Source organism: Putridiphycobacter roseus (assembly GCF_003234935.1).
GTDB classification, from domain to species: domain Bacteria; phylum Bacteroidota; class Bacteroidia; order Flavobacteriales_D; family Crocinitomicaceae; genus Putridiphycobacter; species Putridiphycobacter roseus.
On record NZ_QKSB01000004.1, the window covers coordinates 1 to 57,671 of the forward strand.

General features: G+C 35.1%; 58 protein-coding genes (1 of these 58 running past the window's edge). 53 read left to right on the top strand and 5 right to left on the bottom strand.

Translation table 11 applies throughout. The features are described 5' to 3' along the window. Positions 1-338 precede the first annotated feature (338 nt). The 9 genes from DNU06_RS07855 to DNU06_RS07895 all read left to right on the top strand — a co-directional run bounded on the left by DNU06_RS07855 (position 339) and on the right by DNU06_RS07895 (position 8,059). A complete protein-coding gene (locus DNU06_RS07855; RefSeq protein WP_146239186.1) occupies positions 339-746 on the top strand; it encodes a hypothetical protein in 408 nt (135 codons plus the stop codon). Between the two features lie 60 nt (positions 747-806). Beyond that, positions 807-1,283, top strand: a complete 477-nt coding sequence (locus tag DNU06_RS07860) for an MlaD family protein (RefSeq protein WP_158526847.1) — start codon at positions 807-809, stop codon at positions 1,281-1,283. Positions 1,284-1,396: 113 nt separating this feature from the next. Then, positions 1,397-2,362: an alpha/beta hydrolase gene (locus tag DNU06_RS07865; protein WP_199399003.1), complete on the top strand. Its 966-nt coding sequence runs from the start codon at positions 1,397-1,399 to the stop codon at positions 2,360-2,362. Positions 2,363-3,430: 1,068 nt separating this feature from the next. Further along, complete coding sequence (locus tag DNU06_RS07870; RefSeq protein ID WP_146239187.1) at positions 3,431-4,291, top strand: T9SS type A sorting domain-containing protein; 861 nt, start codon at positions 3,431-3,433, stop codon at positions 4,289-4,291. Between the two features lie 225 nt (positions 4,292-4,516). Continuing rightward, positions 4,517-4,894 carry a hypothetical protein gene (locus DNU06_RS07875; RefSeq protein ID WP_146239188.1) on the top strand — a complete coding sequence of 126 codons (378 nt, stop codon included), beginning with the start codon at positions 4,517-4,519 and terminating at the stop codon, positions 4,892-4,894. A 43-nt stretch (positions 4,895-4,937) separates the two neighbouring features. Next, positions 4,938-5,597 carry a hypothetical protein gene (locus tag DNU06_RS07880; RefSeq protein WP_146239189.1) on the top strand — a complete coding sequence of 220 codons (660 nt, stop codon included), beginning with the start codon at positions 4,938-4,940 and terminating at the stop codon, positions 5,595-5,597. Between the two features lie 50 nt (positions 5,598-5,647). Then, on the top strand, positions 5,648-6,151 hold the full coding sequence (locus tag DNU06_RS07885) for a hypothetical protein (protein WP_111062709.1): 504 nt from the start codon (positions 5,648-5,650) through the stop codon (positions 6,149-6,151). Positions 6,152-6,294: 143 nt separating this feature from the next. Then, the gene (locus DNU06_RS07890; protein WP_111062710.1) at positions 6,295-6,873 is read left to right on the top strand and encodes a hypothetical protein; all 579 of its coding nucleotides are present in this window, start codon (positions 6,295-6,297) and stop codon (positions 6,871-6,873) included. Position 6,874: 1 nt separating this feature from the next. Further along, complete coding sequence (locus tag DNU06_RS07895; RefSeq protein ID WP_111062711.1) at positions 6,875-8,059, top strand: serine hydrolase domain-containing protein; 1,185 nt, start codon at positions 6,875-6,877, stop codon at positions 8,057-8,059. 104 nt (positions 8,060-8,163) lie between these two features. On the opposite strand, the gene DNU06_RS07900 is transcribed toward DNU06_RS07895, so the two are convergent. After that, positions 8,164-10,737: a PKD domain-containing protein gene (locus DNU06_RS07900; protein ID WP_111062712.1), complete on the bottom strand. Its 2,574-nt coding sequence runs from the start codon at positions 10,735-10,737 to the stop codon at positions 8,164-8,166. Positions 10,738-11,250: 513 nt separating this feature from the next. On the opposite strand from DNU06_RS07900, the gene DNU06_RS07905 reads away from it, so the two are divergent. The 28 genes from DNU06_RS07905 (at position 11,251) to DNU06_RS08035 (ending at position 33,133) form a co-directional block, all read left to right on the top strand. Beyond that, positions 11,251-11,508, top strand: coding sequence for a type II toxin-antitoxin system ParD family antitoxin (locus DNU06_RS07905; protein ID WP_111062713.1), 258 nt, complete (start codon positions 11,251-11,253; stop codon positions 11,506-11,508). After that, positions 11,495-11,794, top strand: coding sequence for a type II toxin-antitoxin system RelE/ParE family toxin (locus DNU06_RS07910; RefSeq protein ID WP_111062714.1), 300 nt, complete (start codon positions 11,495-11,497; stop codon positions 11,792-11,794). The genes DNU06_RS07905 and DNU06_RS07910 overlap by 14 nt, the downstream gene beginning before the upstream one ends. 90 nt (positions 11,795-11,884) lie before the next feature. After that, the gene (locus tag DNU06_RS07915; RefSeq protein ID WP_111062715.1) at positions 11,885-12,130 is read left to right on the top strand and encodes a hypothetical protein; all 246 of its coding nucleotides are present in this window, start codon (positions 11,885-11,887) and stop codon (positions 12,128-12,130) included. A 38-nt stretch (positions 12,131-12,168) separates the two neighbouring features. After that, on the top strand, positions 12,169-12,546 hold the full coding sequence (locus DNU06_RS07920; protein WP_111062716.1) for a hypothetical protein: 378 nt from the start codon (positions 12,169-12,171) through the stop codon (positions 12,544-12,546). Further along, positions 12,539-12,844, top strand: coding sequence for a hypothetical protein (locus DNU06_RS07925; RefSeq protein WP_111062717.1), 306 nt, complete (start codon positions 12,539-12,541; stop codon positions 12,842-12,844). The genes DNU06_RS07920 and DNU06_RS07925 overlap by 8 nt, the downstream gene beginning before the upstream one ends. Positions 12,845-12,943: 99 nt before the next feature. Further along, the gene (locus DNU06_RS07930) at positions 12,944-14,458 is read left to right on the top strand and encodes an RNA-directed DNA polymerase (protein ID WP_111062718.1); all 1,515 of its coding nucleotides are present in this window, start codon (positions 12,944-12,946) and stop codon (positions 14,456-14,458) included. 215 nt (positions 14,459-14,673) lie between these two features. Beyond that, positions 14,674-15,210 carry a hypothetical protein gene (locus DNU06_RS07935; protein WP_111062719.1) on the top strand — a complete coding sequence of 179 codons (537 nt, stop codon included), beginning with the start codon at positions 14,674-14,676 and terminating at the stop codon, positions 15,208-15,210. 23 nt (positions 15,211-15,233) lie between these two features. Further along, positions 15,234-15,380 carry a hypothetical protein gene (locus tag DNU06_RS17810; protein ID WP_158526848.1) on the top strand — a complete coding sequence of 49 codons (147 nt, stop codon included), beginning with the start codon at positions 15,234-15,236 and terminating at the stop codon, positions 15,378-15,380. Between the two features lie 161 nt (positions 15,381-15,541). Continuing rightward, complete coding sequence (locus DNU06_RS07940; protein WP_233502987.1) at positions 15,542-16,522, top strand: alpha/beta fold hydrolase; 981 nt, start codon at positions 15,542-15,544, stop codon at positions 16,520-16,522. A 62-nt stretch (positions 16,523-16,584) separates the two neighbouring features. Then, positions 16,585-16,989: a hypothetical protein gene (locus DNU06_RS07945; RefSeq protein ID WP_111062721.1), complete on the top strand. Its 405-nt coding sequence runs from the start codon at positions 16,585-16,587 to the stop codon at positions 16,987-16,989. A gap of 288 nt (positions 16,990-17,277) precedes the next feature. Then, the gene (locus DNU06_RS07950; RefSeq protein WP_111062722.1) at positions 17,278-18,507 is read left to right on the top strand and encodes a T9SS type A sorting domain-containing protein; all 1,230 of its coding nucleotides are present in this window, start codon (positions 17,278-17,280) and stop codon (positions 18,505-18,507) included. 145 nt (positions 18,508-18,652) lie between these two features. Then, positions 18,653-19,876 (top strand): T9SS type A sorting domain-containing protein, encoded by a 1,224-nt coding sequence (locus tag DNU06_RS07955; protein ID WP_111062723.1) that lies wholly within the window; start codon positions 18,653-18,655, stop codon positions 19,874-19,876. A 140-nt stretch (positions 19,877-20,016) separates the two neighbouring features. Next, the gene (locus DNU06_RS07960; RefSeq protein WP_146239190.1) at positions 20,017-21,237 is read left to right on the top strand and encodes a T9SS type A sorting domain-containing protein; all 1,221 of its coding nucleotides are present in this window, start codon (positions 20,017-20,019) and stop codon (positions 21,235-21,237) included. Positions 21,238-21,396: 159 nt separating this feature from the next. Continuing rightward, a complete protein-coding gene (locus DNU06_RS07965; RefSeq protein WP_146239191.1) occupies positions 21,397-21,777 on the top strand; it encodes a hypothetical protein in 381 nt (126 codons plus the stop codon). 70 nt (positions 21,778-21,847) lie between these two features. Then, positions 21,848-22,864, top strand: coding sequence for a TQO small subunit DoxD (locus DNU06_RS07970; RefSeq protein WP_111062726.1), 1,017 nt, complete (start codon positions 21,848-21,850; stop codon positions 22,862-22,864). Between the two features lie 215 nt (positions 22,865-23,079). Continuing rightward, on the top strand, positions 23,080-23,931 hold the full coding sequence (locus tag DNU06_RS07975; RefSeq protein ID WP_111062727.1) for a polysaccharide lyase: 852 nt from the start codon (positions 23,080-23,082) through the stop codon (positions 23,929-23,931). 103 nt (positions 23,932-24,034) lie between these two features. Further along, the gene (locus DNU06_RS07980; protein ID WP_111062960.1) at positions 24,035-24,769 is read left to right on the top strand and encodes a flavodoxin family protein; all 735 of its coding nucleotides are present in this window, start codon (positions 24,035-24,037) and stop codon (positions 24,767-24,769) included. Between the two features lie 63 nt (positions 24,770-24,832). After that, positions 24,833-25,015: a hypothetical protein gene (locus DNU06_RS07985; RefSeq protein WP_111062728.1), complete on the top strand. Its 183-nt coding sequence runs from the start codon at positions 24,833-24,835 to the stop codon at positions 25,013-25,015. Positions 25,016-25,444: 429 nt separating this feature from the next. Next, positions 25,445-26,323 (top strand): anti-sigma factor, encoded by an 879-nt coding sequence (locus DNU06_RS07990; RefSeq protein ID WP_111062729.1) that lies wholly within the window; start codon positions 25,445-25,447, stop codon positions 26,321-26,323. A gap of 182 nt (positions 26,324-26,505) precedes the next feature. Next, on the top strand, positions 26,506-26,931 hold the full coding sequence (locus DNU06_RS07995) for a DoxX family protein (RefSeq protein WP_111062730.1): 426 nt from the start codon (positions 26,506-26,508) through the stop codon (positions 26,929-26,931). A gap of 25 nt (positions 26,932-26,956) precedes the next feature. After that, positions 26,957-27,415, top strand: a complete 459-nt coding sequence (locus DNU06_RS08000) for a MarR family winged helix-turn-helix transcriptional regulator (RefSeq protein WP_111062731.1) — start codon at positions 26,957-26,959, stop codon at positions 27,413-27,415. 96 nt (positions 27,416-27,511) lie between these two features. Further along, a complete protein-coding gene (locus DNU06_RS08005) occupies positions 27,512-28,063 on the top strand; it encodes a DUF1572 family protein (protein ID WP_111062732.1) in 552 nt (183 codons plus the stop codon). A 45-nt stretch (positions 28,064-28,108) separates the two neighbouring features. Continuing rightward, the gene (locus DNU06_RS08010) at positions 28,109-28,684 is read left to right on the top strand and encodes a Crp/Fnr family transcriptional regulator (protein WP_111062733.1); all 576 of its coding nucleotides are present in this window, start codon (positions 28,109-28,111) and stop codon (positions 28,682-28,684) included. A gap of 117 nt (positions 28,685-28,801) precedes the next feature. Next, positions 28,802-29,236, top strand: a complete 435-nt coding sequence (locus tag DNU06_RS08015; RefSeq protein ID WP_111062734.1) for an SRPBCC domain-containing protein — start codon at positions 28,802-28,804, stop codon at positions 29,234-29,236. 56 nt (positions 29,237-29,292) lie between these two features. Next, entirely contained in the window at positions 29,293-30,468 is a 1,176-nt protein-coding gene (locus tag DNU06_RS08020) for an alpha/beta hydrolase-fold protein (RefSeq protein WP_111062735.1), read from the top strand. 312 nt (positions 30,469-30,780) lie between these two features. Continuing rightward, positions 30,781-31,218 carry an SRPBCC domain-containing protein gene (locus DNU06_RS08025; protein ID WP_111062736.1) on the top strand — a complete coding sequence of 146 codons (438 nt, stop codon included), beginning with the start codon at positions 30,781-30,783 and terminating at the stop codon, positions 31,216-31,218. Between the two features lie 282 nt (positions 31,219-31,500). After that, on the top strand, positions 31,501-32,070 hold the full coding sequence (locus tag DNU06_RS08030; RefSeq protein ID WP_111062737.1) for a Crp/Fnr family transcriptional regulator: 570 nt from the start codon (positions 31,501-31,503) through the stop codon (positions 32,068-32,070). Between the two features lie 61 nt (positions 32,071-32,131). Next, positions 32,132-33,133, top strand: a complete 1,002-nt coding sequence (locus tag DNU06_RS08035) for an NAD-dependent epimerase/dehydratase family protein (RefSeq protein ID WP_111062738.1) — start codon at positions 32,132-32,134, stop codon at positions 33,131-33,133. A gap of 174 nt (positions 33,134-33,307) precedes the next feature. Here the strand turns inward: DNU06_RS08035 and DNU06_RS08040 are convergent, their stop codons facing one another. Then, positions 33,308-33,925 (bottom strand): TetR/AcrR family transcriptional regulator, encoded by a 618-nt coding sequence (locus DNU06_RS08040; protein WP_111062739.1) that lies wholly within the window; start codon positions 33,923-33,925, stop codon positions 33,308-33,310. Between the two features lie 78 nt (positions 33,926-34,003). Here DNU06_RS08040 and DNU06_RS08045 point away from each other — a divergent pair, with 78 nt between their 5' ends. The 15 genes from DNU06_RS08045 to DNU06_RS08115 all read left to right on the top strand — a co-directional run bounded on the left by DNU06_RS08045 (position 34,004) and on the right by DNU06_RS08115 (position 51,617). Further along, on the top strand, positions 34,004-34,426 hold the full coding sequence (locus DNU06_RS08045) for an LIC_13387 family protein (protein WP_111062740.1): 423 nt from the start codon (positions 34,004-34,006) through the stop codon (positions 34,424-34,426). Then, positions 34,416-35,567 carry an FAD-dependent monooxygenase gene (locus DNU06_RS08050; protein WP_111062741.1) on the top strand — a complete coding sequence of 384 codons (1,152 nt, stop codon included), beginning with the start codon at positions 34,416-34,418 and terminating at the stop codon, positions 35,565-35,567. Before DNU06_RS08045 ends, DNU06_RS08050 begins: the two co-directional genes overlap by 11 nt. Before the next feature lie 75 nt (positions 35,568-35,642). Continuing rightward, positions 35,643-36,212 carry a Crp/Fnr family transcriptional regulator gene (locus DNU06_RS08055; RefSeq protein ID WP_111062742.1) on the top strand — a complete coding sequence of 190 codons (570 nt, stop codon included), beginning with the start codon at positions 35,643-35,645 and terminating at the stop codon, positions 36,210-36,212. A 66-nt stretch (positions 36,213-36,278) separates the two neighbouring features. Further along, a complete protein-coding gene (locus DNU06_RS08060; protein WP_111062743.1) occupies positions 36,279-37,409 on the top strand; it encodes a fatty acid desaturase family protein in 1,131 nt (376 codons plus the stop codon). Between the two features lie 114 nt (positions 37,410-37,523). Beyond that, positions 37,524-38,093, top strand: coding sequence for a Crp/Fnr family transcriptional regulator (locus tag DNU06_RS08065; protein ID WP_111062744.1), 570 nt, complete (start codon positions 37,524-37,526; stop codon positions 38,091-38,093). Positions 38,094-38,146: 53 nt separating this feature from the next. Next, positions 38,147-38,602 carry a DoxX family protein gene (locus DNU06_RS08070; protein ID WP_111062745.1) on the top strand — a complete coding sequence of 152 codons (456 nt, stop codon included), beginning with the start codon at positions 38,147-38,149 and terminating at the stop codon, positions 38,600-38,602. Positions 38,603-38,775: 173 nt separating this feature from the next. Next, the gene (locus DNU06_RS08075; protein ID WP_158526849.1) at positions 38,776-40,350 is read left to right on the top strand and encodes a T9SS type A sorting domain-containing protein; all 1,575 of its coding nucleotides are present in this window, start codon (positions 38,776-38,778) and stop codon (positions 40,348-40,350) included. A 45-nt stretch (positions 40,351-40,395) separates the two neighbouring features. Further along, entirely contained in the window at positions 40,396-40,881 is a 486-nt protein-coding gene (locus DNU06_RS08080) for a hypothetical protein (protein WP_111062747.1), read from the top strand. Then, a complete protein-coding gene (locus DNU06_RS08085) occupies positions 40,881-41,267 on the top strand; it encodes a hypothetical protein (protein ID WP_111062748.1) in 387 nt (128 codons plus the stop codon). The genes DNU06_RS08080 and DNU06_RS08085 overlap by 1 nt, the downstream gene beginning before the upstream one ends. Before the next feature lie 20 nt (positions 41,268-41,287). Beyond that, on the top strand, positions 41,288-41,908 hold the full coding sequence (locus tag DNU06_RS08090) for a hypothetical protein (RefSeq protein WP_111062749.1): 621 nt from the start codon (positions 41,288-41,290) through the stop codon (positions 41,906-41,908). Between the two features lie 254 nt (positions 41,909-42,162). After that, on the top strand, positions 42,163-44,751 hold the full coding sequence (locus DNU06_RS08095; protein WP_111062750.1) for a T9SS type A sorting domain-containing protein: 2,589 nt from the start codon (positions 42,163-42,165) through the stop codon (positions 44,749-44,751). Continuing rightward, positions 44,751-46,685, top strand: a complete 1,935-nt coding sequence (locus DNU06_RS08100; RefSeq protein WP_111062751.1) for an alkaline phosphatase D family protein — start codon at positions 44,751-44,753, stop codon at positions 46,683-46,685. Before DNU06_RS08095 ends, DNU06_RS08100 begins: the two co-directional genes overlap by 1 nt. Positions 46,686-46,921: 236 nt before the next feature. Beyond that, entirely contained in the window at positions 46,922-50,269 is a 3,348-nt protein-coding gene (locus DNU06_RS08105; protein WP_111062752.1) for a PAS domain S-box protein, read from the top strand. 1 nt (position 50,270) lies between these two features. Then, entirely contained in the window at positions 50,271-50,672 is a 402-nt protein-coding gene (locus tag DNU06_RS08110; protein ID WP_111062753.1) for a response regulator, read from the top strand. Positions 50,673-51,026: 354 nt separating this feature from the next. After that, on the top strand, positions 51,027-51,617 hold the full coding sequence (locus DNU06_RS08115) for a DUF6515 family protein (protein ID WP_111062754.1): 591 nt from the start codon (positions 51,027-51,029) through the stop codon (positions 51,615-51,617). 177 nt (positions 51,618-51,794) lie between these two features. Here the strand turns inward: DNU06_RS08115 and DNU06_RS08120 are convergent, their stop codons facing one another. Further along, complete coding sequence (locus DNU06_RS08120) at positions 51,795-52,556, bottom strand: glycosyltransferase family 2 protein (protein ID WP_111062755.1); 762 nt, start codon at positions 52,554-52,556, stop codon at positions 51,795-51,797. A gap of 2 nt (positions 52,557-52,558) precedes the next feature. Continuing rightward, positions 52,559-54,298, bottom strand: coding sequence for a hypothetical protein (locus tag DNU06_RS08125; RefSeq protein WP_111062756.1), 1,740 nt, complete (start codon positions 54,296-54,298; stop codon positions 52,559-52,561). Positions 54,299-54,653: 355 nt separating this feature from the next. On the opposite strand from DNU06_RS08125, the gene DNU06_RS08130 reads away from it, so the two are divergent. Further along, positions 54,654-55,130, top strand: a complete 477-nt coding sequence (locus DNU06_RS08130; protein ID WP_111062757.1) for a Dps family protein — start codon at positions 54,654-54,656, stop codon at positions 55,128-55,130. 77 nt (positions 55,131-55,207) lie between these two features. Here the strand turns inward: DNU06_RS08130 and DNU06_RS08135 are convergent, their stop codons facing one another. Continuing rightward, positions 55,208-57,671: the 3' portion of an FAD-binding and (Fe-S)-binding domain-containing protein gene (locus DNU06_RS08135; RefSeq protein ID WP_111062758.1), read on the bottom strand. 476 nt of this gene lie beyond the right edge of the window; the window shows 2,464 of its 2,940 coding nt (coding positions 477-2,940); its start codon lies beyond the right edge, outside the window; the stop codon is at positions 55,208-55,210.

Consider the following 57,671-nt stretch of genomic DNA (forward strand, 5'->3'; position numbering starts at 1 on the left):
ATGTAGAATGTTAAAAAATAGTACATTGTAAAATAAAACAGCATGTAACAATATGTATATTGCATAGCTGCCCTTCGTGCTAGCAACGACAACATACACAAACGTTGTAAGTAATTCCTCCCTTTGTGGAAAAAACAAATAATTACTTTAAGCTAACGTTTAATTAGCTGAAAAAAAGAAAAAAACACGATTGAAAAACAGAAATGCTAATGGCTGTTTTTCAGAACGATACAAAAACGTTAGTCAGAATAGTCCAGAAATATAAAATGCATTTAAGACTAAATATTTTATTGATAATATGTGTTACATGCTATTCATGTAATCAGAAACCTAATGCAGTGGAACAGAATATAAGTGAAATACTCCCTGTGGTACTTTCAAAAGAAGTTGTGAAGATTGCAGAGTCTAAAGCTTATATGGGTTCAGCTGTTGGTTATTCGCAAACGGAACCAGAACTCTGGAAAGTTTATAAAGAGCTTAAAAAAAAGGCAAAGATTGAAGAGTTGGTACTGCTTTGTGAACATGTCAGTCCAGTTGTAAGGTGTTATGCTTTTCAAGCTCTTGTTGAAGGTTGTTATAAGGAAACTGGAGAATTAATAGAACTTCATGCAGATGATTCAGCAAAACTAGATATGAGTTTAGGGTGTTTAATTGAAGGAACAACTGTAAATGATTTCTTCCAAAGTATAGTTTCTGAAGATTCCTATATACTTTCTGGAAATAAAATTACTATAGTAGAGATGTAGAAGGATGGATGATAGACGAACTATATTATTGTATCAAAAATGGACAGAAACAAGTATCTTATGAAAATTTATATAACTCTAATCGGGTTGCTTTTGTTAGTTTCCTGTGGAGAAAACCAAACCAATATAACTCTAAACGCTGAGAATGCTGGAGGATTAACAACTGATGCGAGCATTACCTTGAAAGGAATTGAAATTGGTAAGGTTAATAAAATTAAAATTACTTCCAAAGGTGTAATTGCTGTTGAGTGTAATCTCAATTCGAACACTAAAATACCATCCGACTCGAAATTTACAATAGAGAACACTGATTTACTAGGTACTAAAGGTATTTTTGTTGAATATGGAAAGAGTTCTGAAATTATAAAAAATGGAGATATACTTAAGCTATTTCCGATTGAAACAAGTTTTTTTGGAGATTCTCTAGGTGCTAAAATCGAGAGTATTATTGAAGATTTTACAGGTTTGAAAAAACAAGAAGAAATCTTAATTGAATTACGCAGATTAAATGAAAACCTTGAAAAGACAATAGAATAAAACTACTTACAACAACAAGCATATTTCATAGCTGTTTCGTACCTTACAGCAACGAAACCACACTCAAACGTCAACTATCGAATGAAGAAGTTTATATCTAAAAAAATATTATTATGAAACAACTAGCAGACAAAGAATTACAATCTTCTTTTACTTTATTAAAACTTATGCCAAATTTGGTGAGTAGAACTTGGGGTATACATTTTCTGAACTTCATGACTAAATTAGCTTTCAAAGGAAAAAAAGTGAAAGGCATTCAAAACGAAGAACGATTTATCCCAAGTAAAAATGGCGGTCCTGATATTAGAGTAAGAATATTCAAACCACTTAATGTAAATGGGAAATTACCTTGTTTAGAATATATTTACGGAGGGGGATATATTATAGGAAGCCCGGAAATGATGCCTAATCTTGATATTATTAAGCAATTTATTGAAACCAGACCTTGTGTAGTAATTGCTCCTGCTTATCGAAGAGCTTTGGAAGCTCCATACCCAGCTGCATTTAATGATTGTTATGATACGCTGTTATGGGCTAAAGAAAATGCTGATGAACTTGGAATTTATGAGGATAAATTCATGGTAGCCGGACATAGTGCTGGTGGTGGACTTACTGCTGCTGTTACTCTAAAAGCACGTGACACCCAAGATGTAAATATTGCTTTTCAAATGCCCATTTACCCAATGATTGACGACCGTCAAAACACTGCTTCTGCTAAAGAAATGGTTGATGTTCCTGCCTGGAATGCCAAATCTAATAAAAAAGGTTGGGATTCCTACTTGAAGGATATTCGCGAAAAAAATGAAGAGGTACCGACTTATGCCGCTCCTGCAAGAAATAAGGATTACAAAAACTTTCCACCAACCATAACTTTTGTTGGAGATTTAGAACCCTTCAAAGATGAGACCATCAATTATGTTGAGGAATTAAAACATGAGGGTATTGATGTGAAATTCAAAATGTATAAAGGTTGTTTTCATAGCTTTGATGCTTTAGTCCCAAAAGCACAGATTTCAAAAGATGCTACTAAATTCACTTATGACGCTTATGGTGAATTTTATGATAAATATGTAAAATAAAAAGAGTAATTAACCGTATAAAACGGTTAAAATCAGGTTTAACAAAATAAATAACGACAGCCTTGGTGATTTGCAGTTAGTGTGCTTTACTCGGTTGTTAGGTGCAAGCGGAAGTTGGTAAAGGAGGTTGAAAAACACAGTAACCCATAGTTTTCGGTAGACAATTCCCAAGGCAAATCACAGTATTTTTAAATGCAAAATTATAGCGGTACTAAATGCGGCGGACTGTACCCATGGCAACCCAAAATTCAGGCGGACTATACCCACGGCAACTCAATTCTCGGGCGGACTGATCCCACGGTGAATCACTGTGTTTTTTAAATGCGAAATTATAGCGGTACTGTGTGGCGCGGACTTTTGCCCAAGGCGGGAAAAACGCTAAACGCGTAAAATTTGACGTGAATTTTGTGTGAGAAAAAGTGAAGTGGAATAGGGGGTTGACCACTGTAACCACCGTATTAAAAAATTAAAGCAGCACCTAACATAACCTATATTCAATTTGCATTTACCAATTAAAAGTAGTGGTAATTAATAAAATAGCGCCAAAACATGGTTTAGATAGTCTAAAATAATTAATTTAGCCTAAACAATGCCTTGGCGGTTACCTAGTTGCTTTTGTGCAAGGTAATGCAAACAGAAATATAGCCGAGCGTTAGCTACAAGCGCAAGTAGGAAAAAAAGGGTTTAAAAAACCACAATAACCCGCAGTTTTCGGCAGTCAATTCCCAAGGCAAACCACAGTATTTTCAAATGCAAAATTATAGCGGTATTTGTGGCGGTGGACTGCACCCAAAACTCAGAAAAGAAAACAATTTTTTGCGGGGCGAATGACGTTTTGACTTGTATTTTGAGAGGAGTGTTGCGGGATAAGAAGTTATTGATATTAAAAATAAATATTTTTTCTATGGTATAATATCATCAATTTTGTAAATGCCATACTTCTAATCCAACTTAACCAAAAGATAAATTATTATATTTGCGGTGTCCACAACTTGTGATAACTTGCTGATAGTTATTTTTTTGTTGTGATTTAAGTATAATATAATAAACATGAAAATATTTATCACCTTGACACTTTTAGTAATAAGTAACTTTGGGTTTTCTCAAGTATTAACTATTGATAGTTTAACTCACGTTAAACCAATTTGTAGAACGTTAAGTTTTCAAACTGGCTTTGGTAGTCTTTCAGTGCATATGTCTGGTGGATCAGCACCTTATATGTATCTGTGGGAGAAATTGGGAACCACTCAAAGTAATACAAGTCAAACTTGGAGTAGTCTAGAACCCGGTGAGTTCAAAATAACTGTTACCGACAATGTTGGTTCAATGGTTGTTGATACTATTCAATTAGATTCTGTAAATCCTGTTGCAGCTTTTAATGTAGTTTCAACTGGGTTAACTCTTTCCGGCAACAATTTTACTGGAGTACCGCCAGTATATGTTGAGTTTTATAATCAATCGTACAATTTTACGAGTGAAAATCAAGCTGGACTTGACACAATCTTCTTTTGGAAACTCAGTCAGACATCACAAGGATTTTATAATTTCAGTGTATTTGAAGTTGTAGACACGATTTACGATAATATTGGTAGCTGGGAGGTGAGTATGTGGACAAAAAATGTCAATGATTGTCGTGATACTACATCATCTCTAATCATTTTAGGAACCGCAGGAATTGATGTTATTAATTCAGAAGACTTTCAATTAAGACCTATAGGTAACTCTCAGATCAAAATTATTGCTTCCAACAATTCTCAAAATGAAATTATCAGGATATTTAACTTGTCAGGCGTCTTAGTTTACAACGGTCTTTTAAAAAATAGTGAATCTATAATAAACCTAAACCTTAGTAAACAATTATATGTTTTTGAAATACTTAATGCAAAAGGGACAGGGTCACTTTCCAAAGGTAAGTTTGTTTTGAGGTAGTAGCAGTATGTGTCGCATACAAAGTAACAGTTCATTGGTTCACATAATTCTTTGTACTGTCAACAAAAAATATTTTATTAATTAAAACGAATGAAGTAATTGGATTGCCTATTTGGAACGCATTTTATATTATCACTTTTATAAAGCAGTAGCTAACAAAAAATAAAATTTACAGCGAAGCTGTTCGGCATAAATACCTAATTTTATTCAAACGTCAACTATCGAATGAAGAAGTTTATATTAATACTAATGCTGTTGACAATAGGAACCACTGGGTTTCTAGTCTTAAATAAACAATACGCTTTAACCGATTATAAAATCCCACTTTTTAGTGTCCCAAATGGACAAGTAAGGGTTGATTTCGTGAATAAATCTAAAGAAAATATTAAGTCCATTTCATTATTTCCTAATTCAGAAAAAATTGAAAATATTAAAGTAGGTGAAAGAAGAACCCTCACATTTGAACATCCAAGAGAAGGAACTTATCAATTTAAAGTTAATTTTGATTCAGGTAATCAGATAATAGCAGGTAACAGGTATATTGAAGGCGGATATTTCGTGACTGAAAACATTTACAATAAGGTAGTCGAAACGGTTTATTAAATAATAATGAATACAAAACCAACAGCTAAACTGTTCGGCATAAATGCCTAAATTTGTTAAACACCAACACCTCAATAAAAAAGACATGAAAATTAAATGGATCGCCTTACTATTGCTCACTGTATTAATCTCTTGTTCAACTGACCCAAATAAGCAAATTGACGAGGGCAAAATAACCGACAATACTTACCACAGTAAAGAAATTGGCTGGACCATGGAAATTCCAAATGGTTGGGAGGTAACACACAAAAGTACACTGGACGAAAGGACAAGTAATGGCCTAGACTTAATAAGTGAGTCAGCAGGCATTGAAATTGACGCCAGTGAATTAAAGCAACTGTTGAACTTTCAAAAAAATAAATTCAATATTTTCCAATCCACTTCCCAACCCTTTATAGAGGAATATGAAGGAGAATGGGCAAGCAATAATGTTTTACTAAAGGAACTCATTTACAATACTTATTTACAAAATGGTATGAAAACAGATTCTTCAGCAACCCAAACGGTAAGTGTTAATGGACTCGATTTTGTGTTTTATGAATTTGTCATTTATGGCCCTAAAGGGGATGTTATTTTAAACCAAATGATGTACAGCAGACTAATAAACGGATTTGACTTTGGCATAAACATCAACTACAACAATGAAGGGGATAAAAAAGAGATGCTGGAGGCGTGGATGAATTCAAAATTTGAAAAATATTAACAACAGCAGCCGGTAAATCATACAATCGGATTTTATATTTTTTTAAAACCATGGACAAAACAATTAACGTTGCTGACGGTGTCAGTTTTCAATATTTTTATATCGGCTTAGTCGCATTCATCATTTCCGTACTTTGTATCCTGTCAGCCGACTATAGGATTCTAGGAATTGTAATGCTCTTGCCTGCCATTTTTATCTTTTTATCCATCAAGGGGACTTTGATAGATATTGAAAATAAAAGGATGAAAAATTATTTGAACATTTTAAACTTTAAAATAGGAAAATGGCAAGGACTTGAAAAGTTTACAAGAATTGAATTGTTGCTCAATAGCCAATCTCAAACCATGAATCACCGCAGTATTTCAAATAATATCAAAGTCCGTTCATTTTTTATTGCTTTGACAAACGATCAGAAAGAAAAGGTTGAGTTAAAAGAATTTACCGATTATGAAAAAGCTAAAAAAAGCTTATCTGCGCTAGGTGAAGCCTTGAATTTAGAAATAGTAGACAGAAAGGAAATAATCAATAACATGAATAAAAGTCGTCAACGATAAGTGCTTCCTTCTCTAGTAAACCAAGGGTATTACCCTTCTTTTCAGCATTAAAAAACGCTATAAATACAGCATAAAATTTAATAAAGTCAGCGCACTCCATAGGGGTTAACTTGTTTTCAATTGTTAGTGAGTAAACAAACAATATGCAAAACAAAATCAACGCAATCCTCTTATTGGTTTTTGCCATTTTAACCCAAGGTACATTGCAGGCACAAAAGTTGAACAACCTCAGCATTGCCCTCACCAACGAGACCTATTCATTTCCCTTCACCCGTTTTTTACCCCTTCATCCGGGCTTAGAAATAGGGACTACACTTTTTCAAAGCAAAAGCGGAAATTCAACCCATCACATAAACGCCTACCTTGGTGGATATCATCACCAGAAAGTGGAGAATGCACTTTACCTCCGCACAGCATACAGTTACCAATACAACATAAAAAATACAATTGGAATTGATGCTCCAGTTGGCATAGGTTACCAACACACTTTTTATCCCGGTGAAACCTATGTTCAAAATACAGACACAGGTGCATGGGAAAATAAAAAACAATGGGGCAAGTCTCATGCCTTGCTCACCTTTGGTTTGGGACTCACCTACCTCAAGGCAAATCGCCTGCAACCTTTTATCCGCTACGAAAGCAATATTGACCTGCCTTTGTACAATAGTTATTTAACCACAAGAACATTTTTTAAACTGGGAATGCACATTAAACTGAATTAAAATGAAAGCAAATAAACAAATCACCCTCATCTTATTTTCTATTTTAAGCCTGCTGGCTTGTCAAAAAAATAAGGTATTGCCAATAGACAATTATGCCTGCAATTTTATTTTTAACGACAGCAGTGCTGTCCACCCAAAGGCAAGTATTTATCAGCAAATTTTAGACGACAACATCCGAGAAGGATTAGTGGGTGCAGTGTTATTGGTAAAAGATAAAAATGGCATGTGGATTGGCTCGGGCGGAAAAGCGGACATTGCTTCTAATGTGGACATGAAACCTTGCAATACTTTTTTAATCGCCAGTATCAGTAAAGTATTTACCGCTGCGGCCATCTTTCGTTATGTCGACAAGGGCGTTTTATCGCTTGACGATCCCATTAGTAAATGGCTACCGAGCGAAATAGTAGAACGGGTAGACAATGCAGCTGAAGCAAAAATCGGGCACCTCCTCTCCCACCGCAGTGGCATTGTTGATTATTATACCGACAGGTTTGAACTGGATCGGGTAAACAAGGTCAACAACCATTTTACAAAGGAGCAAGCTGTCACCTACATTTACGATAAAAAAGCACACTTTCCTGTGGGAGAAACTTACCGCTACTGTAACAGCAATTTTGTTTTGCTCTCCATTATTTTAGAAAAAGCAAGTGGTCAACCTTTCGAAAGTGTGTATACAAATGAAGTATTTTCTCCACTCGGGTTGTATTCTGCCTATTACAGCGAAAGCAAACCCATTCCTGACGGTTGTGTAAAAGGTTATTACGACTTGTATAATTCAGGAGAATTGACCGAGTCTCAAAACCTTTACCAAGACGAATTGGGCATTGGTGGTGATGGTTGTATTGCCATTAACGCCTACGACTTGGCCTTGTTTTTTGAACAATTGATGAAGGGCGCCCTCATTTCTCCCGCTTCATTAAATGAAATGACCGATTGGTTTGACTTGCCCGAAGATTGGCACTGGGAGACTTACGGACAAACAGAGAATGGCTATGGCATAGAAAAATTCAATACCCAAAATGGTGTTGCGGTCGGTCATACTGGTGGAATAGACGGCTTCAATTCCTATGCTTTTTACTACCCCGAAACCGACATGAGCTATGTGTTACTCGTAAATAACACAAGGGCATTCAATACCTCAAAAGACCAAATATTTAAAAGCGTGTCGGCTGTGATGTTTGAGTAAATGCTGCACCTCATTTAAATGTGGTGCAGTCGTTTTATAGTGTGTGTAAAAAAAGGAGCAACCGCAATGGAAGCTCCTTTTTAAGATTTAAATGATGCTCAGTTTTATTGTTGAATCACAATTCGTTTTACATAATGTTGATCATCTAATATAATTTCTACCAAAAACAAGCCATTAGCTATAGCTGGTAAATCAATTTTTACATTTTGAGTCCCCATTTCAATCAACTCAGTATAACTGCTGAGCACTTGTCCGTTCAATCCTTTTAAATAAACTTGAACTTCCGATTGTTTTTCTGCTTTTATAGAGAATTGGAATGATGCATTCGCTGGATTTGGAAACAAAGTCAAATCATTTACCGCTGCACTTGATTTTTGGACATTTCTGCCACAATCATCAGCCGTTATTTTCTTACAAATTTTCTCTTCACATTGACTATCTGCGGTCGAACCTTTAACCACCAAGCAAATTTCATAAGTTTCACCATTAATAAATTGTTGTTGCATTACTTGACTTGATATTGGTCCTGTTCCATTCACATACCATTCATAAGCGTTTACATCAACACAGTTTGAACCAGAAAAACCAGTGAAGATATAATTACAGTCTGAGCCAATTGTTAAATCGAAATAAGGGTCAAGTTTGCACTCACATTCTCCTTTGCACTTCACCTCTACTTTTTTACAATATTCGTTTTTACAAATCACTTCGCCTTCATCATTTTTCACCTCAACAGTTAAGCAAACATAATACGTTCCGCTATTGCCAAATACATGTCCAACACTTTCACCAATTGAAGTGGTATTGTCTCCAAAATTCCACGAGTAAGATACATTGTTAAAACAAGGATCCAGGTCGGTATATGCATCAAAGCTATACGTACAATTCTCTTTGTTTAAATCATATTTAAATACGGGTTCAAACCCTTTACAATCGCATGGTGGATTACATCTAATGTGTATGGTTTTGCATATTGATTTAGTACAAACTTCTACGCCATTGCTCCCGGTAACTGTTAAACAAATGGTATAATCACCAGAGGACGGAAAAATATGTAAAGGTGGGTTTTGACCGTTAAAAGTGGTACCATCACCAAAATCCCATGCGTAAGTCACATCTTCTAAACAAGGGTCAGCACCTGATGTGCCCGTAAATTCAACTTCACAACTTCTAGAGATTGAATAATTAAGTGTGGGTATCAAATTGCAAACGCAAGCAGCAATATCGCAACATTCAGTTACCGTAATGGTTTGTGAAGAAGTACAACCATCTTCATTGTTTACATTCACGGTTAAAGTCCCTGGCAATGATGCCCAGTCAACTGTAATATTTGCTTGGTTACTCCCTCCAATAAAGTTACCACCCGTAAGGGTCCAACTCACAGTTTCACCGCTATTTAATGAAACAGCATAGTTTTCATTTCCGCTATTACTGATACAAGTTTTTAAAACACCTGAAATGTTTGTACTCGGAAAAACATGTGCTTTATTGGCATCAAAAACATTTGGTAGTCCCGTTGAAGCGTAATGTTGTAATAAAGGTCCATTATCGTCGAGATTACAGGCATTCATATTTGATGCCGTCACAGGGTTATTTGGATTGTGAATAACGGCAAGGTTAACTTTTCTTCTATTGATATAAATCTTATCATCAGGCCCTCTTTCCATGTCTTCTGAATATCCATTCAAGTCGGTAAACGGCCCTACTTGCATTTCGCTCGCAGCGATATTTACAGCTTGTGCATTGTATTGGTATAAAATATCTGATGAGTTTATTGAACCATATAATAATTTAGAATCAGGACTAAAGCAAACGCTATAAAATTCGTGATTGATGATTGCCTCGTTGCTCAAAATACCCGTCATGTTATTAAAATCAAAAACACGACAAACATTACCATCTCTAAATGGGTTAATGGCAACCTTTTCTCCATTTGGAGCCGCTTCAATAGGAATGGCATAATCGCCTTGTACAGTAGCCGACAAAATACCTGGTATTGCTTTTTCTGAGTGGAAATTAAGTCCTGAATTATCCAGCTTAAAAACAACCATAAAATGATCCGACACCGCTTTTCTACCCGTAGTGATGATATAATATGAATTGTCACATCCCGCTACAGCAGTAACACCTTCAGCACAGTGAAGTCCGTTGTTGATGTCAATAAAATAGCCGGCAGGTGCAGGAACAGTCACATAAGTTGTTGCTGGTGTAACAGCAGCTTGAGTACCCGTAACCGTTACTATGGTGTAACTAAACACACTTGCCACTGGTGCTACAGTATTTTGAACACCGGTATTAAACACGTAGTATTGGTTTGACTGAGCCGGATTAGGTACAATAATTGAACCGGCGGCACTACTGGCGTGCCCCCCAAAAAATCCTGTTATTGCCCAGTGGTTTTGATCATATAATTTGTATCCATCCGTGTAAAACAACATGTTGCCATTTTGATCATTCTGAATGGCAATAGATTCTTGTGTACCGCTCGCCATGACATTATGAATATTAGGTGCATTGTCATAAACAGGTGTACCACTCGAAAAGTCGAGCCCATTTTTGTATCCAAAATACCAATGACCATCTGCTATAGCTGGAGATTGACAGGCCGGAATTTGATTTTGTGCAAAAGTCACAAATGTGATAAAGGTAAAATAAAGAATTGCGGAGATTTTTTTCATGTGTTTGATTTAGTTAATAATAGTTATTTAAATATATAAATAAATATTTAACCGGCTTGTTCTCCATTTAAAATACAAGCCTTTTGAAAGTTTAATAAAAGCTTCAGCCAAGCAACAAAACCACGCCCATCCCCTCCCCTTGCTCACGTTTAACCTAACACACGACCATTCAAATAAATAAATTTTAAATTCACCACAAAGCACTAGCTTTTAAGCTTTTATTTACATAAGACGTTTGGAAAAAGTAGCATATAAGTCATCATGGCTTTGGACAAGAATATTTCTTCAAAAGTTTTATAGACTAGGTATAATACGAATAAGGTATGAAGGTAAGCATTATGTTTTCTTTTTTAAGGTCATAAACAACGGAATTGAGGCTAAATTAGAAAAAGAATTTATTAAGTAATAATAGCAAAAAATACCCAGTTACCACATTTTGGTTGGTTTTTCCAAAATAGTATATAATTTGGAAAAGTTACCAATTATTGGTATGTTTGAATAAAATGGATCAAAATGAATAAAAATACATCAGTATCACTCGGGAACTATTTTGACCAATTTGTTCAAGGACGAGTAAATGAAGGACGATTTAAAAATGTAAGCGAAGTTATTCGTGCTGGATTAAGACTTTTAGAAGAGGAGGAGAGTAAAGTTGTTGCGTTAAAAAATGCTATTCAAGAAGGAGTGGATAGCGGAATTGCGCACGATTTTGACCCGAAAAAACATTTAGAATCTCTAAAAGCGAAAAAGCATTCGAATGGCGCAAGTTAAATTGACAAAAAAAGCTGTTGAGGACTTATCGAAAATATGGGATTATACATTTGAAGTTTGGTCAGAAAGACAGGCAGACAAGTATTATGAATCGCTCGTTTCAAACTGCCAAGAAATTGCTGATAATCCAGACTTAGGGAAGAATTACGACGAAATTGCTGAAAAATTGCTTGGAATGAAAACAAACCGTCACATCATTTTTTACCGAACTGTAAACAAGGACTATGTTGAAATCACAAGGGTGCTGCATGAAAGAATGGACTTAAAGAAAAGAATAGCAGAATAAAAACTAAATACAACAAAATGTATATTGCATAGCTGCCCTTCGGGCTAGCAACGACAACATACACAAACGTTAGGCAACAATAGAAAAAATATGAAAGAACTAATTTTTAAAGAAGGTCAAGAGTTAATGATTTTAAACCCTGAACGTTCAGATAAGTTTCATTCTGTAGTGAATTACGGAATAGTACCAGGCACTGGAATAATACAAATAGCAATGGGAAGTGGTGCTGAATTTCAATTCTCATTCTTTGATGGGGAAATTCCTTTTGACCCAACAAAAATGGATTCTATTAGAATTGAATTTGAAGGAATTGTAACTATAAGAATTAATATATGATACCTATATCAACACGATTTGGATACTTTCTATCTGAAATGGAGGAAAATACGTCATTTAAAAAATTAGATACAGAATTTAGAAAAGTGGCTAAAAGTGTTCAAAATAATAAATTGGAAGGTTTAGATGTCTATAACTATGTCATGAAGAAAAGTTTTCTAAGTGGACCATCTGAAATTATTACAGTTAGCCATAAGAATGATAAAATTCAAATGATTGGTATAAAATCAAAAGACCCTAAGGAATACTTACAAATAGCTGGAATTTTAAGAAATGCTTCTCCAATGATTAAATTAGTTGAAAATCGTGGCAGCTCAGAAATTTACACAACTTTTGAAGAAGATTTCACTTTTCAAATAGGACAAGATTTATATCAGAAAGGAGATAACGTATTAACAATAATAAGAAATGATTAATCAATTAGTAAAACCAAATTCATTTGGAAAAAAATCTTATTTTATTGACTTAGAAAAAGTCTATAAAATCTCCATAGATGAAGATGATAAAGGAAATTTAATTGTTAAAAATTATAGAAGTGGAATATTCAAAGATAAATTGCTTTATTCCTTTACACATAATTCGGACTGGTCAATATTAATTCCTTTAGCATTGGAAAAGCTAAGAAATCACACTAACAGTAACGAAAAACAGTACTTCACTGACGGTTATTGGAAAAATATGATTGAAAAATGTTTACAATATCAACCGAAATAAACTTTGCCTAACAAAATGAAAATTTCATAGCTGTTTCGTACCTTACAGCAATGCAAATTTGCACAAACGTTAGGCATTATTAAAACAAGTTGGAAAATTATGAATCAATACTCATTTTACTCAAATGAAATTACTTCTTCTGAACTATTTGATGGGCTAGTATCTGGTGGCCTATTTGCTGAAAAAATGCCCAGCATATTTTGTAGTAAAAAATTTTTAGAACATTCAAAAACACTAATATTACCATTAACAATAAAACCAACTGATTATATTAGATATTCCAGTATGAGGAATATAAATATCCCAAGACCGCTAGCAATTCCTGAACCATTTGCATACATAAACCAATGTCATATTCTTTCTGAAAATTGGCCTAAGTTACAAACTCATTTTAGAGATAAAACCAAGAACGAAAACTTTAAGGTAAGTAGAATTCATCTTAGAAAACTGAAGAATAAAGACTATCTATTTGAAATGAATTATAAAAATTCTTTCAAAGATGGTTATCCAGAACAAGATATTGTAATTAGAAGTAAATATATAGCGATTGCAGATATTTCAAATTGCTTTCCTAGCATATATAGTCATTCAATCACTTGGTCTTTGGTCGGAAAAAATTATTCTAAAAAGAATAGAGATGAAAGTCATTGGTTTAATCAATTGGATTTTTACACTCGAAATTTAAAATACGGTGAAACAAACGGGGTTCTTATTGGACCGCACTCTTCCAATTTAATTTCAGAAATCATTCTTACATCTGTTGATCTTGAAATGCAAAAACTAGGTTATCAATATGTTAGAAATATTGATGATTACACTTGTTACGTTAAATCTTATGAAGAAGCGGAGAAATTCTTTTTGAATTTATCTGAGCAATTAAAAAAATACGAATTAGTCTTAAATTATAAAAAATCTGAAATAATTCCTTTACCAAAAGCTAGTGTTCAAAACTGGGTAACAAAATTAAACCACTTCAATTTTACAGATATATACCAGGTAAAAGGTAAAGACACTATTAATACAAAAGTTCTTAAAGGTTTTCTAGACTATTCAATAGAGCTTATGCTTTCAGAAGGTTCAAATGTTGCCATTTTAAATTATGCAATAAAAATTATTGCTAAGTGGAATTTAGAAAAGAATTCAAAAACATACTTAATCAAACAAATTCATCACCTTGTTTTATTATATCCATATTTAATTCAAATAATTGAAGATTTTGTTTTCGAACCACATAGTGTAAATAAAAAAACAATTCAAGAAATCGCAGAAGATATATACGATTATGGTGTCTCAAATAATATTTTTGAAGCCTGTTCTTATGGCATTTACTGGGCTTTAAAATACGACTTTAAACTTGAAAATATTAGTATTAAGGAGGATTCAATAAAGTCTTTAGATTGTGTCTTTCTAATAATTTCATATTTATATGACAGAAAACATCAAAGGAAAATATATCTGAAAGAGTATGTGGACTTAGCAAAAGAACTTAAAAAAGATGATTTTGATAGATTTTGGATTTATGTTTATGAAGTTCTTCCTTGGGACGTTCTTCCAATAAATTATAAGCTTATGAAAAAAAGTGAATTATCGTTTATAAAAAGTGACTATCAATAATAGGCGAATGGCTAACAATATATATATCAAATAGGGAATTCATTGACTCATCAAAACACTGATTTATATGAATGTACGCCAAAAATAAAATTTGGCACTAGTAAATAAAAATTTAAAAACAAAATGTTTAAATTTGGCTTAGTTTAAGCTTGAGAGTTTTTCGCTTTCAACTACCCTACTAGCCATATATTAAACCTTAGCTGTAAGCAAAGAGAATGAGACAAAAGAAAAAAATATTTGACCAACACCTTTATCACGACATTGAAGATGAAGAGAAAGCTGAAGAATATTTAGACACTTCTCTTCCTCTAATTGGATTAATAGTGATGTATTTCAATGGTCTTGAAAAATATTTGGACAACATTATCTGTGAAATATTCACAGATAGAAGTGATTCAACAGGACTGATAGTACTTCATAAAATGACATACTCAACTAAAGTTGATTTATTCAAAAGGTTTAGTGATGATTTTCATTTAGGTTGTGATATTGAAATTTCAGGGTATGATAAACTAATCTCTGACTTAAAGGAAAGTGGGAGACTGAGAAATTTAGTTGTTCACGCAGATTGGGAAAATACAGATGATGATGGATATACTTACGTTAATTTAAGAATCTCTAAAAAGGGAATGGAGCAGGAATATGCTCAATTCTCTGAGGACTCGCTTCAAAAAATTATTGAATTAATTATTAATACGAGAGTTCAATTATCTGAATATTGGGAAAAAAGAAACTATGAGCTTTATAAGTAGATTATTTAATAAGCAATTTCAATATGAAGTACCAACCATATTTAGTTGCTATGAATTCAGATCAAAGTATAATAGAGACTGCAACTTATACTCAAGTAAAGACTACCGAACTCTTAAATGATTATTTGGTCAGAATACTAAAGGTACACAAATCTAGTATGGTAGATTAGCAGCATGTTAATGTGACCTAATTGTTGCAATAAAACAAAGAAACTAAAACCAACAAAGCACTAACCTCAAAACTAGCATAGAAAATACAAACTTCATTACTCTTTCGTACCTTGCGGCAAGGCAGATAAAAAAAGGCCTTTGGCAAAACAAAAACATAAAAATGAAGCAATTTCTATTCCTCACCCTCATCAGCATTAGCCTTTTTAGTTGTAACAACAAGGCAAAAAAACAGGCGGAATCTAATAAAAGGGAATACTTCCTCCCCCCGCCCACTGGGCATCATTACTTAGCCATAGGGGATGTAAAACTATTTTATCGGGCTGCTGGAAATCCCAAAAACCCAACCATTGTTTTACTGCATGGTTATCCCTCCTCCTCCCATACTTACCGTCATTTAATTCCCATGTTGGCAACACATTATTATGTCATTGCTCCCGACAATTTAGGGTCGGGTTACAGCACCCATTTAAACCCCGACAGCACCCATTACACATTTGACTTACTAGCGGAATACACCCAAAAATTGGTCGACCGTTTGGGCATTAAAAAATACGTAATGTACATGCAGGACTTTGGTGCGCCCGTTGGTTACCGCATGATGATGAAAGATCCCGAGCGGATTGAAGCCTTAATTGTTCAAAACGCCAATGCCTATTTAGCCGGACTGACGGAAAAGCGCCAAGCCTTTTTCCGCACTGCCCAATCGGATACCTCGGCAGCAAAACACGCTTTTTTATACGGTTTAACAGGTGCAGATGCCATAATTAACCAACAATACCTATTCGACCTTGATTCCACTAATGTCCACCTGCAAAGTCCGGATGCTTGGACCCATGATTTGGCATTTTTAAGTTCCGAAAAAGACCGTGAAATTCAGGTACAACTCTTTCAGGATTACAACAACAACTTATTGGCTTATCCCACTTGGCAAAAAATGTTGCGGGAACAACAACCCAAGACCCTTATTGTTTGGGGGGCAAAGGATCAAAAATTCAATGCCAATGGCGCTAAAGCTTATTTAAAAGATTTGCCAAATGCCACCTTACACCTCTTGGACGCAGGTCATTTTGCTGCAGAGGAAAAAACAAGGGAGATTGCCAGCTTCATCTTATCCTTTTTAGACGAGCAGGAAATCAAATAAAGGGGGATAAATATTATATTTACCTTTTTTAAGCACAAAAAGACTTAAATACAAACGTTTATATGGAGGATTTGATTGCATTGGGAAGAAAAAGAACCATTTTACTGTCCATCAGTATCCTTTTGGTTTCAGTACATACCATTTATTTATACCATGCCACCCACCCTGTGGTAGAAACCAAAAAAATAGTACAACAAGCCATTCGTTTTTTGCTCACCATTTTACTTTTAGTCATGATTTACAAGGGGAAAAAGGGAGCGAAAATCATAGGTATTGTTTTGTTTTCGCTGGGCTTACTCGGTGCGCTGATTGGACTTTTTATGATTGACAAACCCTTCCTTGCCAAAACACCTTTATTGGTCATGTCAATGGTTTATGCATTGGCCATCTATTTTTTTAGTGCCAACAGCAGTTTTAAAGCTTTTTTTGAAAGTCAACAACACAAGAAAGACAATTTAGATATCTAGGCATTTATTGAGGTCAATCTTTCCAATACAGCGGCCATGTTACGGTGTTAAGGTAAGCGCAAATGCGTATCAAATTGTCATTCAGGATTCAATACCAAATTGAGTTAATCGAAGTCCGTGAGCATAAAAAACCAGAAACAACAACATAAAAACCTAACAGCACTTTTTCTTGCCCTACAACCCAATTAAATCACTTTACACGAATATTTTAAGTGATTTTTAGGTGAAAAAAAACATCAATTGCTGATAATAGCAGTATTATTGCAAACAAAGGTTAAAAAAAGGATTATGAAAAACTTACTACTACTTACTGCTGTGCTAGTTACATCAGCATCATTTGGTCAAAAAACACTATTTAGCGTTGTACACAAGCAAATAGATGCTTTGGGAACTGTTGTTCTTGCAGATTCAACAGCGTATGGCTACACAAGTACCCCATACCTTTTTAATGAATTTAAACCAAAATTTGGTTTTAGTGACGACTACATGAATATTTTCGTAGAAGACCAACTAGTACATGCCAATACAAAAGATGTTTATTATTACGACTGGTCAAATGTACTTTATACTGCGGAGGCCCATGTAAATATTTTGAGCAATGGTTTAATCACCACAAGCGAGAATACTATCGCGAGTAATAGAACACTTTACACCTATACACCACAAGGTAAAAAAGCCATGGTGATCACACAATCATATGATGGCACAAGCTGGAATAACGAGGACAGTACCATTTTCAATTATGATGCGCTTGGCAACAAAATATACCGCGCTGAATATCATTTCAATGCAGGAAGTGCATTCATAGATGAGTTAGATTCCCTGACTTACCAAGCAGGAACCAGTAATCTCACCCAATCATCTACTTACAAACCTTTTATGGGAAACTTAGAAGCCAATTACCGCAGTACAATCACTTGGGTAAACGGAAAAGTTGATAAAATTGATTTGTTTAGTGGTGCAGGACCAAATGCTTTCCTTTGGAAATTTAGAATGTTTTACCAATACAGTGGCAATCTTGTCAGTACTTATGATTTACACCCTGTATATAGTAATATTGTTTCTACAAATATATTCGAATCAGCAGTATTTACCTTCAATCAACAAAACGATCCATTAACATTCACATCCAACACCAATGGAGTAATGAATTATAGTTTCGAATATATTTATGACAATGAAGGCTTTCTGAATCAAATGAAAAGATACTACTATAACCACAACGACTCGGTAGTAGAACTGGGTGACGTAACCGATTATAATTTTGCTAATGTGGCATCCGTGGAACAAGTATCTACTTTAAATATTGTACTCTATCCAAACCCAACTACTGACTTTTTACACATTCAGTCTGAAACAGCCATTGAACGCCTTCAAATTGTAAACATAAACGGGCAAACCATGCTTACACAAAACAATTCAAATGATGTAGATGTTTCGCATTTGAGTAAAGGTACTTACATTATTTATGGTAATGCTGCCGACAAATCTTTTAAACAGACTTTTATAAAAGAGTAATTTATTGGTGGTTTAAAACGCGCAATGTGGTCTTAAAACCGACTAAAGCAAATAAAAATATCTTCCTAAACAGCTTAATTAAAATAAATTACCTATTTTTAATTTAATTAAGCCGGGGAATAAATTACTTTAAATACTAAATATTATGAAAAAATTATTACTTCTAGTCGGGGTACTCGTTACATCCATTTCTTTCGGACAAAAATTACTAAACAGCACAACAAACCGTTTCTTAGATGACTTTGGGGCTGTTCTTTATGCAGATTCAATAGTCTTTGCTTACAACACCAACTATTCGTACTTTAATGAATTTAAACCTAAATTTGGTTTTGAAGGTGACATCATGTATTATTTTTTAGAGGAGTTCATGGTGCATGCTGACGCGGAAGACATATACAGTTTTCAAGGTAGTTTCCCGCTTACACTTTCAGAAACGAATACCAATACATTGAACAATGGCTTAATTGCTCAAAGCGATAATTCGTCGTCTAATGGTAGAACTTTATACACTTACACTGCATTAAGTGAAGTTTCATCTGAAGTAAGGCAATCATTTGATGGTACAAACTATAACACCTACGACAGTACCGTTTTTGAGTATGATGCACTAGGTAATAAAACCTATGAAGGTAAATATGATATTTTTCAAGGCATTACAGTTTTAGAAAATGTTGATTCTTTATCCTATCAAGCAGGAACAAGTAACCTTACTGAAGCAGTGGCATATTATTATAACGGTTCCAATCTGGCAATCAACAATAAAACAGTAGTAACTTGGTTAAATGGAAACGTTAAAAGTGTTGATTTGTACTTCGGAGACGGATCTGGGAATTTAAGTTGGGAATTTAGATTAATTTACCAATATACTGGAAGTTTAGCTGACGCTTTTGATGCATACGCAGTGAGCAATAATGTGATTGATCCAATTGCTTATATCAAGGGTGAATTTACCTATACTCCTCAAAATAATGTGGAATCATATGCTTTATTACTAGATAGCATAGAAGAACAAAAAGTAGTTTTCAGTTATGACAATGAAAATTTTCTAACCGAAATTGCAACCTATGCAACCCTCGACTCTACATTAGAACTTATTAATTTAACCAATTATTATTTTACCAATGTGGCATCCGTGGAACAAGTATCGACTTTAAATATCGTACTCTATCCAAACCCAACTACTGACTTTTTACACATTCAGTCTGAAACAGCCATTGAACGCCTTCAAATTGTAAACATGAACGGTCAAACCATGCTTACACAAAACAATTCAAATGATGTAGATGTTTCGCATTTGAGTAAAGGTACTTACATCATTTATGGTAATGCTGCCGACAAATCCTTTAAGCAGACTTTTGTTAAACAATAATTTTAACACCACCGTTTAAATTTACTCAATAAGCTATTAAAATAACTTTAGGTGAATAACATACGGGTTTTTAATAAAAAAAAACAAGTTGTTGATTTTTGGAACAATTATTGCTTGAAAATGCCAAACAAAAGAAAATTATGAAAAAAATATTACTCCTTGCTAGTATACTCATTACATCCATCTCCTTCGGTCAAAAAATGCTAAATAGCGTCAGTAACAAATACCTTGATGAAGGTACTGTTGACTATGCCGATTCAACAGTGTATCTTTACACTGCTAATCAGTACTTTTTCAATGAGTTTAAACCTAAGTTTGGTTACGAAGGCGATATCATGTATTACTTTTTAGAAGAATTCATGGTGCATGCTGACGCGGAAGATTTTTACAGTTTACAAGGTAGTTTCCCCCTTACACTTTCAGAAACGAGATCCAATACATTGAACAATGGCTTAATTGCTCAAAGCGATAATTCGGCGTCTAATGGTAGAACTTTATACACTTACACTGCTTTGAGTGAAGTTTCATCTGAAGTAAGGCAATCATTTGATGGTACAAACTATAACACCTACGACAGTACTATTTTTGAGTATGATGCATTAGGAAATAAAACCTATGAAGGTAAATATGATATTTTTCAAGGCAATTCAACTTTAGAAAATGTTGATTCTTTATCCTATCAAGCAGGAACAAGTAACCTTACTGAAGCAGTTGCATATTATTATAACGGTTCCAATCTGGAAATTAACAGTAAAACAGTAATAACTTGGTTAAATGGAAACGTTAAAACTGTTGATTTGTACTTCGGAGACGGATCTGGTACTTTAAGTTGGGAATTTAGATTAATTTACCAATATACTGGAAGTTTAGCTGACGCTTTTGATGCATATGCAGTGAGCAATAATGTGATTGATCCAATTGCTTATATCACTGGTGAATTTACCTATACTCCTCAAAATAATGTAGAATCATATGCTTTAATGCTAGATAGCATAGAAGAACAAAAAGTAGTTTTCAGTTATGACAATGAAAATTTTCTAACCGAAATTGCAACCTATGCAACCCTCGACTCTACATTAGAACTTATTAATTTAACCAATTATTATTTTACCAATGTGGCATCCGTGGAACAAGTATCGACTTTAAATATCGTACTCTATCCAAACCCAACTACTGACTTTTTACACATTCAGTCTGAAACAGCCATTGAACGCCTTCAAATTGTAAACATGAACGGTCAAACCATGCTTACACAAAACAATTCAAATGATGTAGATGTTTCGCATTTGAGTAAAGGTACTTACATCATTTATGGTAATGCTGCCGACAAATCCTTTAAGCAGACTTTTATCAAACAATAAATTTAACAAGCTTAAATAATTTACAAAACCTGACTTTCAACAGTCAGGTTTTTTTATTTCAAATTTTTGAAAGCAATCTTTCATCCAATGCTTAATTTATTAAGTTTTATTAAGAATAAAATGGACATTGGTCTGTACATTAATGATTAAGTTCGTCACTTGAAACAAAGTCAAGACATAAAAAGGAGTAAATCTATTTTCGCTATCGCAGGGTTAATACTATTGCTGTTGCTTTCTCCTTGTGCAGTCAGAAACTTTATTCAAGCAAAATTTTCCTTGCCTCAAACGGAAGTGAGTAACTTAAGTAAAACAACATTCCATACTTCATCTTGTGCAGTGGTGGAAGAAGATGCCGCGATTAATCATTCAAATATTACGGTCAATCGCGTACAGGTAATCGGCCTCGTTAAAAAGCAAGTACCTGTTGCTATTAGCGACGCAAAAAAGTATGTTGTCCCTACTGCCTATCAAAAAAAGGAATATCAAATTCCCATTGTCCCCTACTTCATTTTATATCAAAATTTCAAAGTTTATCTATAACCGTTTTTTTTAGCAGAAATGTCGTCCAGCATACAAAACTGGATTTAAATACATAGATAAAATTAGAAAAATGAACAATATTAAAATAAAAAATGATGCTGGGCTGTTGGCTTTGACATTGAGATTAGTCGTTGGCTGGACCTACTTTTCAGCCTTTTGGAGAAGAACAGTTTTAGCGGATAAATTAGATCCCGAAGTCGCTGGATATATCGGCGAAAAATTCAACCACTTTTTACCAAATGCCTTGGGCATTAAACCCATTATTCAGTACTTGGTAGAAAACCCAGACCTTTTATGGCTTAACATGGTAATTTTTACCATTATAGAAGGTATCGTCGGCTTGTTGATCATGTTTGGTCTATTTACCCGTTTAATGAGTGTTGCTGTCTTTGGTTTGGCCATGGGAATATTACTCGGTTCGGGTTGGATTGGAACCACTTGTCTAGATGAATGGCAAATTGGGATATTGGGTATTGCCGCTGGTTTTGTCCTTTTCTTAACAGGGAGTGGCAAATACTCGGTAGATAATTACTGGATAAAAAATAACTTTGCCATCAGTAAAAAGAAGTGGTTTGCTTGGTTTGGTTCTGGTATTTTACCGATAAAAGACCGTATTTTTCCAAAAGTGGTATTAATAGGGTCCATATTTATATTTGGAATGACATTGATGACCAATCAAGTTTTTCACGGTGGCGTTTGGGGTACCTTACACAACAAATCTGTGAAGCCAAAAATAGAATTAACAGCGGCAAAAATGGAAGCCAATACCCTTTCGTTTGACCTGTACAGAACCGAAGGGGTTGATGTTTATGGGGCTTGGATTATTAATATTGAATTAAGCGATCCAAAAGGTCAGGCAGTTTTAAATTATACACCGGAAGCCTTGGCAGCAATTGATCCAGCAAACATAGAAAACTATTATGTTGCCAAAGTAAAACCAGGAAAACATAGCCTAATCGCTCCCTTGGGTGCAAAGGCAAACATCAGGTTGAACAGTCCAAAATTAAATGAACTATCCAGCGGAACTTACACTTTAAAACTAACGGACATCAGTGGAGCTTTCTGGGAAATAAATTTGCAAAAATAATTAAATCACCCCTTACAAACGGCGACTTTGGTCTTGCATCAAAGTCGTTTTTTTAATCGAAAAACAAGTCAATATGGAGCATGCGTTTAAAGCAGGTTAAAAACTACCCTTTAAAATTGGAACATGCTATTTCCTGCCATAAACTATGGTATAGCCACACCGTGTAGTTTATAAATAATCATTATATTTACTATTGATATTAAACATTCCCGAACATGAAAATATTATCAATCCTCTTAATGCTTACTTTATTCACTTTCTCTTGCAAGAAAAAGGAAGAAAAGCTGCCTATAAGAAACATTACCTTTGGATTTGAAAGCATTTTGGAAGATTGGGGCGAAATGGGAGGCAATAGAGAAATAAGTGCAGAAGATGACATTGTGATCAGTGTCGACACCATGAGTGAAGGATTTCAATCCGCAAAATTCACGGTCTCGCCAAGCAGCAATGTTGCTGGCGGAAATAGAGCCGAATTGACCTTTGACCAAAATGCAGTGGAAGGAGATATTGGCTGGTACCAATACAGTTTTTTTATCCCCGAAAACTATCAAGATGTGGCATTAAATGATGCGGACGGTAAAGTCAATTGGCAAGTATTGGGGCAATGGCACCATCAACCTGTTTTTGCCGAAGGTGAAACTTGGGAAAATTACACTGGAGAAAATGCTTCACCACCCATTGCCATTTATTACAATTACTTTGACAGTACCGACCAAAACTATCAGGCATTACGCAACGATTCTAAGGCAACAGCTGTGCATGGTTTTAATACTGCTTGGAATAAGGTTTCCACCATCAGTATCGTCTATGGTGAAGGAGCAATTGCCATTCATGAAATTAAAAAAGGCACATGGAACAACATAAAATTTCAAATAAAATGGTCGGAGGGTGATGATGGTTTTATACAGGTTTGGATGAATAACACTGAATTTACGGATGGACGAATTTATGGCGCCAATATGTTGAACAAGGCCTCACATTACTTTAAATTTGGCTTGTACCGCAACCCAACCATACCGCACACCAATCAATTGTATTATGATGACGTTCGCATTTGGTCAGAATAAGTTTTCCGCCATACATTAAGCGACCGATCAAAACATAAGTCCGTCTTCATTTTTATATCTCCCTTGTTTTTCATACCTTATCCATGTAACAAAAGCATGAATGATGGATAAAAAGAACTTCAATAATTTAAAGGCTGTCTTTGTCAATTGCACCTTAAAAAAATCACCGGCAACCAGTCATATGCAAAAACTCATGGACCTTTCAAAAAGTATCATGGAAAAGGAAGGCGCACAAGTAGATGAAATTAGATTGGTGGACCATGAAGTGGCAACGGGTGTTTATCCCGACATGACCGAGCACAATTGGGAAAAAGACGAATGGCCTGCTTTGTTTAAACGCATTTTTGCCGCCGATATCATATTGGTCGGCACCCCCATTTGGTTAGGCGAAAAATCATCTGTCGCACAAAAATTAATTGAGCGCTTATACGCCATGAGTGGGCAGACCAATGAAAAGGGTCAATACCTTTTTTATGGAAAAGTAGGAGGTTGTGTCATCACCGGAAATGAAGATGGCGTAAAGCATTGTGCCATGGGTATTTTATATGCCTTACAACACGTAGGCTACTCTATTCCACCCCAAGCTGATGCAGGTTGGATTGGTGCTGTAGGTCCTGGTCCGAGTTATGGCGACAAGGAATGGCAAGGTAAAAAAATTGATCCACCCTTGGGATACGACAGTGATTTTACCAATAGAAACACCACGTTTATGACTTACAACCTCATGCATTTGGCTAAAATGCTTAAAGACAATGGTGGTTATCCAAACCTTGGCAACTCGAGAAAAGAATGGGATGACGGCAGCAGGTGGGAATTTGAAAATCCGGAGTATAGATAAGAAAGTTTTATGGTGCTTGTCTGTGGAATTAAACTTAAATTAAGCACTTAAAAATACGAAAACATGAATTTTGAAATAGATAAAGCCACCTACGAAGCCATTGCCAAAGAAATACACAGCGACCAAAGTCCCGTAGGAATTGACGCGAAAAAAACACACATTTTAATCCTCCACCAATTACAGGAATTAAATGCCCGTTTAACGCGCATGGAAGCAAAAATGGAAGCCCAAGCCAAGCCTGAATAATGCGCAAGTTTTGACTTTTTTTTAATCATAAACCAAAGTGTTTTTCCATCCCCTGTAGCCAAGCAAGTCCGGTAGTTGTTAAAACTAAAGCCTTGCTATATTTCCTGGTTTTTCGAGACTGCAGTCTCTAATAAAATAGGCAAGGTCAAGTATTGCACAGGTTTTAATAATAAGTTTTCTAGCTTTAAAATTGGAACCATATACTCAAATGGTATAGCAGCCGCAAAGCACAGTTCCTGCGACCATTTACTTAAACTTCCCTACCCTTTTCGCAAGCCGTATATTTTATGGCCTTTAAAAGGAAGCGCAATGCAAAAAAAGTATTCCTTACAAAATACCCATTAAAGTAACCTAAGTTAAGAAGTCACACAGGCTTGTAATTAAGGTAAATTACCTGCGACAAAATAGGCAAATCATAAAATTTTAAAAATGAAAAAATCGAAAATTACCTTACTCGCTATCCTCTCCATTGGTCTTGTATTTACAAGCTGTAAAAAAAACAAGTCAGTTGACCTTGCTTTAAATATAAACGGATTAGAAAACTTAGGCAGTACTGCCAAATACGAAGGATGGATTATTGTAGATGGGGATGCCATTTCTACAGGTGTGTTTGAGGTAAATGATGCGGGAGAAATGTCGACCACAACATTTGAGGTGAATCAAAAGGATTTAGAAGATGCAAGTACATTTGTATTGACCATTGAACCGGCAAACGATACGGATCCAAAACCATCCGCTATTCATATATTAGGAGGAGAATTTTCAGGAGAAAACGCAACCTTAACCATTGGGCATGAAGCTGCAATTGGCAACGATTTTACCACATCAAATGGCGCTTACTTATTGGCTACACCAACAGATGGTGCCATGAACAACGAAAATAGTGGGGTATGGTTTATCGACAATCGTTCAGGATCTGCAGTAGCGGGACTTGACTTACCAACATTACCTGCAGGATGGAATTACGAAGGTTGGGCTGTCATAAACGGCACACCGGTTTCTACAGGAACATTCTTGTCAGCAACCGGCGCTGATGCAAGCGCTCCATTTAGTAGTACTTTGGCCAGTGCACCAGCATTTCCTGGAGAAGATTTTTTAATTAACGCGCCAAGTGGCCTGACTTTCCCAACTGATTTAGCAGGAAAAACAATTGTAGTTTCTGTAGAACCTAGTCCAGATAATAGTGCAAACCCATTCTTATTAAAACCATTGGTAGCTACTGTGTCAACTACTGCTGTAAATAATACAGCTTATGACATGAGTAACAATGCTGCCAATACAAATCCTACCGGAACTGCTACACGATAGGTAAAAAAAATACAAACGATTCAGCAGTAAAAGTCCCCCAACATTCTTGTTGGGGGATTTTTTTGTATTGGATAAGTCGACGCTACAGCATGCAACTAAAAAAAACAATTCAATTTAATTTGACTTTTAATAATTTGTAGTACATTTGTATCGCACACGATATAATCTTACAAGATATTAATATGAAAACAAACAAAATTCAAAACGCATTCAGAATACTTTTAGGTGCCTTAATGACCACTGCAGGAATTGGCCACTTAACCTTTCAAAGAGACGAATTTATCGCTCAAGTCCCCCGTTGGTTACCAACCGACCCCGACTTTATGGACTTTGTCGTATTGTCGTCAGGCGTAGTAGAAATTACCTTGGGATTAAGCATGATATTTTTGATGAAACACAAGGTAAAAGTAGGATTGGCATTGGCACTATTTTATGTCTTAATTTTCCCTGGTAACATTTCGCAATACACCAACCACATTGATGCATTCTCCTTGGATACAGACCGTAAAAGATTGATTAGGTTATTTTTCCAACCGGTATTAATCTTATGGGCTTTATGGTCGACCGGCGCTTTAAAATACTTAATTAATTTTAGAAAAAACAAATAAGCTTTTAACCTATAATTGCCTTTACATGAAAAATAATTTTAGCGTTTTATACCTCGAAAACCAATTGTGTTTTCCTTTGTATGCTGCCTCTAGGCTGACAACTAAAATTTATGCCCCCTATTTAAAGGCACTGGACATTACTTATCCGCAATATTTGGTGTTGCTCATCTTATGGCAACACCAAATACAATCGGTGAGCGAAATTGGTGAACAGTTATTGTTGGAGTCAAATACCTTAACTCCGCTATTAAAACGCTTAGAAGCCAAAAAAATCATAGTGCGAAAAAGATCAAAGACCGACGAAAGAACCGTCATGGTTTCCTTGACCCCATCTGGTGAAAAAATGAAGGAAAAAGCACAAACTATTCCCACGCAAATCATGGGTTCATTCCAAGGCGAAGAAATTTCAGAATCTGAGCTCTTGAACTTCCAAAAGACCTTGAAAAAATTAGTCCATATTCTGGGAAGTAAATCAAATCAATAAGCTCCCCGTCCATTTAATTACAAATGGCCATCCATTTAAAAGTCAATATTTTTTATATTTGATGGTAGACCAATATCATTTGGCGCAAATGTAAATATGGACAGTTATTTAGAAAGTGTTAAAAAACAATTTACTTATTATAAAACGCTTGGCGAAAAAACCATAGCCCAAGTCCCCAGCGACAAACTGGCATGGCAGCTCAACGAAGAGAGTAATAGCATAGCCATGTTGGTAAAACATTTAAATGGAAATATGCTTTCTCGCTGGACCAACTTCTTGGACGAGGACGGAGAAAAAACTTGGCGAAAAAGGGATGAAGAGTTCGACAATGACCTAAAAGAAAAGGAAGCATTAATGGTACAATGGGAAGCGGGTTGGCAATGCTTATTCGAAGCCATCAACCCACTGACCGAAGTCGATTTAGAAAAAATAGTCTACATCAGAAACATGGGACACACGGTTACCGAAGCCATCAACCGCCAACTCCCCCACTACGCTTACCACATTGGACAAATTGTGTTTATCGGTAAAATTATTCAAAATCAAAAATGGCACAGCCTGTCCATTCCAAAAGGAAAATCAAAGGACTACAATCAAGAGAAGTTCGACAAGCCCAAACAGCGCAAACACTTTACGGATGATTTGTAAAAACAATTTTAAATGTCCTATATTCGTCATTAAATACACTGGCAGATGAACAACGAATTGGAAGCTTATATCAGTACTTACTTTGGCGTAGTAAGACCCAAGGAAATAAAAGCCATCAGTGATTTGTTTCAATTGACCAGTATCAAAAAAGGAGCCTATTTTCTGAAAGCAGGCAAAAAATCAGAACGATTAAGTTTTGTACAGTCTGGACTTTTAAGGGTATTTGTACAAACAGCCGACAAGGAAGTCACCCAATGGATTACTACCAAAGGACAATTCGCTACCGACCTATCGAGCTTGGTATTTGACAGTCCGGCACGTTGGGACATTCAAGCCTTGGTGGATACCGAAATGTATTCGATCAGCAAAGCGGACTACGAAAAAATAGGCAGCTTAATTCCCGAATGGCACTTATTGGAAAAATTGTTTATTGTACGTTGTTTTACCATGATGGAGGACCGTATTTTTTCTCATCTATCCATGAGTGCCGAAGAAAGATACCAGGTGTTTTTCGAAAATAATGCCGCCCTATTTAACGAAGTGCCCTTACAATACATTGCTTCTATGTTAGGCATGACCCCAGAAACATTCAGTAGGATTAGAAAAAAAATTGCCAATTGATTTCTTGATAAATGTCAAGCGTCAAATAAAATTAGTGTGGGATATTTGTACCGACAATAAAACAGTACAAACAGCTGCGAATATCCAATTGATATTTGTTTCAATAAACTTAACACTATGACCTTTATCCTAAAAACAAGTATCCACATTCAAGCTTCTCCCAAAAAAATATGGGCAATACTCAATAATTTTGAAGCTTACCCAACATGGAATCCTTTCATTAAATCCCTAGCAGGAAAACTGGCCGTTGGTGAAAAGTTAGTAGCAAAAATTGCTCCGGTAGACGCCAAAGCAATGACCTTTAAACCGACCATTTTGACACTCGAAAAACAAAAGCAGCTCACTTGGTTGGGCAAACTATTCATTTCGGGAATTTTTGATGGAGAACACCAGTTTGAACTCGTTGAACAAGCGGATGGGAGTACCATATTTCATCAAAACGAAATCTTTAAGGGTATCTTAGTTCATTTTATTAAAAAACAATTGAACAACAATACCAAAGGTGGCTTTATTGCCATGAATGCGGCATTGAAAGCCTTGGCTGAAAAATAATAATCAGGTTTTCAGTAATTTGACATTATTTTCTTATTTTTATAGAAATCAATGTGATGAGAAAATTATTAAAACTTTTTATACTGTTCATTTTTATCCATAACAATTTGTATGCGCAAGAATACGAACGCTATAAAACACTTTTAGACAGTACTTTTCGCTCAAGCCACTTAGGGTTTGACAAAGACATTCGTGTGACCGTGCCTTTTGATTGGCAAGCCAACGCAGTACAAAGTTTTCCTTTAATTATCATTTTTGACAGTCAAAATCAAAGGAGCCATCAATACATCATCAATACCATTGACTATTTGACCAGCAATGAACAAATGCCAGCTTCCGTGGTGATCAGTGTATCCTCTGACGAAGCCAATAGATATAAGGAAACACTTCACCTCGCTTCTAATGAAAAAGGTGCCGCTTTGGCCAATGAACAGTTTATTTTTGATGAGTTGATCCCCATGGCGGAAAAACATTTTCATGCCGAAAATTTTAGAATGTTGATCGGTCATTCTCGATATGGCTATTTTACCACAGCTATGTTTTCTTCAAGAATTCACGACTTGAACGCAGTCATTTCACTCAGTCCATTCTTCACGCAGAAAAATGTGGATTTAACGGATTCCATTGCAACTTTGAGTGAAGTGCAACTAAAAGCCCATAAATATTACCGCTTTGGAATCGGAAATGATTATCCAGCCGACTATGCATCCATGCAACAAACGTTACAATCTTTAAACCATCCAATGGTCCATGCAAAAGGGGTGTTTTTTAAATCTGCCGACCACAATGTAACACCAGGATTAACCATTGCGCCAGCCTTGTATGAAATATTTGAAACCTGGTCGCTCATTCAAGCCGACTATTTTTCAAATGAACAAAAGGACCTGTCCATTATGAATGAGCTAGCTGAAAAAATTACGCAACATTATGGTGCTCCACTCGCTTTTTCATTGGGTATTTTAAATGGTAAAGGCTGGTACTTTTTTGGAGAAGAAGAATATGAAAAAGCCATACAAGCCTGGGAAATCATGTTGAAATCATATCCTAATTTTACCGAAGCTTACCTTTATATTATGGAAGCACAAAATGCATTAAAACAAAATACCGAAAGCAGTAAAGCAAAGTTTTTGGCAGGATTAAAAACAACTGCCATCTATTCAAGTGAAGAAAAAGCAGAGCTCATGAAAGAATTGGACAACTTACAGTCAAAATTGCCTAAGCAAGAAAATTAAAAAGTAGCATAAAAAAGAAACCAATGAAGGCAACGCACTTTGTCCAATAATAAAATAATTTCAACTGGTCATTGCTCGCCTGTTCAAATCATACTGTCCTCCTACTTCTCCATCATTTAATGCATTAAACAATTAACGATTTCAGTAGCTACACTATATAATATTATAACCTAGTGCATCACCTAAATAATACAGCGCTTAGCCTTCTACTAAATGCGATTAATCATTTACATTTATCAGCCGTAAGAAAATACTTTAACTATATTTAGAATGGAAAAAACGACCCATCAGACTAAATAAAACAAATTCAATATGCAACTGATCAGCAAAGCAACTTTACAAATTCAAAAACCAATAGCAGAAGTTTTTGAAGGGATTGTAGATCCCACCAAAATGACCAAATATTTTATTTCAGAAAGTAGCGGACCATTGGAAACTGGAGGGGAGTTGCTGTGGAAATTTGCTGAATTTCCGGACAGATACCCTATAACAGAGATCCAGTTAGAAAAAAACCGTTCCATTTCCTTTGTTTGGGACCCAGAAACAGTGGTGAACATAGTTTTAGAAGCCCTTCCTGACAAAAGTACCATTGTACGCGTAACCGAAAACGGGAAGGACTTAAATGATGAAAATCTAAAATGGTTGATTAATAATACTGGTGGATGGGCAAATTTTCTGGCCTGTTTAAAAGCCTATTTAGAGTATGGTATATCACTTCGTAAAGGAGCATATGAATTTATGAGAAAATAAAAATGTTGTTGATTTAAAAACAAATCCATTCGCCTAACAAACCCATAGTAATCAATCGCAAATCCTCGCAATAACTTTAAAGGAGCTGCAAGTAAATAAAAGTAATTAGGCAGGACAAAATATTTCAAATGAAGAAATATACTTTCAGCTGCTTATTTCAAACCAACTCATAGCTGTTTTTACCCGCAGTGCAATCAAGTGCGTTATTTACTTTGAATTGGTTAACTTTAAAGCCTAAAGTCAATAATGGTTTTAATAAAAATTTTGAAGTACAATTAAACAATGGAAAACCTAATTAATTATATCAAGTCCCGCATCAGTATTGATCAAAAAGATATTGATTTTGTCAAAAAGTACTTGGTATTTGAAGAACTACCTGCCCAAACTATTATTTTATCGGCAGGAAAAGTAGAACGCTATATCTATTTTTTAAGCGAAGGAATTGTAAAGGGATATCAAAATATGGATGGAAAAATTGTAGTACAACACCTGGTCATAGAAAACGACTTTTTCACCTCTCTAGAGAGTTTTATGACCCAAACCCCTTCATTAGATTATTACGAAACTGTTACGAATTGTAAGCTGGTGAAAGTGGCTAAATCGGATTTTGATATTTTACAAAATGAGACCCATTTTTGGGGAGACTTTGTAAATGAAATTACCAACGAACACTTAAATTGTAAATTGGAACGCGTCAAAGATTTTCAATTGTTGACCGCCAAAGAGCGCTACCTTAAATTTGTTGAACAGTCTCCAAAGTTAGCGCGCCATGTTTCCATTGAAAATATCGCCTCTTTCTTAGGAATGGAGCCACAATCTTTAAGCCGCATACGCAAACAACTTACTTTCTAACAAATGTTATTTTTAAATAGGCAAAACCTCCTGAAATTTGCGCAAACAAAACATTTAAAAAATGAGCAAAGAAATTTCATTAGTCACCGGAGGAAACGGACATTTAGGAAATAACTTAATTAGATTATTACTTTCAGAAAATAAAAAGGTAAGAACTACGGTAAGGAATATTAATAACAATGCGCCATTCAAAGGACTAGACTGTGAAGTTGTAACGGCCGATCTAAAAGACAGGACCGCATTAAAAAAAGCCTTTCAAGGTGTCACAAATTTGTATGCCGTTGCCGCAAACTTTAGCATGTGGGCAAAAGACCCGAAAAAGGAAATCTATGACAATAACATGCAAGGCACTCAGAATGTTTTTGACATGGCGCATGAATGTGGTATAAAAAACATAGTTTATGTCAGTTCAGTAGCATCTTTAGACTTTAACCGTTTGCCTGCAAGTGTGGACAATGGGTACAATAAAGACCGCAGGAATTGGTATTACAATTCTAAAAACGATTCCGATCAACTCGCATTGAAACTGGGTAAAGAATATGGCATTAGAACTGTTGTTGTTTTACCTTCAGCCATGATTGGTGCTAAAGCTCATCAATTGAGTTATTCCAACAACCTAGTGTTACAGGTCCTAAATGGCGAGATACCAATAGACACCAATGTTACTTTAAATTGGGTAGCCGTAAAAGATGTTGCTTTAGGCACTTACAAAGCCATGCAAAAAGGCCGAAATTTAGAACGTTATATTTTGTCAAACGAGCAGCATACTTCAATGCAAGAAACTGTAAAAATAGCTACAGACCTATTCCCTGAATTAAAACTAAAAACGCCTAAAAAAGTCCCTAAGTTTTTATTGTACACCCTTGCAAGTCTAATGGAGCTTGGCAGCAAAATCACTGGAAAAGAGCCCTTGTTACAGCGACAGTATATAGACATGTTTTATGGCTTAAAACAGGATTATGACATCCGTAAATCAAGAGAAGAATTAGACTACCATCCCACGCCTTCAAAATTAGCCTTGGAAGATGCAATGCGTTATATAAAAAACGATTGGAAGAAGTAACATGCAGGCATAAAATCACAGCTTAAAATAGTACAGTGAAGTACCACCAAATAATGGGGTACTTTGCTGTTATTTTCAATTAAACATAAGATATGGGTAGCATTGATTTCAATTCTAAAACGACACACGCTCTCCATTAATCATTAACCATTTCAACACATCAACAATTATCATTCAAAAATCAAGTAGTTTATACTCCGCACACCCTTTTTCTGTGAGGTATGGGTAGATAGATTGCATCATAATCACCAAATATTCTTCAATCAGTTTTTTTTCTAGTAAAGTCCTTTCAATTTCAACTGAAGTCATCCAAAAATCAGTAAAAACTTGTACCCTTTTATATAAATTGTCATACTCATTTGGTAATTTTTCTGGTCTCAACACCCCTTCTTCCATCATTCTATTAAACAGTGCATTGAACTGCATTTTCCTCAGGACTAACAGTTCATTATAATCTTTTCTAATAGGGTCATTGTCTCGCATGATTTGTGCAAAATCAATAAAGAAAAAACGGTATCGGTATGCATTATGCATCATGGCTTTTGAAAGCTGCTTCATTAATTTTAAATCAACTTTGCCACGGCCAATGGCAGCCATACTTTTATTCATATCAGCCACCAAACTATGGTACAAGGCCACAATAATATCCTCCCGTTTTTTATAGTGATAGTTCAAGTTACCCTGACTGATATTCATTTTTTTGGCAATGGTGCGTAAGGTAACTTTTGCCAATCCTTGTGCATTAAATAAATCCAAGGCAGTATCCACTATTTTTTCGCGGGTATTTTTCATATCCCAAAGATATAAAAATTAGTAACATTGACCTAAAGTTAAATAATTTAGTAACTTTGACCTAAATTATACAGCGATATGAAAGCAAATAAAATAGCCTTTAAACTGGCATGTTGGTCATTAATCATTGGTGGAATTATACATACTGCTGCAGAAATATTTAGTCCAACGAACCCTGAAATGTTAACACGCATAGAAACCATGAAGTCATTTACCTTTCAACTATTGGGAACAGAATCCAGTATTTATTCCTTTTATTTAGGCTTTAGTTTTATGATGGGCTTACTATTGTTTAGTTTTGGAATGGTCAACTTTTTAATGCTTAAAAACAGTAAGGATGAACCTATACCCAGCAATATATTAATACTCAATAGTGCCGTCACATTAATCGGAACTGTATTATCCATTCAGTTCTTTTTTATGGTTCCCATTCTATTAATTGGTGTAGCATTTTTAGGTTTTACATTTTCATTAATTAAAACCAAAGCCCATGCAAATTGATATTATTGGAGCGGGAATAGGCGGATTAACCCTCGCAATTGCCCTTGAACAAATGGGAATTAAAACCTGCGTTTACGAGCAAGCAGAAAGTATTAAACCTATAGGAGCAGGTATTATTTTAGCCAACAATGCCATGCAAGTATTTGAAAAATTAGGCCTCAGAGAAGCAATTGAAGCCAAGGGCAACCCCATTTCGTCCATGAACATTACCAAGGCGAATTTAAAACCAATTTCAAAGGGAGACTTGACTTATTTTGAAGCTAAATACAAGGTGAAAAATATAGCCATCCACCGCGGTGTTTTACAACAGATATTAATCGATAAGTTGCCTGATTCCACTTTAAAACTCAATCATAAACTGAACCAAATTCAAAAGACCGCATCAGGTTATTCACTTCTATTTGAAAACAATGAAAAAATAGCTGCAACAAGCATCATTGCAGCGGATGGCATCCATTCACTGATCAGAAAATATTTATTTCCGAACAGCACCATTAGAAAAGCGAACCAGATTTGTTGGCGGGGAATTACCAATTTTAATCTACCTGAAAAATACCGCCATGAATTGAATGAGGCTTGGGGTAAAACAGGCCGATTTGGATTTGTTCAAATCACGCAAAATAAAGTGTATTGGTACGCATTAAAGGCATTAAAAAAGGACGATTCAACCGTTCACCTCAGCGATATAGCGGCTCATTATAAAACATACAATCCCCTGGTAAAAAGCCTTATTTCTTCTACAAATAAAGCAGAGATTCACAGTGCCGAAATAGCCGACTTGAAACCCATGAAAAATTGGTCTTTCGAAAATATTTGTTTGATGGGAGACGCTGCACATGCAATGACACCCAACTTGGGACAAGGGGCATGTCAAGCCATAGAGGATGCATTTATTTTGGCTAAATGTATCAACAAATATGAAGTAAGTGTGGCGTTCGATAAATTCCAACACTTGCGCTTAACCAAAGCAAACAAGGTAGTTAAAACAAGCTGGATGGTTGGAAAAATAGCCCACCTGTCCAACCCAATTTCAATGGGTATACGAGATTCTTTGATGCAGATAATGCCTGCATCCATAAACCAAAAACAATTGGAACAAATTTTTAAAATTCCTGTATTAAAGTTAGCGGAACAAGATTAATGTTGTCCAATTAAATTATTATTTTTAGTCAAAATTGTTTAACATTGAAAAGCCCTCAAATATTGTCATCACATTATGCAAACCATCATTGACTACTTTAATCATATACTCCCTATCTCGGAAAGTGAAATAACAATTTTAAAGCCATTACTCCAACAAAAAGTTTTAGAAAAAGAGGAATTTTTGTTACAAGAAAATCAAGTCTGTAAATTTATAGCTTTTATTAAAAAGGGATCTTTTAGGTCTTTTCATTACAATGCAAACGGTACAAGTACTAATTTGATGTTAGACAGTTCCCAAACTTTAATTAGCAATTACGAAAGTTATATTTCTCAACAGCCTTCAAATGTTTCTATTCAAGCAACAATAAAGTCTGAGGTAATTTATATTTCTAAAAACGATCTGGATCATTTGCTTGAAAACAGTTTTTACTGGAATAAACTAGGAAGAATACTCACTGAAAACATTTTCATTTTAAGTAAGCAACGACTAGAATCAATTATTTATAAAACCCCTGAGGAAAGGTACCAGACCTTAATCAAATATACACCTGACTTACTGGAACAGTTTTCTTTAACCGACATAGCCAGTTTCATAGGGGTAACCCCTCAGTCTCTGAGCAGAATTAGGGCTAGAATTCATTAATTACCTTAAGGTAAATAGCCCCTCTTTTTGATTCCATACTTTTGATTTTTACACAAAAAATTAAAAATGAGCGCTACACCTAAACAGTTTAAATATTTGAGATACTCCAATACAATCGGGAAAGATTTTGAATCTACTTTAAAAAAAAGAGTCAGGTCTTATTTTAAAGAAAACAACAAGTCAAAATACGCTAATACAAACATGAAACTAAAAACAGTTTTCATGCTTCTCTTATATTTTACACCCTATTTGATGGTCATGACGCATGTAATTACAACTCCTTGGTTGATTGCTCTTGCTTGGGGCATTACCGGACTAGGGATGGCAGGAATTGGCATGTGTATTATTCATGATGCAAACCACAGTGCGTATTCAAAAAACACAACTGTCAACTACCTGCTTGGTCGGGTGGTGAATATGGTTGGTGCCTATGCGCCTACTTGGAAAATACAACACAATGTTTTACACCATACGTATACAAATATTCAAAACTTTGACGAAGATGTCTCCCCTGCTGTTTCCGTCCTCAGATTTACCCCAAACGATACGTATAGACCGATTCATAGATTCCAGTTTATTTACGCTTGGTTTTTCTATAGCTTAATGACAGTGATGTGGATTACGACCAAAGATGTAGCCCAATTGTTTCGCTATAAAAAAATGGGGCTGACCAAAGACCAAAACTTTAAACACTTATTTATGGAACTCCTTATTTCAAAAGCAGTGTATTACACCTACATGGTGATTTTACCTATATTATTTCTCGACATTCCATGGTGGTCAGTTATTCTATTATTGATCTTAAAACACTTAATTGCAGGTTTTACGCTCGCAGTTATTTTTATCTTGGCGCATGTGGTTCCCGATACTGCTTTCCCCGCACCCAATAAGGACTTAAAAATAGAAAACAATTGGGCGATTCATCAATTGGAAACTACTTCAAATTTTGCGCCTAAAAGTCGACTTTTCAGTTGGTTCATTGGTGGATTAAACTATCAAATTGAACATCATTTATTTCCCAATATATGCCATGTTCATTATAAAAGCTTATCGGTAATCGTGAAGCAAACAGCCAAGGAGTTTGGCCTTCCTTACTATTGTGAGGACACCTTTTTCACAGCGATTAGAAGCCATAAAAGAATGCTACAAAAGTTAGGCGCCCCAAGTGTTGAGAACCTGGCAATGGCAGCTCGTTAAAATACGGTATTAATAAACCAATTTACCATATGCTGATTTTTAAACGGAGGGCAAACAAATAATTTATTAATTTTATTCATTGCTAGCAACTGATCATCACCTCAAAGTAAAATCATGATTCAAATAAGAACTTATCTAGAACAATTTGTCGCATTAAGTGATCATGACTGGGAAATATTTTCATCTAAATTGATAAAAACGGCGCACAAAAAAAAGACGATACTGCTAAAAATAGGAAAAGTAGAAAGACAGCTAAGTTTTATTGAAAAAGGGTCCGTTCGCTTATACATCCCCAAGGTTGAAAACGACTTGACTTTTGGCTTTAGTTTTAAGGGGAATTTTATAAGTGCATACGATTCATTTATCACACAAACACCCAGCACTTACCAAACAGAAACATTAACAGAAACCACTTTGTGGCATTTAAATTATGATGACATACAAGATATTTATAGCAGGACAGCAATTGGTAATACAATTGGCAGAATGATTGCTGAAAATCTATTCTTAATGAAATCTAAAAGAGAACAGTCGCTTCTCAATGACTCTGCCGAACAAAGGTATTTAAACTTGTTTTCAGAAAGACCTGATTTAATTAAACAAATACCATTGCGACATTTGGCTTCCTACATTGGAGTGACACCTCAGGCTTTGAGTAGAATTCGAAGGCGAATTATTTCTTAACCATGGTTCATAGTTCCGTTAGACTGATGTGCTGACCTTTGTCAAAAAAAAAGATGAAACCACTATTTGTATTGCTCTTAACTTTTATCCTTACCCTGCTTACTATAAAATTTAAACAGGGCCATTATAACATTACCTTATCCGCACGTATTGCCATGTCGGTCATGTTACTTTTTACCGCAATAGGTCACTTTTTATTTACAGAAGGTATGACCATGATGGTTCCCGATTTTATGCCATTTAAAAAGTCAATTGTTTACCTGACTGGAATACTGGAGGTATTGGGTGCAATTGGACTTCATATACCACAAATTAAAGCACTTACAGCATGGTTATTAATACTGTTTTTTGTATTGATGTTACCTGCAAATATTAAAGCATCTCTCGAAACCATCAATTATCAAAAAGGAACTTTTGATGGAAATGGTCTACTTTATTTATGGTTTAGAATGCCCTTACAATTACTATTTATCATATGGATCTACATGAGTACAATCAAATCCACTTAATTTGAATTGTAACCCCAACTAACCCTTACTTCTGTTAATAGAAATCTGTATGCATCCCCTTCGTTTCACAAGCTAAAATACGGGTATTTTAAAATGATTATATTTGACTACTGACAAGTTATTCTTGTGAACAAAAAGCAACGTTGCTTTGGATATAATTGGCAATAATGATCATGAAAAAAGTAATACTCCTTCTATTCTTAACCACACTAGCCCTTAATATTCATGCCCAAGAACAGATTGAAATTAATTGTGACTCAGTCAGTGGAAACTTTAAACACCTTCATGGTTTTTTGCACGGTGAAGTAAATTTACAAAGCAAACCTCAAGCCTTACAATTGGTCAAGGATGGCAATTTTAAATTTTGGAGAAACAGTAATGCATTTGACAATCAGGTTTTAGCAGACAGTTTAGGCTTTAACACCAGCATTATTATCAGTGATATTTATGCAAACAACCAAGGTGGCTATCAAAATGCGCAACCATGGACCAACTTTACACAGTATAGGTCTTTTTTAAGTACTCTTTTTACCGCTACAATCGGCAATAATTTAACACCTCATTATTGGGACGTTTGGAACGAACCCCAAAGTACAGAATTTTGGACGGGCAATTTCTCTCAATTAATTCAAACTTATCGCAACACTAATCAAATAAAAGATAGCATTGCTCCCAGTATGAAATTAGTAGGACCGAGTATTGTTTCCTATGATGAATTATTTATCCAAACATTTTTAGACTCCTTAGCTGCGCATGCCATATATTTAGATGCCGTTTCATGGCATGAATTTGGTCTGCCCGATTCGCTTACCCTACATGTGAATCAATTTAGAACACTGCTTCAAAATAATCCACAATGGGGTAACCCTGAAATACACATCAACGAATATTCCCCCCGTCAAACCAATCAAATTCCTGCTTGGAAGGTGGGTTGGTTTTACCATTTAGAAAAATCAAATGTAGACTGGGCTAATAATGCCTGCTGGGATGATATGGATGATGGCGTAAACCAATGGAACAATTGTATTTGGGGATTGAATGGCATACTTTCATACGACGAAAGCTCTCCCCTTCCAATATATTGGGCACACAAGGCATACGGGACCATGCAAGGAGAAAAGGTTTTGAGCACTGGAACCGATTCAAAAACCATTGCCATTGCCAGTATCGAAAATCAATCATTAAAAATATTGACAGGCAGGTATTATGCCATAAAAACTGGTCAAATGCTATTTCAAGCTGACAGTAACAAAGCTATAGCAGATGTATCCCTAAAAATAACAAACCATCCCTTTGCATTAAACTCTGTACAAAATATTTCAATTGAAAGAATTCCCGCTGGAGATACTATTTTCATGCATTCTCCCCTACCCAGTCCCATTACTGTATTCAATGGCAACTTAAGTATTACATCTGATTCCATAAATATTGATTTACCTGGATATATGGATGGAGACAGTTATTACATTTCCATTAATTCTCCCCTTCTGGCAAGCGAAAAAACAATTGAACCTAAACCTAAAAGCCCTTGGGTTTATCCCAACCCGACGCATGACCTCATCCATATCATTTATCCATATACCTCAGCATGGACACTAGAACTTTACACACTAAGTGGACAAAAAATAATGGACATCCAAAATCCGGGTGAACAAGTAAATCTATCCGGAATTAATAGTGGTATCTACTTACTCTCTTTTCAAGACAAAGATTGGAGAAGTTTTAACTTAAAAATTATCAAAAGATAGTCACGAGTCCGTACACTCAATACTTACAGACTAACAATAGCTCAAATGAAAAACTTCCAACACCTGTTTGCATCCTTATTGGTCCTTTCCATCACAAGCTGTCGTTCAGAAAATAAGGCAGACATCACACCAGTCCTTCCTGCCGAGATAAGTATTCAAATTCCCAGCGATACAACAGCACTTATCCCTGCTGAAGAAAACACTAAAACAACTGAAAATAAAGTTCGGAAAGTGAAGAGCAGCGTCAGAGCAAACAGCCTTGTTTCCTTAAAAGAAATTTATATAGATAGCATTGAATTCATAGGCTATAATGACGATTTTGATTATTTCTTACTCACCGGTAAAAAAAATAAACGTGCCATTGACTTTTTTTATGATTGGCAATGGAAAAAAAATGGCGCATATGACTTTAAGTCTGGCGACATCATTGAAGTCAAATGGAAGATGGATACTTTTTGGGTGGCTGGAGATGGAGAAAGAGCAGACTTTCATGAATGGGTAATAGATGCAAAAAAATTAAATAAGAATTAATGAAATCAAAAACTGCAATAAAAGTAATGTTGTGGCTAATATCCGCCATTATCATTTTTCATATCTGTATACTCGTGCATGTCATTCCATACGAATTTACCTGGGGAGGCAGACTTAAAAACAAGGAGGAGATGTTTGTTTTTGAATCCATATCCATACTCATCAATCTGCTATTAATTGCTGCACTGCTTATAAAAGGTAGCTATATCAAGCCAATCCTCCCAATAAAAGTAGTCCATATCATCCTGTGGATTTTCTTTGGCATTTTTTGTTTGAATACCCTTGGAAACATGGTCGCTAAAACTAACTTTGAAAAGTCTTTTACTATATTGACCCTGACATTTGCATACTTGCTATGGATCATTTTAAGGAAAGACAATAAATAAAATACACTTTAATCCAACACATGAATAAAAGAGCTACCAAAAAAGCAGCATACAAAGCAATTGTAAAAGAAAATAAAAGTCACCAAACCACTTTTGATGAATTGAGACCAGTAAGTGAAATGACCAGAACTGATTTGGCGAATGAAGTCAGCAGTATTCCTTCCCTGGCTAAATTCAATGAACTTAAAAATTTGCGCATCACTTACATTGTGCTTCTTGGTGTTATTGTCATTTTAAGAATTCTTGGCGGTCTTGGCTTGTCAGAAGGAATGACCATTAACCCCATCTTATTAATGGTTGCCATTCTCATTAGTTTATTAGTGCCATTTGTCGGTATTTTTGGAGACCTTACCCGTCGATATGGTTCCTACCGATTTGTTGGAATTCTTTTAATTATTGGTGTCGTACGTTCAATCAACCCTGAATTGTTTAACGATACCCTCAATCTTATATTCTTAATTCCTTTTTTAGCGGTCATTGGCCTCGCATTTTATATCCCTGCTAAACTAAAGACCAGTTACACATCAAAAGTAAATAAGGAAGAGAAAGATGGAAAAGTGATCACCCAAACCAATATTGTATTTGAAGAAGAAACGCAGTTGAACGATTCTGAATTGTTAGATGATTCTTTTGTGATTTAAGGATAAACTTCACAATTGATAATACTCAATTACATCAATGTTCTGAAAATTCTCAGCAGCATACATCCCTTAGATAAATCAATTAATTCCCCTATTCCATTTATTATAAAACCATAGGCAGTTCTATTAACATAGTATTCGTTTTTATTTAATATTCAATTAAAAAAATGTTCATTTAAGCATTAAGCTGACTTAACATAGAAGGCTATTTGAATATATAATTTCGCGGTTCAAAACGAGAAATTATATACAAAATGCTAAAAAATTACTTTAAGATATTCGGTATCTTCTGCCTAGTGCAAGGAAATGCACAAGTCATTCACACCGACCCAACCCTACCTTATACACAAGACTTCAACAGCTTGTCTTCCGTTTCAACTTCCAATTCATATGCTAGTTTACCTTTGGGATGGACTTGTATAGAGTCAGGTTCCAACGCCAATACAGAATACCGTGCCGACTATGGCTCAATGGCCGGTGGAGATTTATATAGTTATGGCGATACCACCAGTACAGACAGTTTAGAAAGAGCTTTAGGAAGTATCGGTTCTGGCAGTCTTTCTCGTAAACATTTTGGAATGGCAATTGTTAATTCGTCTACAACCACAATTAACTCTTTTACCTTAAAGTACACAGGAGAGTTATGGCGGGTTGGAAATGCACAGCGATCAACTTTTCAAGATACCTTACACTTTTCTTATGGCGTTAACATGACCGCTATTAATGATATCAACTTTACACCATTTAACGGATTAAATTTTATCAGTCCAGCTGACCCTACTGATGCTAGAAATCAAGAAAGTGTGAACGGAAATGCCCTAGGGCAAAATGTGTTGATGCAACAAACCATTAACGTCAATATTGCACCCAACGATACATTGTGGTTGAAATGGTACGATTTTAACTCAGCAAGTTATGATGATGCTTTGGCCATTGATGATGTTAGTATTTATTTCCAAAGTCCACCTGCTGCCACATCTTTATATGGTTCGCTTAATGCTTTAGATACTTATTACACCGAAGACTTTGACACACTTGGCGCTGATTACGGTACTGCATATAATTACAGTACACTCCCTAAAGCCTGGTTTGCCATTGAAGAAGGATCTAATACAAACAATACCTATATTGCACAACACGGCGATATTGCCAGTGGTAACATTTACAGTTTTGGTGACAGTTTAGGTACAGACCGCGCATTTGGATCAGTTGGAAGTGGTGGATTAGCCAAAGTAAATTACGGTTCTGCTTGGATTAACAATACTGGACAAGTAATCAATAATGTAGAGGTAAATTATACTGGTGAAATGTGGCGTCAAGGTCGTCCAAACCGTGCAACAGGTCCCGATACTTTATTCTTTAGCTATGCCGTAAATGCCAATGATGTTTTTACGGGTAACTATACAGCATACGATTTATTAAGTTTTCACTCTCCAGTAATCAATGGGACATTAAATACACCAACGAATGGAAATGATCCCGCATACCAAACGGTAAAAAATGGGGTGATCGGAAATCTAAACTTGCAACCCAACGACACCTTATGGGTAAGGTGGATTGATCGAAATTCAAATAGTTATGATGATGGACTTGCCATAGATGATTTTAGTATTGCAGCAGTAACTACAGCAAGTGTATTGACCGTAGAATTTCAAGACGAAAATACTTATCTAAACGAAAATGATGGTATAATAGCATTACCTATTTTAATCAATAACGCAAACAACTTTTTAACGCAAGTTGAAGTTTCTATCGAATCAACCGGAACTGTAGATTTATGGTCAGATTTGAATTTAACAGCAGCTATAGTCTCTTTTCCTGCCGGATCAACACAAGGTTTTGCATACTTCAACTTTGAAATTTTAAATAATTTACCCTTTGAAGGAGATGAGTATTTTGTATTAAAATTATCGAACCCAAACAACGCATTTTTGGGAACGAATATTTACGATACCATTCATATTGCAAATTATGAATATCCTCAAGTTTCCATTGCGGACTTAAGAGGTGTAGATGCAAATGGCATTGCCGATTCTTTGAATAAAAGCTTCTTAATTCAAGGGGTAACACATGGTGTTAATTTTAATTATACCAATGGTATTGATTTTTATATCATGGAAGGAAACTACGGCATGAATATATATAATGCAACTTTAAACAATCAATACAATTTTCAAGAAGGGGATGAATTAAAAATATGGGGTAAAATTAACCAATTCAAAGGCATGACTCGTATGGAGAATATTGACTCGATTGCGGTTGTTTCTACTTCTAATTCTCTTGAAACACCATTAGTAATTAATAAGGTTTCGGAACCACAAGAAGCAACTTATGCTACAGTTGATTCCTTAATCCTTTCTCCTCAAATTAACACATGGCCTTCCAATTTGTCCGTTCAAGCCATTAACATTGCTACGCAAGATACCTTATCTATCTTTGTATCTTCTAATTCAGATTTAGCTAACCAGACAGCACCATTGAGTACTTTTAAAATGGTTGGTATTGGGGCCCAAAAAAGTGAAAACATTATCGCTCCCTACTCAGGTGGTTATCGCATGATGGCACTATCAGTAGAAAAACACAGTTTTTTATCAAATAAGGAAACAATCCATAAATCAAACTATAGTGTTTATCCAAATCCAAGTAAGGGTTCAATTACCATTGCAGGAGAAATGCAAAATACAAAAGTTTCGATTTACACCTTAGCTGGTCAATTATTAATGACAAAAAACATGCTTTCAAATCAGCAAAACATGGACATTTCACAGCTAGAAAATGGTGTTTATTTGGTGAAAATTCAACAAAACGAAGCAAGTGAAATAATTAAAATAATCAAACAATAATGAAATTAATTTCAACCATACTAACCACAATTCCATTACTCTTTAATAGTCTAGTGGGACATGCGCAGACTTCTTTTACGCACGGACCAGGCAATGAAATTGAGACGGTATTTTTTAATCCACAACTCGCACCATTTTACCACGGTGTTGCTTCAGGTGATCCCCTTCAAGATAGGGTGATCATCTGGACGCGAGTGACACCTGTTTCCGACACATTGATTCCTGTAAGTTATGTGATGGCAACAGATACTAACTTTCAGAATATAGTCGCGCAAGGAAATACTTCTACAGATTACACCAAAGACTACACTGTAAAAGTGGATGTTTTAGGTTTACAACCCAATGTTACCTATTACTACTATTTTACGGCACTCGAAAAAAATAGTTTAATTGGTAGAACACATACCCTGCCAGCTGCCAATGCAGAGCACTTAAGATTTGCTGTTGGCTCTTGTAGTAATTACCAAATGGGATACTTTAATTCCTACAAACAAATTTCAAAACACAACGATTTGGATGCAGTCATTCACTTAGGCGATTATTTTTATGAGTACCCTACCTACAGTTATGGCTATACCGTAGCAGTAGACAGAACCCATAGACCAAATCACGAAATAATTACCTTAGATGATTATAGGGTAAGACATAGTTATTATAAACTCGACCGAGATTTAATGGCTGCACACCAGCAACAACCATTTATTTGTGTTTGGGACGATCATGAAATAGCAAACAATACCTACGAAACAGGTGCGGCCAATCACGACAGTGAAACGGAGGGGGATTTCATCATCAGAAAAGAAAGTGCCATACGGGCTTACATGGAATGGATGCCAATCCGTATGCCTGAATACTTTGGAGGAAAACCACAAATTCGTCGTACTTTTAATATCGGCGGTTTAGCGGACTTAATCATGGTAGATACTAGAGTTGAAGACAGAGATAAGCAAGCCTACAGCGCTGCAGATCCAATATTTCAGGACAGTACACGAGAAATTTTAGGTGCAACTCAAAGACAATGGTTATTCGATCAAATAGACCAATCGACTGCCACTTGGAAAATTTATGGCAACCAAGTGATGATGTCTGAAGAAGGGGAAAACTCTCCGGATCCAGATGCTTGGACAGGTTATCCTTTTGAAAGAGAAAAAGTGATTGATAAATTAATTTCAACTGCGGATAAAAACCATGTTATACTCACGGGAGATACACACCGCTCATGGGCATTTGACTTGACCAAACATCCTTTTGATACAGCCTACTACCAACCTTTAACCGGAAATGGCACTTATGGCGTTGAATTTGCTGCCCCTAGTTTGGCTTCTCCAAACAGAAATGAAAGTAGTCCAGGAACCGACCAAACCCCTTTTCAACAAGCTTTATTGTACGAAAATCCACATTTGCAATATATTGATTTGGATAACCATGGTTATTTTATATTAGACCTTACTAATTTAAAGGCCCAAGCCGATTACCATTATGTAGATACTAAATTCCGTTCGGATAGAGACAGTATTGGCAAAGGATGGTTTACCATTAAAGACCAAGGTTATTTGCAACCCGCACTGCAACCTGCTAACGGAAAATTAGTCCAAGCAGCTCAAGCACCTACTAACCCGATAGTTTATGTGGCACCCATAGGACTTGGAATTACAAATTCAAATAACGCCATGTTTGTCACCGGCGTTTATCCCAACCCAACTACTGACTATTTAGTACTTGGTTTATCTATGAACGAAGCAGATAACATTTCCTTGAAATTGGTCGATTTATCTGGACAAATTGTCATGGAACAACAATTAACGTTGTCTTCCGGTAATCAGAAAATTCAATTCGATCTTCCTTTGGATATAACCGCTGGTATGTATCAATTACTGATTCATGCTGAGTTGAATCAAATACAATACAAGAAAAAAATAATCGTACAAAAATAAAATCGAACCACAATTTAAAAAGGCTGTCTACTAAAGACAGCCTTTTTTTTTGACCAAATATTAAGCCTAAAACTTTATGGCTACTTTCGAAAACTCCCCCACCCTAAATTTAAGTGCAACCTTATTAACTATAATTATTATTTTGTATTAAAATAAAATATACTATATTGTATAACATTGTCTCCAATTAACTAGATTATATGTGACTAAATAATTGATTTGAGAAACCCCCGTCAATGAAAAACTTATTAAAATCCATCAAAAAAAGGTACATTATATATGTAGCTATTATTATTGTGATTGTGATTGCTTTTCTTGTGGTAATACAAAACAGTATCACTACACAAAAACATTACAACCAGATAATTAACAGCTATAAAAATCAACGAACCTTAAGCCAAGACATAGTCAATTTAGCCACTTATTTTGGCTCAAATTTAACCAAGGATGAAGCAATAAATGCGTCAAATACTTTAAAAATACTTACCAATGAAATTGACCGTAATCATCAAAATCTTGCTATAGAAAATAACAAAAACAGCTATTTAGATTCCTTACATAAAATAAGTGAGCGATATTTAACACAGATGGTTTCTGCAAGTAGAAATATTGCTACTCAAACGGATTCAATAACATCCAAAAATGAAGCAATTTATATTTCGGCGGCTATATTACCCTATTTATCTTCCTTGGATGTTATCTTAAACGAATACCAAGTAAATTCAGAGCACAATCTTCGCTTCCTGCTTTACACATTTTACTTTCTTGCGCTAATTATTGGATTTGTATTATTGGCGGAATTTTTATTTGTTTTAATGCCTGCCTTAAATCAATTGGTAGATCAAAATAAAAACCTGACAAGAGCAAATAACCAATTGGCTAAATCTGAAAATAAAATCAATACCAACCTGATTGAACTAAGAAAGCTTAAAATAGATTTAGAATTAAAAGAAAAATATAACAAAATTTTTATTGAACAATCCCCTACTGCTATAGCAATGCTTGACAATGATATGCATTACATTGCTGTTTCCCAACAATGGATTCGTGATTTTAAGATGGAAGGGATAAAAGTAATTGGACGTTCTCACTACGATCTTTTTCCTGAAATTGAAGCGGATTGGAGATTAATTTACTTAAAGTGTTTGGGTGGAGAAATTGACACTTGCGAGGAAGTACAATTTAAACGTGCAGATGGAAGTGTTCAGTGGATTTTTTGGGACATTCGACCCTGGTTTATTTCGCATGAAAAAATTGGTGGCCTACTCATGCATACCGGAGACATAACACCAACAAAGGAAAAAGAGATTGAGAGACTGCGTTATGAAAAAATACTAGAAAACACCAATGTAATTGCTAAAATTGGAACATGGGAAGTTGACTTAGTCACCAATAAAGTTTTTTGGAGTTCTATGGTTCATCAAATTCACGAGACACCAAAAGGATACCAACCTACCCTCGATAATAGTATACACTTTTATAAAGAAGGTAAAAGTAGAGACACAATAATAAAGGTAGTTCAGCAAGCTATGGAAACAGGGATTGCCTATGATGTTGAAGTAGAACTAATCACTTATTTAGATAATCCAGTGTGGGTGAGAGCAATTGGACAAGCGGAAATAATAAATGGTGAATGTGTGCGTATTTTTGGCGTTTTTCAAGATATATCAGAAAAAAAATTATCCCAAATAGCTTTAATACAAGCAAACACAAAATTAAAAGCAATATTTAATGCAGGTACGATAGCCATTGTTTCTACCGATAACAATGGTATAATTAACTATTTCAATCATGGTGCTGAGAAACTATTAGGCTATACTGCTAAGGAAATGGTTGGCATCAAAGCACCTGAAAGCTATCACAATGAAGCAGAATTAGAACAATTTAAAAAAGACAAGGCAAAGGAATATGGTATGGACCCTACTGCCATTAATCCATTTGTAGAAATGGGTAAAAGAGATAAATTCGACACCAGAGAATGGACTTATACTAGAAAAGATGGTACTACATTCCCGGTGGAATTGACCCTCACTTCCATTAAAAATGATCTAGGCGAAAAAGTAGGTTTCTTGGGAGTTTCCCTGGATATTACGGAAAGAAGAAACAAGGAGAACGAATTATTAAAAAAGAATAAATTATTAAATTTTGCAGAAACAATTACCTTATTAGGAAATTGGCAATGGAACATAATTACAAATGAAGTACAATGGTCTAATAATTTGTATAATATATTTCAACTGGATAAGGAGACACTGCATTTAAATTTTGATACCTATTTTAGCCATGTGCATCCCCAGGATAAAGTCGCGGTTACCGACCATTTTAATAACGCTATTAAGTTGAAAAACCTGACTAGTTTTACCCACCGCATTATTGCAGGAGATGGTAAAACAAAAACTATCCAACTTTTAGGCGAAGTAATCACCAATAACCAGGGCGAGGTTATAGAAATGATTGGTACTTGTCAAGATGTAACCATGCAAAAAGTGGCAGAAAACAAGTTTAGAGGCTTATTGGAATCTGCTCCGGATGCCATGGTAATTGTAAATGAAAAAGGAATTATTCAACTCGTGAACAAACAAGCTGTAAAATTATTTGGCTATCCTGCTGTAGAATTATTTGGGAAATCTGTTGAAATTCTAATTCCAAAAAGATTTGCTGGAAGCCATCCTGGAAGTCGTAGCGGATTTTTTGCTAATCCTAAAACAAGGATTATGGGACAGGGAAAAGAGCTTTATGGTGTCCATAAAAAAGGAGAAGAAATACCCATCCAAATAAGTCTTAGTCCTTTAAAAACAGAGGAAGGCCTACTAGTATCCGCCGCCATTCGCGACATTACCGCTCAAAAGTTGGCCGAAGATAAAATATTGGAAAGCAAGGAGGATTTAGAAATATTAGCCAATCAATTAACGACACAAAATACACAATTAGCAGATTTTGCACACATAACTTCCCATAACCTGCGGGCGCCAGTGAGTAACTTAAATTCATTAGTCGAAATTTACCATGCAGCAGAATCGGAGGATGAAAAAAATATGCTTTTTCTTAAATTTGAAAAAGTAATACATCACCTCACCTTTACCCTAAACACATTAGTAGATACCATCAAAATACGGAACGAAACGGCCATGGAGTTTAACATGATCCCCTTTGATGAAATATTAAATACAACGAAGGATATACTTGCTGGAGAACTCATTAAATCGGGTATAATTATTACAAGTGATTTTTCTAAAGTTGAAAAAATTTACTACAATAAGGTTTATTTAGAAAGCATTTTTCTTAACTTAGTGGGCAACGCAATAAAATATAGGGCTGAAGATCGAGTTCCGGAACTATTTATCCAAACTCAAATTTCAGACGGAAAAATAAGTATTTCTTTTAAAGACAACGGTCTGGGAATTGACTTAAAAATGCATGGCCATAAATTATTTGGTCTAAATAAAGTTTTCCATAGACATCCAGAAGCAAAAGGCGTAGGTTTATTTATGACCAAAACTCAAATTGAGGCAATGGGTGGGAAAATATGGGCGACAAGTGAAGTTAATGTTGGTACTAGTTTTAATATAAATTTTCAAGAATAATATGAATACACCTTTTAATATATGTATTGTTGATGATGATGACATCTATCAATTTACCATGATGAAAACATTGGAAATGATAGAATCTTCAAAAAAATTAATCGCTTTTTATGACGGTGAATCTGCCTTAAATTTTATGTTGGATAACTTACATAATGAAAGTGAACTTCCGGATGTAATTTTATTGGATATCAACATGCCTATCATGGATGGATTCCAGTTTATGGAAGAATACGTAAAAATCAAACCAAAAGTGGGGAAAAAAATAACCATTTATATGGTTACTTCCTCCGTAGATGACGTCGATAAAGAAAGGGTGAAAAAGATTAGTGATGTTTCTGACTATATCGTTAAACCCATTTCACCTGGTCAATTAAAAGAAATAATAGATAAACTAGTCTAAAATAACTTAGGGAACCTACTCGAGCATGCATCACTGACTATAGCTGACTAGGTAATTATCGGATACCTATCAAAACCTACTCCCCTATCTTTATTTTCCCTTCCCATAACGCAGCATTTATGTAAGTTATGGTAGACCGTAAGAAAAGAGTAAATCATTCGATTTAATAAAGACTTTATAACCGTTTTCAAAAGCAATAGTTTTGGTAAACTTAGCCAAATGCTGTTGCTTTTTTTATGGTGGTAATCCAAGGTGCATACCTAAAAGAATAAACACGCTCATGCTTTCATTTTCTTTGGGATTAAACCTTTTAACAAAATACAAGTCCTATTCATACACCCTAAAACATATACTATGAAAACGACACTCAAAATTACACTCGCAATATTATTACTCATTGGATTTTCTAGCACAGGAATCGCGCAAAAGAATAAACCAAACCAAAAAACGAATAACAAAGCGAAAAATAAAGCGGCACCGGTACATAAAACAAGTCCCGTAAATAGAAGTAAAGTGCAGTATAAATCGGCACCTAAAAAAGTGGTTACAGTGAGAAATATACCCAATAATGCGGTAAAAGTAAAACACAATGGCCAGACTATTTTTTATACCAATAATAAATTTTATCGACAAAATGCTGGTAGATATATACCCGCAATTCCTGCCAAAGGATTTAGAATAAAAACGCTACCTGTTGGCTATACGGTAATTGTACATAACAACAGAAACTTTTACTATCAAAACGGTATTTACTTTATTCAATCCAACAAAGAGTATGAAGTAATAAACCCTGAACTTGGTACTATTGTTAGCCAATTACCAGCAGATAGTGAAAAAGTAGTGATAGATGGATTTACTTATTTTGAATACAACAATGTGCTATATGAAAAAATTCAAATGAATGGTACGCGCGCATACGAAGTGATTGGATTCATTGAAAACTAAAACACAGCTGGATTAATAGGATTAAATGCACGATAACGGCGCTTATAAAACCGAGGATTTTTGTTTTAATTATTTAACGTTTTAATACCCCAATAAATCATAAGACTTACCCCCTGTTTCTTATAAAGAATAAAAGACAAATCGGTTGTTGCGTCAAAAAATGGTGCAACCTACCGCTTAGTCTTTAACCTGTTTTTTTTCATTATACAAATCAGACTTTAGTAACTTAACCCTATTTAAGAAATGTAAACAAGACACACCAAGTACCCCCATACCATATACACAACTATCCTTTAAATTAATGGAGGAAGATTCTTTAAAGTATTTGGTAGGACAAGTTATTTCTGCTATGTCATAGCCAGCAAAGATAACTTGTGATAACATTTGATTGTCAAAAACAAAACCATTGGCATTTTTTTCATAATTGATACTTTCCAATACTTTTCTGGAAAAAGCCCGATAACCTGTGTGGTATTCAGATAGTTTTTGATCTACCAAAATATTTTGCACCAAAGTCAATATGCGGTTTGCAACATATTTATAAATCGGCATTCCGCCTTTTAAAGCGCCATTACCTAAAATTCTAGACCCCAATACGACATCATATAAATCGTTGGCTATCATATAGGTCATGGAATGAATTAGTTTAGGCGTGTATTGATAATCAGGATGCAACATGATGATGATGTCTCCACCTAAAGCCAATGCTTTTTTATAACAAGATTTTTGGTTCCCGCCATACCCCAAATTATCGTCGTGTACAATAATGTGTTTTATGCCAATTTCTATCCCCTTCTTTATCGTATCATCTTGGCTATGGTCATCTACTAATACCACTTCATCTACAATATCAAATGGTATATCATTATAAGTTTGTTCTAAGGTTTCCGCGGCATTGTATGCTGGCAATACCACAATTACTTTTTTACCTTTTACCATTTTTAATTTGTTAGCTTAGGCGCTTTAGTGCCAATATACTTATAATATAAGCTTCTAATTACTGTAAATTTTTCTTCCTTTTTAACGTTTTCAAAAGGCCATAAAACTTTACGCCATGTTTCTGCTGATTTAGAGTTTGGGTAGGGTGTCATCTTTTTATACACATCCTTCTTCCCATCCGAAAAACCATACTGCTGGATTAAGGCTTCGTTTTGTTTATTCCTTCTCAAATAAATTGAATTTAAGTTATCCGCATACACCAGCTCATAATCGTCATCTGAATGTACTAAGTAATTATTTAAATTTTTAAATGTAGGGGCATTCAATAATACAATATAATTAAACTCATCCAGTTCATTATAGTATTCCCATAAGGTTTGACCTGTAGTAAGTGCAGACGTAGGCGCTTGATATACTCTAAAGGTATTTTGAAAAAATTCTGTATGAAACACATCTAAATCTCTAAGATCGATAAATGATTTATATTCGGGCTGTAATTCATATAAAAAATAAGCAGAGGTCAAATAATCCACAAATCCTTTATCCTTAATCTCATGCTCTTTTAAAAATTTTGCCGCGCCAATAGGCGTGGTCTCTGAATTTACACCAATACCAAATTGTTCACGGGGCAACAGTCGGTTATACAATTGATTAGAAGCCAACATACCATATAAGAAAAGACTAAGTGCGAAAACGCCATAATATTGTTTTTTGTTTTCTGAGGTGACTTTTACATCAATATAACTTGCCAATAAAGGGGTACAAACAATCATAAAAAATGGAATATTTCTAAATGCCGTTAAAGAAAGATAGAAAAATGCGAAAAAGATCAAAATATAAGGTAAGCCAAAACTGTCGATTACACCTTGTAAACTAAATGCCGTTTTTCCATTCTTTTTTAAAAAAAATAACAAACAAGCAGCAAAAACAAGTAGCATCATAAAAGCTTGATAATGCCAAAATTCTCCATCTTTAAAGCCTAAAAGTTCGGTGGTAAACTTATTCTCACTTAATTGGCCGAAAATGTTAAAAGGGTGGGCAATCATTTTAAAACCATTTGGATTAAGGGAAGTGCTTATAATGGCCAATACACCAAGCAGTGTAAACCGCAATGGTTTTTCTTTTTTAAAGAAAAGATATTCCGCCCAATGGGCAAACAAAAATATTAAAATTAATACTATCCCCATGCCATATGCTTCGTGGGTATTGGTCCACAATATCTGTAAAGGAATAATCAAGAACAACCACTTGCTTTTTGACATACTATATTTAAACAAGTAATACAGAAAAATGATTACCAATACATGTGAAAACATTTCTGGTCTACTATTCATCCTATAATTTATAGTGAACAACAGTAACAAACTTGCTAGCATTATTCCCAGCTTAGGCATGGTGGATTTAACATGCACATATTTTAAATTAATTGCCTTACTCAATTTATAGGCGTAGACTAAAATGAGGGTAATACAGCCAATTTGCAATAGCACCAGCCACTCTGCACCGAAAAAATTATTAACAGAAGCCATCAATACTTCGGCAAACCACTTTACATTTATCCATGGCTCATTCAAAAAAGTATAAGAAAAAACATCTATTTTAGGCACCTCATTGTGCGCCAAAATCCATTGTCCAGTTCTAATTTGCCACCACACATCTGGTTCATGTATAATTTTAACAGCACTAATAACACCGACTATTATCACCGAAAACCATGCGTACCAATTCAATTTAATTTTCATACAAAAAATATCATAAATTAAAAATATATTCGAATTACCAAATTAAATAATTTCCTTTAAGTTTCTGGCTAAAAGGTTTTTTTTTACGGAAAAGAATGAACAAAACCAGGATATGCCACCCCTAACAAGAAGAATTTTATATACACTACATAATTAATCGCGTAAAATCCAAGCCGTTTAACTTCAATTTCATGTTTTCCGTTTACTGATTTTTAGCATTAAATGAATGCACTTTTATTTTCTTTTGTTAAAAATCAATAACATTTATGCTTGGCTGACTTAGGTCAGTAAAATACTTTTAAAATGCTTGTAATTTTGAAGCGTAAAAGAAATAAAACCATTAAAAAAAATAAAAATGAAAACAGCAAATATTGGAATTTCAGCAGAAAACAAACAAGCAGTGGCAGATCAATTGGCAAAAATTTTAGCGGATGAATTTGTACTTTATTCAAAAACTCTTAATTTCCATTGGAATGTGGAAGGTCCTGACTTTCATTCTGTACATGTTTATTTGGAAACATTATATACAGAGCAACAAGAAATCATTGACACTGTAGCGGAAAAAATTCGTATGGTTGGTCATTATGTACCTGCCACTTTAGCTGATTATGCAGCATTGACGCATTTAACAGAAAAAACAAAAGGCAAAAATAACGGCCAAGATATATTTGCGGAATTGTTAGAAGACCATGAAAGTATTATTATTTTTCTGCGAGAAGAAATTAAGCCAATTGCCGACAAATGGAGTGCTGAAGGGGTGAGTGACTATATTACTGGGTTGATGGAATACCATGAAAAAACAGCTTGGATGTTACGTTCCCACTTAAAATAATTAATCGCATAAATTGAAAAATCCGAACCGCTATATTTGCTGTTCGGATTTTTTCGTTTATAAGTAATAATTTATCTTTAATTCTTCAACAAGGCTGCCCAAAGTATTTCGACTGGATGGATGGCTTTTCTTTCCGTACCATCTTTAATTTGATGCCTGCAACTTGTACCTGAAGCGGCAATTACAGTATCTTTTTCCGCCTTTTCAATGGTTGGAAACAATACCAAGTTCCCTACCTGTTGACTGATTTTAAAATGTTCTTTTTCATATCCGAATGAACCTGCCATACCGCAGCAACCTGAAGGAATTAAAGTGACCTCATGCTGCTCTGGAACAGATAATAATGCAACACAATCTTGGATATTCCCCAATGATTTTTGGTGACAATGTCCGTGCAATAAAATTTGCTTTTTATCTTTGGTGAAATCTGCAGAAGTAATTTTTCCTTTCTTCACTTCCTTCGCTAAAAATTCATCTATCATATAAGTATGCTTAGCAATATTTTTAGCAACTTGTACCAATTCCGCATCTACTAATCGGGGGTATTCATCCTTAAAACTTAAAATGGCAGAAGGCTCAACACCCAATAAAGGGGTGTTTTCATTGATGTAATCTTTAAAAATAAGCACATTTTTATTCGCCATTTGTTTTGCCCTAGGTAATAACCCCTTTGAAATAGCAGCCCTGCCACTCTCGGGGTGATCTATAAGTTCCACATGGTATTTTAAACCTTGCAATAATTGAATGCTTTTAATACCTATTTCCGTATCATTCCAATTGGTAAACTCATCACAAAAAAGGACAACAGTACCGTTTTTACTACCCGTATTTTTATAATTTTTTTGGTACCATTTACGTAGACTATATGCATGAATTTTAGGCAGAGAACGTTCTGGTGCAACACCTAAAATCTTTTTTGCGGTTTTGGATAAAAGGGGATTCGTAAGAAAGAAATTATAAAGGCTTGGAAATTTCCCCCCCAAGCGATTCAAGTCATTGATATAGGCGAATGCTTTTGCCCTTAACGGTACGCCATTAGTTTGGTAGTATTGGTGTAAAAATTCTGCTTTCAAGGTCGACATGTCTACATTAGATGGGCATTCGGAAGTACAACCTTTACAAGACAAACATAAATCCATCACCTCTTTAATTTCCTGATGGTTAAATGGATTTTTTTGGTCGCTATGGGTCAAATATTCCCGTAAAGTATTGGCCCTTGCTCTAGTAGTATCTTTTTCATTTCGTGTCGCTTGATAACTTGGACACATGGTTCCTCCAGATAAAGTTAATTTTCGACAGTCCCCTGAACCATTACATTTTTCTGCTGCTTTTAATACACCTCCTTTATCCGAAAAATTAAAAATAGTCTTCATTTCCTTTACCGGAACATCTGCTTCATAGCGAAGAGAAGTGTTCATAGGAGGGGTATTGACAATTTTATTGGGATTAAATATATTTTTAGGATCCCATGTCTGCTTTATTCTTTTAAATAATTCATAATTTTCCTCTCCAACCATTATCGGAATAAAAGCACCTCTTAATCTACCATCTCCATGTTCCCCACTTAAAGAACCTTTATATCTTTTTACTAATTCTGCGGAAGCCTTACCTATTTCATAAAATTGTTTTACGTCTTTTGAATCTTTTAAATTTAAAATTGGTCGAAGGTGTAGCTCTCCTGCTCCGGCATGGGCATAAACCACTAATTTCTGATCAAAACCAGTCATCATCTCCTCTACTTCATCAATATAATCGGCTAAATCTTCTAATGCCACTGCCGTATCTTCAATACAAGCAACCGATTTTTTATCTCCAGGTATATTCGCCAATAAACCCAAGCCTGCTTTTCTTAGTTCTCTCAATTGTTTGGTTTTTCCCGGTGGAATAATTGGAAAAGCATAACCTAATTGACTCTTTTCTAATTCGGCAATCATCACCTCTGCCTTTTTCATGGCTTCTTCCAAAGTATCCTCTCTAAACTCTACCATCAATAAACCTTCAGGGTCCCCCTCAATAAACCAACGGTTTTTATTTTGTTGAATATTTTCTTTGGTGCAATCTAGAATTATCTTATCAATTAACTCACATTGCGTAGGTTGGTGTTTCATGGCCAATTGTGTGGCACGTAGACTTTCATTTATTCCTGAAAAATGGGCGGCAACAATAATATCAATGGGTTTTTGAACAGGATCCAGGTGTAATTTTATTTCAGTAGTGAAAGCAAGGGTTCCTTCAGACCCACAGAGTAATTTACAAAAATTGAAAGCTGCTGTCTCCTCCGAAAAAACTTCGGTTTCCAAAAGGTAATCTAATGCATATCCAGTATTTCGGCGGTGAATACTTTTCTTCGGAAAATGCTTTCTAATATTATCTTGCTGTTGTGGGTTATTTAACGCTAATGCAATCTGTTTGTAAAGGTTTCCTTCCAGGGAATTTAATTTTGTCTTTTCTTGAAAATCTGATTTACTTAAGGCTTCAAAAGTCACTTCCGAACCATCCGACAAAAGAGTTTTAAGCGATAAAACATGTTCTCTGGTAGTA

What these genes read in the sequence shown, in the direction of transcription:
- DNU06_RS07860 (WP_158526847.1), top strand. Translation starts at nt 807, where the DNA reads ATGAAAATTTATATAACTCTAATCGGGTTGCTTTTGTTAGTTTCCTGT.
- DNU06_RS07865 (WP_199399003.1), top strand. Translation starts at nt 1,397, where the DNA reads ATGAAACAACTAGCAGACAAAGAATTACAATCTTCTTTTACTTTATTA.
- DNU06_RS07875 (WP_146239188.1), top strand. Translation starts at nt 4,517, where the DNA reads ATGAAGAAGTTTATATTAATACTAATGCTGTTGACAATAGGAACCACT.
- DNU06_RS07880 (WP_146239189.1), top strand. Translation starts at nt 4,938, where the DNA reads ATGCCTAAATTTGTTAAACACCAACACCTCAATAAAAAAGACATGAAA.
- DNU06_RS07885 (WP_111062709.1), top strand. Translation starts at nt 5,648, where the DNA reads ATGGACAAAACAATTAACGTTGCTGACGGTGTCAGTTTTCAATATTTT.
- DNU06_RS07890 (WP_111062710.1), top strand. Translation starts at nt 6,295, where the DNA reads ATGCAAAACAAAATCAACGCAATCCTCTTATTGGTTTTTGCCATTTTA.
- DNU06_RS07895 (WP_111062711.1), top strand. Translation starts at nt 6,875, where the DNA reads ATGAAAGCAAATAAACAAATCACCCTCATCTTATTTTCTATTTTAAGC.
- DNU06_RS07900 (WP_111062712.1), bottom strand. Translation starts at nt 10,737, where the DNA reads ATGAAAAAAATCTCCGCAATTCTTTATTTTACCTTTATCACATTTGTG.
- DNU06_RS07905 (WP_111062713.1), top strand. Translation starts at nt 11,251, where the DNA reads ATGAATAAAAATACATCAGTATCACTCGGGAACTATTTTGACCAATTT.
- DNU06_RS07910 (WP_111062714.1), top strand. Translation starts at nt 11,495, where the DNA reads ATGGCGCAAGTTAAATTGACAAAAAAAGCTGTTGAGGACTTATCGAAA.
- DNU06_RS07915 (WP_111062715.1), top strand. Translation starts at nt 11,885, where the DNA reads ATGAAAGAACTAATTTTTAAAGAAGGTCAAGAGTTAATGATTTTAAAC.
- DNU06_RS07920 (WP_111062716.1), top strand. Translation starts at nt 12,169, where the DNA reads ATGGAGGAAAATACGTCATTTAAAAAATTAGATACAGAATTTAGAAAA.
- DNU06_RS07925 (WP_111062717.1), top strand. Translation starts at nt 12,539, where the DNA reads ATGATTAATCAATTAGTAAAACCAAATTCATTTGGAAAAAAATCTTAT.
- DNU06_RS07930 (WP_111062718.1), top strand. Translation starts at nt 12,944, where the DNA reads ATGAATCAATACTCATTTTACTCAAATGAAATTACTTCTTCTGAACTA.
- DNU06_RS07935 (WP_111062719.1), top strand. Translation starts at nt 14,674, where the DNA reads ATGAGACAAAAGAAAAAAATATTTGACCAACACCTTTATCACGACATT.
- DNU06_RS17810 (WP_158526848.1), top strand. Translation starts at nt 15,234, where the DNA reads ATGAAGTACCAACCATATTTAGTTGCTATGAATTCAGATCAAAGTATA.
- DNU06_RS07940 (WP_233502987.1), top strand. Translation starts at nt 15,542, where the DNA reads ATGAAGCAATTTCTATTCCTCACCCTCATCAGCATTAGCCTTTTTAGT.
- DNU06_RS07945 (WP_111062721.1), top strand. Translation starts at nt 16,585, where the DNA reads ATGGAGGATTTGATTGCATTGGGAAGAAAAAGAACCATTTTACTGTCC.
- DNU06_RS07950 (WP_111062722.1), top strand. Translation starts at nt 17,278, where the DNA reads ATGAAAAACTTACTACTACTTACTGCTGTGCTAGTTACATCAGCATCA.
- DNU06_RS07955 (WP_111062723.1), top strand. Translation starts at nt 18,653, where the DNA reads ATGAAAAAATTATTACTTCTAGTCGGGGTACTCGTTACATCCATTTCT.
- DNU06_RS07960 (WP_146239190.1), top strand. Translation starts at nt 20,017, where the DNA reads ATGAAAAAAATATTACTCCTTGCTAGTATACTCATTACATCCATCTCC.
- DNU06_RS07970 (WP_111062726.1), top strand. Translation starts at nt 21,848, where the DNA reads ATGAACAATATTAAAATAAAAAATGATGCTGGGCTGTTGGCTTTGACA.
- DNU06_RS07975 (WP_111062727.1), top strand. Translation starts at nt 23,080, where the DNA reads ATGAAAATATTATCAATCCTCTTAATGCTTACTTTATTCACTTTCTCT.
- DNU06_RS07980 (WP_111062960.1), top strand. Translation starts at nt 24,035, where the DNA reads ATGGATAAAAAGAACTTCAATAATTTAAAGGCTGTCTTTGTCAATTGC.
- DNU06_RS07985 (WP_111062728.1), top strand. Translation starts at nt 24,833, where the DNA reads ATGAATTTTGAAATAGATAAAGCCACCTACGAAGCCATTGCCAAAGAA.
- DNU06_RS07990 (WP_111062729.1), top strand. Translation starts at nt 25,445, where the DNA reads ATGAAAAAATCGAAAATTACCTTACTCGCTATCCTCTCCATTGGTCTT.
- DNU06_RS07995 (WP_111062730.1), top strand. Translation starts at nt 26,506, where the DNA reads ATGAAAACAAACAAAATTCAAAACGCATTCAGAATACTTTTAGGTGCC.
- DNU06_RS08000 (WP_111062731.1), top strand. Translation starts at nt 26,957, where the DNA reads ATGAAAAATAATTTTAGCGTTTTATACCTCGAAAACCAATTGTGTTTT.
- DNU06_RS08005 (WP_111062732.1), top strand. Translation starts at nt 27,512, where the DNA reads ATGGACAGTTATTTAGAAAGTGTTAAAAAACAATTTACTTATTATAAA.
- DNU06_RS08010 (WP_111062733.1), top strand. Translation starts at nt 28,109, where the DNA reads ATGAACAACGAATTGGAAGCTTATATCAGTACTTACTTTGGCGTAGTA.
- DNU06_RS08015 (WP_111062734.1), top strand. Translation starts at nt 28,802, where the DNA reads ATGACCTTTATCCTAAAAACAAGTATCCACATTCAAGCTTCTCCCAAA.
- DNU06_RS08020 (WP_111062735.1), top strand. Translation starts at nt 29,293, where the DNA reads ATGAGAAAATTATTAAAACTTTTTATACTGTTCATTTTTATCCATAAC.
- DNU06_RS08025 (WP_111062736.1), top strand. Translation starts at nt 30,781, where the DNA reads ATGCAACTGATCAGCAAAGCAACTTTACAAATTCAAAAACCAATAGCA.
- DNU06_RS08030 (WP_111062737.1), top strand. Translation starts at nt 31,501, where the DNA reads ATGGAAAACCTAATTAATTATATCAAGTCCCGCATCAGTATTGATCAA.
- DNU06_RS08035 (WP_111062738.1), top strand. Translation starts at nt 32,132, where the DNA reads ATGAGCAAAGAAATTTCATTAGTCACCGGAGGAAACGGACATTTAGGA.
- DNU06_RS08040 (WP_111062739.1), bottom strand. Translation starts at nt 33,925, where the DNA reads ATGAAAAATACCCGCGAAAAAATAGTGGATACTGCCTTGGATTTATTT.
- DNU06_RS08045 (WP_111062740.1), top strand. Translation starts at nt 34,004, where the DNA reads ATGAAAGCAAATAAAATAGCCTTTAAACTGGCATGTTGGTCATTAATC.
- DNU06_RS08050 (WP_111062741.1), top strand. Translation starts at nt 34,416, where the DNA reads ATGCAAATTGATATTATTGGAGCGGGAATAGGCGGATTAACCCTCGCA.
- DNU06_RS08055 (WP_111062742.1), top strand. Translation starts at nt 35,643, where the DNA reads ATGCAAACCATCATTGACTACTTTAATCATATACTCCCTATCTCGGAA.
- DNU06_RS08060 (WP_111062743.1), top strand. Translation starts at nt 36,279, where the DNA reads ATGAGCGCTACACCTAAACAGTTTAAATATTTGAGATACTCCAATACA.
- DNU06_RS08065 (WP_111062744.1), top strand. Translation starts at nt 37,524, where the DNA reads ATGATTCAAATAAGAACTTATCTAGAACAATTTGTCGCATTAAGTGAT.
- DNU06_RS08070 (WP_111062745.1), top strand. Translation starts at nt 38,147, where the DNA reads ATGAAACCACTATTTGTATTGCTCTTAACTTTTATCCTTACCCTGCTT.
- DNU06_RS08075 (WP_158526849.1), top strand. Translation starts at nt 38,776, where the DNA reads ATGAAAAAAGTAATACTCCTTCTATTCTTAACCACACTAGCCCTTAAT.
- DNU06_RS08080 (WP_111062747.1), top strand. Translation starts at nt 40,396, where the DNA reads ATGAAAAACTTCCAACACCTGTTTGCATCCTTATTGGTCCTTTCCATC.
- DNU06_RS08085 (WP_111062748.1), top strand. Translation starts at nt 40,881, where the DNA reads ATGAAATCAAAAACTGCAATAAAAGTAATGTTGTGGCTAATATCCGCC.
- DNU06_RS08090 (WP_111062749.1), top strand. Translation starts at nt 41,288, where the DNA reads ATGAATAAAAGAGCTACCAAAAAAGCAGCATACAAAGCAATTGTAAAA.
- DNU06_RS08095 (WP_111062750.1), top strand. Translation starts at nt 42,163, where the DNA reads ATGCTAAAAAATTACTTTAAGATATTCGGTATCTTCTGCCTAGTGCAA.
- DNU06_RS08100 (WP_111062751.1), top strand. Translation starts at nt 44,751, where the DNA reads ATGAAATTAATTTCAACCATACTAACCACAATTCCATTACTCTTTAAT.
- DNU06_RS08105 (WP_111062752.1), top strand. Translation starts at nt 46,922, where the DNA reads ATGAAAAACTTATTAAAATCCATCAAAAAAAGGTACATTATATATGTA.
- DNU06_RS08110 (WP_111062753.1), top strand. Translation starts at nt 50,271, where the DNA reads ATGAATACACCTTTTAATATATGTATTGTTGATGATGATGACATCTAT.
- DNU06_RS08115 (WP_111062754.1), top strand. Translation starts at nt 51,027, where the DNA reads ATGAAAACGACACTCAAAATTACACTCGCAATATTATTACTCATTGGA.
- DNU06_RS08120 (WP_111062755.1), bottom strand. Translation starts at nt 52,556, where the DNA reads ATGGTAAAAGGTAAAAAAGTAATTGTGGTATTGCCAGCATACAATGCC.
- DNU06_RS08125 (WP_111062756.1), bottom strand. Translation starts at nt 54,298, where the DNA reads ATGAAAATTAAATTGAATTGGTACGCATGGTTTTCGGTGATAATAGTC.
- DNU06_RS08130 (WP_111062757.1), top strand. Translation starts at nt 54,654, where the DNA reads ATGAAAACAGCAAATATTGGAATTTCAGCAGAAAACAAACAAGCAGTG.